This is a genomic window from Nocardia heshunensis (genome assembly GCF_054782115.1).
Genome location: NZ_BAAGTC010000009.1, coordinates 844377 through 899659, shown reverse-complemented (window position 1 = coordinate 899659; position 55283 = coordinate 844377). Strand labels below are relative to the sequence as shown.

The window sequence follows — 55283 nt, the reverse complement described above, 5'->3', positions numbered from 1 at the left end:
TGCGCGCAATGACGATGCGGATGCGCAGCGCGATCAGCACGACCGTCGCCACCAGCGCGGCGGCCGGTAGCGCGAGCCAGCGGCCGGACCTCACCAGGTCGCCTTCGGCTGCACGATTTCGATGTTCTGCTTGCCCAGATCCGATTCGAATTCGGGTAGTCGACCGTAGAGCGGATAGTTCTTCGCATCGCCGGAATGCTGGGTGTACAGAATCTGCCCGTCCGGCAGCACCCCGGTCACGATGACCGTGTGGTGCACCTCGTTGGGATGCGGATTACCCGGGGTATCGGCACCTTCGTAATACATGACGTCCCCGGGCTTGGCTTTGTCGGGAGAAACCACCTGACCGCCGTTCTTGACGAAGAAATCGCGATTGCCTTGTGCGCCACCCCACGTCGGAGTGTGCGACCACCCGGGCGGAGTGATGTCGTCACCCTCGCCGTTGGAGCCGTCGCTCCAGCCGTTCTTGTCGAAATGGCGTGGGATCAGCCCGAAGTCGCTCTCCTTCTCCGGCATTCCACCACCGTACTTCAGCGCGTCGGAGGCGAAGTTCGTGCAATTGTCCTTGTCGACCCAGTCCAGCCGGGAGTTGTTCCAGTTGTCGAGGGCGTAGCGCACGGTGCCGACGGAGCTGTAGCCGAGATCCGCGCGATCGAGTTCCTTCTTCACCGAGTCCGGGATCCCGGGTAGGTCGTAAAGCTCTACGGGACAGGCACGTTCGAGGTCGAACTGTTCCTGCGGGGTGAGCTTGTTCCACCACTGGGCGGTCTGATCCGCGCTCAGTCCGTCCGGGAGCGTGTCGCGGATTTCCTCCAGGGCCTTCTTGGTGTTGTCGGCCTGAATCTTCTTCGCGTCGTCGATCGAGGTCGTGGTGATGTCCGCGCCGAGGGCGGCGGAAAGGGCTTGCAGGCACAGCGTGTCGGCCTGGGTCGCGGCCTCGATGGCGTCGTTGATCAGGCGCTGGGCATCGCTGCGGTACTTCGCCATTTCGGCGACCTCGTCACGAGAGCGGTGCGCGGGCGCGGAGACCGCGCCGGTGACCGGATCGACGGTGAGCCCGGCCCCTTCGGCGATATCGATGCCGTTGCGCAGCTCGTTCTGCGCGATCTGCACGGCATGCGACAGAGTGTCGAGCGGATCGACCGCAGCCCGGCCGAGGATCGAGGCGACCTCGGCCCGATTCGCCACCTGCGTCAGCACCTCGCGGGCCCGACCGTAGGCGGTACTCGTCCAATGCTCGTCGAGGGGTTTCACCCCGTTGTCGTGGATGTCGTCCTTGATCCGCTCGCATTGTTTGGCCGCCGCCAGCAGGTCGTCCGCCGCGGTCGTCCAGGATGCCGGTTTCGCGTCGCGTAGCTCAGCGAAGGTGACCATCGATCCCCCGAGGGTTCGCCAGTGTTGATCTTCGCTGACCCTAACACGAACGAGACCTCTTGCACGGCAATGAAATTGGCCCGGACCTCGGCAAATGCCGAAGCCCGGGCCATTACTTCTGGGGGCTAGCCCGCGGTGACGACGGGTGCGCCGCTCTCGGTGGTGTCGCCCATTTCCTCGGCGAGGCGCATGGCCTCCTCGATGAGGGTTTCGACGATGAGGTGTTCGGGGACGGTCTTGATCACTTCGCCCTTGACGAAGATCTGGCCCTTGCCGTTGCCGGAGGCGACGCCGAGGTCGGCTTCGCGGGCCTCGCCGGGACCGTTGACGACGCAGCCCATGACGGCCACGCGCAGGGGGACTTCCATGCCCTCGAGGCCCGCGGTGACCGCGTCGGCGAGGGTGTAGACGTCCACCTGGGCACGACCGCAGGACGGGCAGGAGACGATTTCGAGCTTGCGGGGACGCAGGTTCAGCGACTGCAGGATCTGGGTGCCGACCTTGATTTCCTCGGCGGGCGGCGCGGAGAGGGAGACGCGGATGGTGTCGCCGATGCCCTCGGAGAGCAGAGCGCCGAAAGCCACCGCGGATTTGATGGTGCCCTGGAAGGCGGGACCGGCTTCGGTGACGCCTAGGTGCAGGGGGTAGTCACACTTGGCGGCTAGCTGACGGTAGGCCTCGACCATGATGACCGGGTCGTTGTGCTTGACCGAGATCTTGATGTCGCCGAAGCCGTGCTCCTCGAACAGCGAGGCTTCCCACAGCGCCGACTCGACCAGCGCCTCGGGGGTGGCCTTGCCGTACTTCTCCATGAGTCGCTTGTCGAGGGAGCCGGCGTTGACGCCGATGCGCAGCGGGATGCCCGCGGCGCCGGCCGCCTTCGCGACCTCCTTGACGCGGCCGTCGAATTCCTTGATGTTGCCCGGGTTCACGCGCACCGCGGCACACCCGGCGTCGATGGCGGCGAAGATGTAGCGCGGCTGGAAGTGGATGTCGGCGATCACCGGGATCTGTGATTTCTTGGCGATGGTCGCCAAGGCGTCCGCGTCCTCCTGACGCGGGCAGGCCACGCGCACGATGTCGCAGCCGGACGCGGTGAGTTCCGCGATCTGCTGCAGGGTGGCGTTGATGTCATGGGTCTTGGTGGTGGTCATGGACTGGACCGAGACAGGGAACTCACTGCCCACTCCGACATTGCCCACCATCAGCTGGCGCGTCTTGCGCCGCGGTGCGAGGACGGCCGCCGGTGCGGCCGGCATCCCCAAAGCGATGGCACTGCTCACGATCGGCTGCCTACTTTCGACTAAGTCCTCACCCTTACCGGCTCCGAGCTTACCGAGGCTCGAATACCGGTCGCCCTGTGACGGCGGCGACAAGGGTACCCGGGCCGGATGCAGGACTCGGAATCGGCCGGGGCCTACAGTTCTTATTCGTTGCAGATGACGCGAAGGTTTACGGTACGAATTGTGAAGGTAGCGAAACCCGATTCGTGGCCGACCAGCCCCGAAGCGGCTGCGGCCCTGCAAGATCTACTGCGCCCCCAGGTGATCGCCGCCAACCCCCGGCCACCGGATTTCCGGACGGTAGCGGGGCTTGACTCGGCGTACGACGACGACGGCAACGTGGTCGCCGCCGTCGTGGTGTTGGACGCCACAACTTTGGAGACCGTCGAGGTCGCCACCGCGCAGGGGCACACCGATTTCCCCTACGTGCCGGGCCTGCTCGCCTTCCGGGAGTTGCCCACCACCCTCGACGCGCTCGAAAACCTCACTGTCACACCCGATCTACTGATCTGCGACTCCCAGGGCCTGGCCCACCCCCGCCGCTTCGGCTTCGCCTGCCACATCGGGCTGCTCACCGGGATCCCCACCCTCGGCGTCGCCAAGAACGTCTGGGGCGACTACGAGGAGCCCGGCCGCGAGCGGGGCAGCTCCAGCGTGCTCACCATCGACGGCGACCCGGTGGGCCGCGCCCTGCGCACCCGCACCGATGTCAAACCGGTCTTCGTCTCGATAGGTCACCTCATCGACCTGGAAACCGCCTGCGCCCAGGTGCTTTCCCTGACCCCGGAGTTCCGTCAGCCCGAGACGACCCGCCGCGCCGATCGCATGTGCCGGGATCTGTTGCGCGACATCGCCGCTACGGGAACAGCTTGACCGGGTTCACGATGTCGGCGACCAGGGTGAGGATCATGTACGCGCCACCTATCACGACGACGACGTAGGTGGCGGGCAGCAGCTTCAGGTAGTCGACGGGAGCGCCGTCGGGCAGGCCCTTGCGGTTGCGGAACAGGTTGCGCAGCTTCTCGAACAGGACGACCGCCATGTGGCCGCCATCCAGCGGCAGCAACGGCAGCAGGTTGAACGCGCCCAGGAAGAAGTTCAGGCTGGCCAGGGTCAGGATGAACATCGACCACAGGCCGTGCTGCGCGGTCTCGCCGCCGATCTTGGACGCGCCGTAGACGCTGACCGGGGTCTCCGGGTCGCGGACGCCGCCGGTGACGGCGTGCCACAGGTCGACGACCTTGGACGGCATCTTGGCCAGGGATTCCACGGTGCGGACCGCGATCTGGCCGGTGAACGCGCCGGACGCAGGGATCGCGGACAGGATGTTGTAGTGCCGCGGCGCGTAATAGTCCTGCTGCACACCGACCTTCGCGACGGTCTTGGGCGTGCCGTCCTTCTTGTCGTAGACGGTCGCCATCTGCGGAGTGATCTCCGCCGTCATCGTCTGGCCGTCACGCTTGAAGGTGTAGGTGAAGGTGCCCGTCTGCTTCTGGGTCTGGACCTGGAAGTCCTTCCAGGTCTTGATCTCCACGTCACCGACCTTGGTGACCTGGTCGCCGGGCTGCAGTCCGGCGAGCGCCGCCGGGCTGTCGCCGGTGCACGGCAGCAGCGTCAGATCCTTGGGATTCATGTTCGAGACGCAGCCCAGCTTGCCGATCTGAGTCTCCGGCGGCTGGTCGAAACGCGGCAGCCCCCAGCCCACGGCCAGCACCACGATCAGGATGTACCCGATCAGGAAGTTCATCAGGATGCCGCCGGACATGACCAGCATCCGCTTCCAGGTGGCCTGGCGGTACATGGCCCGGTCGAGTTCCTCGGGTTCGAGTTCGTCGAGGGCGGTCATGCCCGCGATATCGCAGAACCCGCCCAGCGGCAGCGCCTTGAGACCGTATTCGGTCTCACCGCGCCGCCACGAGAACACCTTGGGTCCGAAGCCGATGAAGTAGCGGCGCACCTTCATGCCGGTGGCCTGCGCGGTCCACATGTGGCCGCATTCATGGAGGGCGACCGAGGCCGTGATCCCGAGGGCGAACAGTACGAAGCCGATCGCGTAGCCCATCCGGTTCGAAACCCTCCTGCTGTCAGCCGCGCACGATCGTGCGTGCGGTGTCACGCGCCCACGTATCGGCCGCGAGCACCTCGTCCAAGCTACCGGGTTCGGCACTCCAGCGGTCGGCGGACTCCACGACGCGCGCGACGGTGCGCACGATATCGGGGAATCGGATGAGGCCGTCGAGGAACGCTTGCACCGCAATCTCGTTGGCGGCGTTGTAGACCGCGGTCACACAGCCACCGGCGAGTCCGGCGCGCCGGGCGAGTTCGACGGCCGGGAAGACCTCGTTGTCGACCGGTTCGAAGGTCCAGGTGGAGGCGGTGGAGAAGTCGCAGGCTGCCGCCGCGCCGGGCACCCGGTCCGGCCAGCCCAGGGCCAGCGCGATGGGCAGTTTCATATCGGGCGGGCTGGCCTGCGCCAGCGTCGAGCCGTCTTTGAAGGTGACCATGGAGTGCACGATGGACTGCGGGTGCACGGTGACGTCGATGTCCGCGTAGGGGACGCCGAAGAGCAGATGCGTCTCGATCAGCTCGAGGCCCTTGTTCACCAGCGACGCCGAGTTGAGCGTGTTCATCGGGCCCATGGACCAGGTCGGATGGGTCTTGGCCTCGGCCGGATTCACCGATTCCAGCATCTCGGTGCTCCAGCCGCGGAACGGCCCGCCCGAGGCGGTGAGCACGAGTTTCGCGACCTCGTCGGCGCGCCCGCCGCGCAGGCACTGCGCCAGCGCGGAGTGTTCGGAGTCGACCGGCACGATCTGGCCGGGCTTGGCCGCGCGTGTCACCAATGAGCCACCGGCGACCAGAGATTCCTTGTTGGCCAGGGCAAGTCGCCGCCCGGACTCCAGGGTGGCCAGCGTCGGTTCCAGGCCCAGCGACCCGACCAGCGCGTTGAGCACCACGTCCGCGTCGGTGCGCCGCACCAACTCGGTCGCGGCGTCCGGGCCCGCCAGCGCCACACCGAGTTTCGCCGCGGCGGCCGGGTCGGCCACCGCCACGTTGGTGGTGCCGGTGGCCGCGATCTGCGCCGCCAATAGTTCGGTGTTCCCCCCGCGCGCGGCCAGACCCACCACTTCGAAACGGTCGGGGTTGGCCGCGATCACCTCCAGTGCCTGCGTACCAATCGAACCGGTGCTGCCCAGCAGCAGAACTCTCACAACGTCGGACACAGGGCCATTGTCTCTTGACACCATCGACACCGTTGCCCGGCCCTGCACGCGGGCGACACGCCCTTGCTCGGCGGGGGTTTCCGGGGCTTGCCCCGGAGAGTTACGAGAGTTGTCCCTCCCCCTGGTCGCTACGACAGCGGGTCGTATGTCACGATATTGGCCAGCAATCGATTCGAGCCGTAAAGGAGCCAAAGTGGCCGCCACGGAACTGGAACCCGCGCACCCGAAGGATGTCGTGACCAAGGTCGACACCGCCGAGGTTCCGTCCGCCGCGTGGGGCTGGAGCGGTGAATCGCGCCGGACCGCCCGCGCCGCCGGTTGGGTCGTCGTCGTGATCCTGCTGGGCATGCTGTTCGAGAACCAGCAGGGCAGCTCGTCGGGCAGCGGCAATGTCGGTTACATCTTCCTGGTGCTGTTCGCGATCGGGCTGGCGTTCATCCTGATTCGCGACTCCATCCTGTCGCGCCGCCCGCGCTAGAGCTGTCGCGAACGTCGCGCTCGCGCCCGGTACCGTCTGCCGGGCTCGCCCGACACGCGGAATCCCTTGCCCCACGGAGACTTTCCGTGGGGCTTTCGGGTTTTGTCGGTGTCCTGCGGCACACTCGCTACCGTCACATCGCAGTACCGAGTAACCGGAGACACCACATGCGCAAGATCCTGACGTCCGGCCTGCTGGCCGTGGCCACCACCGCCGCCCTGCTGGCGCTGCCGACCGCCACCGCGTCGGCGCAGTCCGCCGCCTGCAGCGCGGCCGTCGATTTCATCAACGCGGCGCGAGCCCAGTACCCCGACGGTATCGACCCCGACGGCCAGCAGGCCTTGGCCGCCAATCTGAACGGCATTGCCGCCAATGGTTCGGACAAGGCCGCGATCTCGGCCTTCGTCACCGCGCTGACCGACGACAACATCACCGATCTGGCCCCCGCGGTCGACACGTTCAACGCCGCCTGCGCGTAGTCAACGCCGTTCCCGCGCGCCCGAACACCTGAATCCCGGGTGCGCGCCGACGAATTCGGGCCGGATCGTCAGTGACGATCCGGCCCGAATTCTGTTCTCGCTCGGTGCCTCCTGCACAGGCACTCGTACGCCACGGCAGTTGCCGCTGCCGCGACCGGCCTGACCGTGGTGGTCTCGGTCAGACCCTGATCAAGAGATCAGTTGGTGGCCGGGGTGGAGTCCGGCGCGCTGAGGCGGCTGAACAGGCCGAGGCCGATCGCGATGGCGGCGACGCCACCGGTCAGCACCAGACCGGCCGCGGCACCGACCGGGATGCCGATGCCCGCGCCCATGAGGCAGCCGCCGATCCAGCCGGGGAGCAGCACCGGGGTGCCGAGGAACGCGCCCAGGGCACAGCCACCGACGCCGCCGATGAGGGTGCCGATCAGGGTGCCCATGCCGGTGGCAATGCCGAACTGCGAGTTGGCATTCGACCAGGCGGCATCCTGGTCGGACTGGCTGGCGACGTCGTGCAGCAGCGGGGCCGGGGTGGCGGCGGCCGGGTCCATGTTCGGGGTGAAGGTGGCGGTGTTGCCGTCGATCTGAGCGGCCACCGGGTGGGCCAGGCCGTCCTTCTGGAACGACAGCGGGAACGCGGTCACCAGACCACCCTGGCCGTCACGCACCTGGAACTGCCCGTCCTGCGTGTCGAGCGAACCGAGATCAGTCTTCAGCACGACCGAAGCGCCTTCGATCTTGGCGTCCCAGTGGATGCCGGGGGCGTCGGTGGCGGCGGCAGGGGCGTCCGCGTAGGCGGTGCCGGCGCTGATTCCGAGGGCCGCGATGGCGAGTGCCGACGTGGCGGCGAACTTCTTGAAACGCATTACTTCTCGTCGCTTTCTTGAACGGGCGCTTCCCTCTTGGGAGCGAGGTCCTCATCGAGCACCCGAGATAAGATAAGCCAGCAAATGTTGCCTAGTTGTTGCCAAAACGTGCCGAAAACGGTCCGAATCATATGTAACGCGTAAAGAACATGTTCCCAGAGTCTTGGATCACACTTCGAAGCAATCTTTGGGTACACGAAAAAGGCCCGTATCAATACATGCATTGACCGGGCCTTTGTTGTCGCGAATTACCGGCTATCCCTGCTCGGCCGGGTTGTTGATCCGGTTCAGGAACACGATTCCGACGATGATCGCGGCGGGCACACCGACCAGCACCAGACCGGCGGCAGCGCCGAGGGTGATACCGGTGGCCGCGCCGGCCAGTGCGGCGGGAATCGAGAACACGCCACCACCGGCGATACCGCCGATGACGAGGCCGAGCGAACCGCCGATGACGGTGCCGACCAACGTGCCGATGGCGGTGGCCAGACCGAACTGGGTGGCCGCGGCCGAGACGGCGTCATCGAAGCTGGACTGCTTGGAGCTGGTCACGTCGTGCAGCGGCAGAGCGGTCGGGCGGGCCGAGGCCGGATCGGTGTCCGGGGTGAGGGTGGCGCGCAGCCCGTTCACGGTGGCCTGGATCGGATAGTCGAGGTCGTTCACGGTGTAGGACAACGGAACCGCGGTGACCACCACGCCGTTGTCGTCGCGGACCTGGAGCTGGCCGTTGTCGGTGGTGAGCGAGCCCTTGTCGGTGTCGACGACCACGGAGTCGCCCTCGATCTTGGCGTTCCAGTGGATGGAGGGGGCGACCTGGGCGATGCCCTGGTTCACGCCGTCGATGAGGGAGGGCAGGACCGGAACGGGGGCCGGGGCGGGCTCGGCGTGGGCGAGACCTGCGGTGACGCCGAGGGCGGCAATGACCATCGTCGAGGTAGCGGCAAACTTGCGGATCTGCATGACACTTGCTTTCTGGCGGGCGTTGACCTTCCTCTGGGTGCGTCCCGAGAGCGAAGTGGACGGGGGTTTCGGGCGTCCAGGTCAAGCGTCCAGTAAAAGTCCGCTAAGAAATAGCTACAAATGTCCTTAGATTGCTGAAACCGTTCAGCGCCGGAAACGCTCCCGCAGCTGCGGATCGTTCTCCCACCACAGGCCGGTGGACGCGGGCTCGTCGTCCTCGGCGACCACCGCGCTCGCCACCCGCTTGCGTTTGGGCTGCGCGGCCTCGGCCGCGTCGAGTTCGGCGTCCATCTCCCCCGCCCGGACCTTCTCGTCCGCCGCGAACCTGCGCATCACGACCAGCGAGTAGACCAGGCCCAGCAGATCGCCGAGCAGCCACAGGATGCCCGCGCCGACGGTCTGATCCATCCGCATGTCCGGACCCCACGTGCGCCCGACCTCGGTGTAGTAGCCCGCAGCCACCAGCGGTCCCAGCCACAGCACGATGCCGAGAATGCCGTCGGCCAGCGATTCGGCGATGGTGATCAGCAGTGAGAGGCCCTGCGTGAAATGCCGGGGCGTCGGGTCGACCTGCAGCCGCGAGTAGAAGTACAGGAAACCGATGGCCACCACGAGGATTCGGGTGCCCGCGTCGACGCCCCCGTTGCGCAGCACCGACTCGTACCAGGGCGAGAGGAACAGCACCCAGGGCAGCAGCAGGATCATGACCGACGCGGTGGCCGGATGGGTGAGCACCCGGGCGAAGCCGCCGGTGAGCACGGCGTCGAGGCGTTCACGTCCGGCCGGGCCCAGGGCCGCGCGCAGCACCGTGAACGGCGCACCGGCGGCGAGCGCGAACGGGACCAGGTACAGCAGGATCAGCACCTGCAGTGCCCGCACCCAGAACAGCGTGTCGGAGTAGACGCCGATCACGCCGAGCCCGGAATACAGCCACACGCCCAGCCCGCCGAGAGCGAAGCACACGGCCCGCCCGGTCGAAAGCTGTTCGCCGCGTTGGCGTCCCTTGACGAAGCAGAAGGCGTAGGCGAGACCCAGCACGGCGGTGACCAGGACAGTCGAGCTGTCCCACCGCCATGAGCTCACCAAACTGCTCATGTGCAGCGGTGTTTCGATCCGTACCACGGCGTCAAGTATGCGCCGCGGCTTCGCGGCGGTTCATCCGCCCTGCGGCGGGCTAGCGGGAAACCATGCGGCGGTAGGTGACCTTGTCGAATTCGCGGCCGTTCTCGTCGACGGCGATCACGTCCATCTCGCTGGCGAAGACGCCCGGCCGGACATCGACCCGGATGAAGGAGTAGCGGCTGAAGCGCACCCGCGACCAGGCCGCGGCCTCCTTGGTCTCCTTGCCGTCGGAACCCCACAGCGTGGACTCGGGCACGAAGGTGTCAGGCTTCTCGTTGCCGCGGTAGGTGTCCCCGCCCGCGAAGGTGCCGTGCGCCGCGCCGCCCCCGCCGACCACGTAGTAGACGGTGCCGTCGGTGTCGGGGTAGACGATCGAGTTGTCGGGCGCGGCCTTGGTGGGTGAGCCGCCGCGCATCGGATCGGTGCGCTCGAAATTGTGGTTGTGGCCCTGCAGCACCAGGTCGACCTTGTAGCGGTCGAACAGGTCGGCCCACGCGCCACGCACGCCGCCGTCGCTCGCGCCGCCGATGCCGGTGGCGTACGCGCATTCGTGGAAGAAGCACACGATGAAGTCGATGTTCGGGTCCGACCGGTACCGGGCGAGGGTGGATTCCACCCAACTGTTCTGTGCCCCACCGGAATAGCCGAGGTTGGCGCGCACCTGCCAGCTCACCTCGTTGGCGTCCAGCGACAGCACCGCCACATTGCCGTAGGTGAAGGAGTACACCGACGGGCAGCCCGCGGGCCCGTTGTCGGGGAAGTCCATGCGGGCGGTGAGTCCGCCGTAGCCGTGGGTGCCGTAGACGGCTTCCATGTCGTGGTTGCCGGTGGCGAACATCCACGGCACGTGTCCCGCACTGGATTCGATGGCCTGCAGGTAGGTGTCCCACACGAACGGGTTGTAGGCGTCGATGGCGTCGTTGTCGGACTTGCCGTTGGGTACGAACCAGTCCGGGCCGCCACCGTGCGAGGTGTCGGCGTAGCAGATGTCCCCGGCGAGGATGTGGAATTCCGGGTTGCTGGCGACGATCTGGCGCTGAATGTTCTCGGCATTGCGAGAGCTGGGGGCGTCGCCCTCGCCGTACTTGTTGCGGTAGGACCCGGCGGGCATGCCCGCGGGCAGGCCCGGGGTGTCGTCGATGCCCTGGTCACCCATCATGGTGAAACGGAAGGGCAGCAGGGCCGCACGGGAACTGGGCATGGCGGTGTTGGCCGAGAGGACGTCGCCGAGGTAGCCGTCGGCGGTGCGCCAGCGGTAGAAGTGCGGCAAGCGGCCCGGCAGATCGTCGACGGGTGCGTGGACGTAGAACTGCTCGGCCGAGAGCACGCCGCCGTCGGTGCGCGGCAGCTGGGTGACCAGGTTGCGGACCTCGGCCTCGAGGGTGCCGCCCAGGGCGGGGGTCGGGCCGTGGTCGAGGAACACCTTGGTGGCGCCGGGATTCCGCGACAGCTGGGCGGAGAAGCGCAGCTGGCTGGCGGCGTCATTGCCGTAGCCGACGCGGCGGCCGCCGACGGCCAGCGGCGCGTCGTCGGCATAGGCGATGCCGCGGCCACCGAAGGCGGAGCCGAGCCCGGCCGCCATGGCCGCGGCCGCGCTGCCCCACAGGAAGTTCCGGCGGCTGACCCGGTGCCGCTTCAGGAACGAGCGGTGCCATTCGTACTGCTCGTCCATGGTCATGTCGGCGGCCAGGTGGGCGGGTATGCCGGTGCGGGGCACCGTGCCGAGCGGGTTGAGCACGCGAAATCCTCGGGGGTCAGCACAGATGTGCGCGGTGAACCACGACATCAAAACGCTGACACCTTACGGGTTTCCGACACACCGGTGAATTCGGCACGCCCGCGCCGGGTCTCGTGGGTTCAGGCCGGGAGCGCGATGTGCGGGTCGGTGCTGCGGTACGGCTCGGCGTGCGGTCCGGTGGCGAAGCCGCGCAGGATGGTGGCCACGGTGTGGTCGATGGCCGCCTCGCGTTCGGCGGGTTCGGCGTCGGCGAGCGGGCCGTCGACGATGAGGGTGGCCAGTCCGTGCACGGCGGCCCAGGCGGTGAATTCCGCACCCGGGCGCTGGCGCGAATCCATGAAGCCCACCTCGACCAGCGCGTCCAGGCCGACGCCGATGAGCACGAAGATGGGGTCCGCGCGCACGTCCTTGGTCTGGAGCAGGTCGATGTCGCTGCCGCAGAAGGCGGTTCGGAACAGGCCGCGTTCGCGGTCGGCGTATTCGATGTAGGCGCGGCCCGCGGTGGCCAGCGCGGCGATGGCGGTGGCGGTCGGATCGTCTTGTTCGGCAGCGTTTTTCATCGCGCCGGAGATGGCGTCGAAGAGCAGTTCCCCGGCGTGGTCGTGGACCGCGGCGAGGAGTTCCTCGTGGCCGCTGAAGTGCCGGTAGGCGGCGGTGGCGGTGACGCCGACCGCGCGGGCGGCGGCGCGGACGGTGACCGCGGCGGGTCCGCCGATCTCGGCGAGCTGAGCGGAGGCGAGCACGAGGGCGTTGCGCAGGTCGCCGTGATGGTAGGGACCCTCGCGAACCGGTCGGGCGGCCGCATCGTCGGTGATGTCCACAACACGAATGTTGACACCCGTACAGATCGCAGGGCAAGTTAACACCCATAAAGTTCACACCCGCCAACATCCTGTCTCGCCCGTCACCACCACCGCATTCCGCCGAAAGGATTCATCGATGAGCGCACTGCTGGGCCGGATCGGCGACTTCGCCTTCCGACGCCGTGGCCTGGTCGTCTCGATCTGGGCCGTCCTGCTGATCGCCGTCGTGGGCGGGGCCGTGCTGGCCGGGGGCCGCCTCGACGACCGCTTCACCGTGCCCGGGGCCGAGTCCCAGCGGGCTCTGGACTCGCTGTCGCAGACCGCGCCCGACGCGGCCGGGGCCACTGCGCAGATCGTGTTCACCGCGCCGGCGGGTCACCTCATCTCCGAAGCGCCCTACCGCGCGGCCATTCAGCAGACCCTCGCGACGGCGGGTGCCGCGCCGGGCGCGATCGGGGTGACCGCGCCGCAGCAGGCGGGCATGGTCTCCCCCGATCAGCGGACCGCGATCGGCGTCGTGCACTTCGACGGCGACCGGTCCAAGGTGACCAGCGCGGCCCGCGACGCGGTGGAACGCTCCACCGATCCGGCCCGCGAGGCCGGACTGGACGTGTCGGTCGGCGGTTCCGCGTACGGGGTCGGTGAGATGCATCCGGGCATCACCGAGGTGATCGGGATCGCGGTGGCCGTGCTGGTGCTGCTGATCACCTTCGGGTCGCTGCTGGCCGCCGGAATGCCCATTCTCTCAGCGGTTTTCGGTATCGCGGTCACGGTGGGCGGGATGTTGGGGCTCTCGGCGGTGGTGCCGATCTCCTCGACCGCGCTGACGCTGGCGCTCATGCTGGGCCTGGCGGTAGGGATCGACTACGCGCTGTTCATCCTCTCGCGGCATCGATCGCAGCTCACGGCGGGACTCTCGCCCCGAGATTCGGTGCGCCGCGCCAATGAAACCGCAGGCAGCGCAGTAGTTTTCGCAGGCACCACGGTGATCATCGCGCTGGCCGCGCTGAGCGTGATCGGCATTCCCTTCCTGACGGTCATGGGTCTGGCCGCCTCCGGCGCGGTGCTGATCGCGGTGGCGGTGGCGCTCACGCTGCTGCCCGCGCTGGCCGGATTCGCCGGTGGCCGTTTGGCTCCGCGGCCCGGCTCACGAACTCATCGCCGGATCACAATGGGCGCGGACGACACCGCCCTGCGCGCCGACGACACCGCCGCACACCCTGACGACACCGCCGCACGCCGGGACAGCATGGGCGCGCGGTGGGCGCGGCTGGTCACGGCGCGACCGTTGGTCACCGTGGTGGCTGTGGCCGGTGCGCTGATCCTGCTCGCCCTGCCCGTCGCCTCACTGCGAACGGCATTGCCCGACAACGGCTCCGCGGCGACCTCATCCGGTCAGCGGCAGGCGTACGACACCATCGCCGAGAAGTTCGGGCCCGGCTTCAACGGCCCGCTGGTGGTGGTCGTGGACGCGCCGGAGGGTGATACCCACGCCGCCGCAACGGTTGCCGACGCGGTCCGCAAGCTGCCCGACGTCGCCTATGTCGCCGCGCCGCAGCCGACCCGGCAGGCGGGGCAGTCGCTGATCCTGGCGGTCCCCTCCAGCGCCCCCGAATCGCAGCAGACCGCCGATCTGGTGCACGCCATCCGCGACCACGTGCCCGCCGCGGCCCCGGAGGCGCAGCTGGCCGTCACCGGCGACACCGCCGTCACCATCGATGTCTCGCAACGGCTTTCGTCCTCGCTGCTGCCGTTCCTGGCGATCGTGGTCGGGTTGAGCCTGGTGCTGTTGATCGCGGTGTTCCGTTCGATCGCGGTGCCGGTGAAGGCGGCGGTGAGCTTCCTGCTGTCGGTCGCGGCGGCGCTGGGCACCACGGTGGCGGTGTTCCAATGGGGTTGGGCCGCAGACCTGTTCGGTGTCACCAAGGTCGGTCCGGTGGTGAGTTTCCTGCCGATCATCCTGGTGGGTGTGCTGTTCGGGCTGGCCATGGATTACCAGGTGTTCCTGGTGTCCGGGATTCGCGAGCAGTGGCTGCACACCGGTGACGCGCAGGCGTCGATCGTGGCGGGCACCCGCCACAATGCCCGGGTGGTGACGGCGGCGGCGACCATCATGGTGGTGGTCTTCGCGTCCTTCGTGCCCACCGACGATGCGCTGATCAAGCCGATCGCGTTCGCGCTGGCGGTGGGCGTGCTGATCGACGCGTTCGCGGTGCGGCTGACGCTGGTTCCGGCGGTGCTGGCGCTGCTGGGTCGCCGGGCCTGGTGGCTGCCGCGGAGCCTGGATCGGGTGCTGCCGACGCTGAATCTCGAAGGGCCGCAACCCGAGAGCGAGCCGCGGCGTCCCGAACCGGCGCTGGTCTAGCTTTCGCGGGTGGGCTCGTGGGTGGCCTCGTACTCGGCTTCGAGGCTCCGGTCGCGGCGGCGTTCGCGAACCTTCCAGATGATCAGGCCCAGGATCACCACGGCCGCGACCCCGATGGCCAGGTCGCGGCCGACGGTCTTGGCCACCGCCTCGTAGGACTGCCCGGCCACGAATCCGAGCACCACGAACGTTGTGCCCCAGACGATTCCGCCGGCCGCGTTGAAGATCAGGAAGCGCCGGTAGGGCATGCGGGAGGTGCCCGCGAGGGCGGGCATCATGGCCCGGAAGAAGGCGGTGAAGCGGCCCAGGAACACCGCCCAGCCGCCGCGGCGGGCCAGGTAGTCCTGGGCCTTGTCGAGGCGGCCGCGGTGGCGGTCGAGCAGGGAGATCTGCAGCAGCCGGGGGCCGACGTGCTTGCCGACCTCGTAACCCACACTGTCGCCGAGGATCGCGGCGGCGACCACCAGCACGATCATCACGCCGAGCACCACGTGCCCCTGGCTGGCGGCCACGCCGCCCAGCACGGCCGCGGTCTCGCCGGGAATCACGAAGCCGACGAAGATCGCGTCCTCGACGAACACCAGCAGGGTGACGACGAGATACACCCAGATCGGGGCGATATCCAATATCCGGTGCAGCAGCGCGTTCATGTCCGCCACCGTACCCAGGCTCGCCGGGCTCAGGTCGGCGGATCGTCCTCGGGGCGGCGGCGCAGCAGCACCCACAGGCCCGCGGCGCACGCCACCGCGAGGGCGGTCGCCGTCCAGCCGGGTGCGAAGGATCGGAAATCGTCTATGACGCAGGGCTTTCCCGGATCGGTGAGCAGGCAGTGGCCGCGGCGGGTGTAGTCGCGCAGCGCGAGCACCGGGGACGGCACGTAGACCAGGGCGATGCCGAGCACGCGGGTGGAGCCGTAGCGCGGGGTGACCGCCCCGAAGCTGTAGCCCGCCAGCACCGCGAGCAGCCCCTGCCCGAGTCCGGTCAGCACCGCGGGGTGCCCGGCCGCGACCACCAGCACCGAATACGCCGACAGCCCGATGATGCCGACGGCCGCGATCCGCACTGCGGGCCAGCGGGTTCCGGCCAGCAGCCCGAGCGCGACCAGCGCCGTCAGCAGTGGGAGCGACCAGCCCGGAATCCGGTTGGCCAGCACCACGCTGCCCGCGCCCGCCAACCCGACCGCCAGCAGCACCTGACTGCCGTCGCGGTCGGGCAGCAGCAGCGCGGCGAGCAGGGCGGCCACCGCCGTCGCCCCGATCGCGACCGCGATATCGCGCACGCTGTCGCCGTGCCGGGCCAGGATGCCGGACCCGAACAGGCTCACCCCGATCACGAACGCGCCCGCGATGATCGGCACGATGGGCAGCTGGATCGAAAGCGCTTCGGCCGGTTGCGCACCCGGTTCGCGCAGGAACCGCCACCCGATCAGGATCAGGGCCATCGTGATGAGCCACAGCGGGGGTGAGTCGAGAGCGGGCCAGTTCTGCGGGAAGTGCTGATCGACCATGCGGGAGCGGGTTTCGGGCACGTACGCCTGCAGCACCACCCCGGCGATGGCTCCCAGCAGCCACGCCAATGCCGCCCAGGAGTAGCGGGATTCGATGCGGGACCGCGACAGCACCGCCGCGCCGGAACCGCCGAAGATCAGGCCCCCGGCGATCGAGTCGAGGAAGTTGAGGGTCGCCAGCGAAGTGCCGAGCACCGCGTGCCGCCCCAGCAGATGGTTCACGAACAGCAGCGCCGCCCCGCCCAGCGCGACACCCCACCGCAAACTCTGCCCGCCCAGCGCGGTCGACAACACCGCCGCGACCACGGCGACCAGCGCACCGGCCGCAATCGCCTGCGGCAGACTGAAAACCAGCAGATCCAGCCGCAACTGCGAGCTGCGCGAGGTCCACGCGAAGTCGATGGGCACCATCAGCGACAGCCCCGCGATGAGCGCCGCCAACAGGGCGGTGACAATCTCCGCCCCCTCCCGGCTCCCCCGGATCGTCATCGACGCCCGGGTGGCCGCGACCGGTAAACCCGCTGAGCTGCATGCATTCGGGCAGACTAGCAACCAGTCAGCTATTGACCTGGGAGGTCACGCCGCACCGTGGATGAGGCGGCCGCCGATCACGGTGTGGGTGGGTTGCAGGTCGTGGAGTTGCTCGGCGGGCGCGGTGGTGGGGTCGAGGGGCCAGAGGGTGAGGTCGGCGAGGCGGCCCGGGGTGAGGAGGCCGCGGGTGTCGGACTCGCCCAGTAGGGCAACGGCATTCGTGGTGTGGAGGGCGATGGCTTCCGCGGGGGTGATGGCGTGTTCGGGGCCGCGTACGCCGGTGACGGTTTCGCGGGTGACCATGCCCCAGACCGAGCGCATCGCGCCGTAGGAGCCGACCGGATAGTCGGAGCCGCCGGTCACCAGGGCGCCGCGGTCGATCCAGCCGCGCGCCGGGAACAGGCGATTCACACGCTCGGGGCCCCAGTAGGTGTCCTCGATGCGGGCGATGTCGTGCAGTAGCGGCTGCTGGATGGTGACGGGGATGCCCATGTCGACGGTGCGGGCCCGCAATTCGTCGTCGGCGAGGCCGCCGTGTTCCATGACCAGCGTCCCGGCGGGCAGTCCCGGGTGGCGGGCCTGCAGTTCGGCGTACACGTCGAGCAGGCGCTCCACCGCGCGGTCGCCGTAGGCGTGCGTCCCGATCCGCCAGCCGCGCCGCAGCACCCGGTCCATGGCCTCCACCAGCACCTCCGGCTCCCAGGTGAGGTAGCCGTGGAATTCGTGGTCACAGGCGTAGGGTTCGCGGGTGGCCCCGGCCTCGATGCCGCCGTCGAGTCCGAATTTCACGCCCCACACCGACAGCCACGGGCCGGGCAGGTAGCGCCATTCCTCGAGCCGGTCGAGCAGGTCGCCGACGGCCTCGACGGTGCGTAATCCCAAGGCGGAGGCCATGACTCGCACCCGAACCCGCAGCGTATCGGCGTCCAGGGCCGCGGACAGCACCGCGATATCGTCGACCTGGACCATGGCGTCCCGCACCGCGCCGATGCCCTTGGCGGCGTAATCCTGGGTGGCGGTGCGGAATCCGTCGATCCGCTGGGCCACGGTGGCGGCCGGGAGCAGCCGCGCCACCATCGGGATGGCATTGTCCTGCAACCAGCCGTTGAGCGTGCCGTCCTCCTCGCGCCCGATGTGCCCGCCCGCGGGTGCCTGGGTTTCGGCGGTGATCCCGGCCAATTCCAGTGCGGCACTGTTGACCACGATATTGTGGCCGCCGCGCATGAGCAGCACCGGATGCTTGTCGGTGGCCGAATCCAGTTCCCGCGCGGTCGGAAACCGCCGCTCGGGCAGATTGATCTCCTGCCAGTTCGCGGTGGTGCGAATCCACTGTCCCGGCGGGGTCTGCTGGGCGCGCTCGCGAATCAACTCCAGCAGTTCGGGGATGTCGCGTGCAGTGTGCACGGGCACGTCGTGGGCGCTGTTGGCGGCGATCATCAGGTGCGTGTGGGTGTCGTCGAAGGCGGGCAGCACCGTCGCGTCCGGGCGATCGAGGACGACGGTGTCGTCGGTTATCCAGCCGTCCAACCCGTTCGGGTCCGCCGACACGGCTGCGATGCGGTCCCCGCGCACCGCCAGCGCCCGCTGCGCCTCCTGCCCCGGCACCAGCGTATGGATGGCTCCCGCCCGGATCAGCAGATCCGCCCGATCGTTCGACATGCGATCACTCCTCACCGAATTCTTTACCCACCGTAATGAATTACTCGATGCTCGCCCGCTCGATCGGAAAATGGATGGGGCTCAACAGGTATTGGTCGCGGCCCGGGGCGGGCTGGTTGTCCAGGCGCGGGACGATGACCGCGCGCAGGTCGGTGATGAGCTGCTCGAGTTCCTCGCGGTTCAGCCACAGGGCGTGTTGACGGAACCCCACGAGATCGGCCGCGGGATCGGCGTTCTCACCGGCGAGGTAGGCGTCGAACTCGGCGACGAGCACGGCCATGGCCATGGCGAAGACCGAGCGGTAGCCGTCGGCGGGCAGCCCGGTGGCGGCCTCGGCGGGGATGGCCGCGCGGTCGGATCGCAGCCGGTAGAGCCGTTCCACCGCACCGCGCACCCGACGTTCCTCGGCGACCTCCAGGATGCCCGCGGCGGTGAGGGCGTCGACGTGGCGGTACACGGTCGCCTTCGAGGTGTCGGGCAGGCGGGCGCACAGTTCGCCGGTGGTGAGGGTGCGGTCGCCGCGCAGTGCGTGCACGATGCGCAGCCGCGCCGGATGCGCCAGCAGCTCGAAAGTTTCCACTTCCCCACCTTCTCATATCCTGATAACGTTCTCAATTGTAAGAATGATTGCACCGATTGAGAAAGGTTCGGCGGCATGACCGTTCACCACGACTCCACCACCGACAAGAACCCCGCGACCGTGGCCACCACCGTCGCCGAGCTGCTGCGCGACGAACGCTTCGACGAACTCGCGACCCTGTTCGCACCGCGCATGGCGGCCGTGATCTCCGCCGAGACCGTGCGCGTCGGCTGGACCGGGGAGATCGCCAGGATCGGGGCGGTGCGCGAGCTCGGCACGCCCGCGGTCGAACTCTCCGACGACGGGCTGACCAGGACGCAGGTGCTCGTGACCTGCGAGAGCGGCGGCCTGGCGGTCCACCTGGCGATCGACGCCGCGGGCCTGCTGCACGGTCTGCGACTGGCCGCGCCCTCCGAATCCGGCTGGACCGCACCGGATTACGCTTCGCCCCGACTGTTCACCGAACGGGAGATCAGCCTGGGTTCGGGTGCCACCGCGGTCTCGGGCACGCTGACGTTGCCCAAGGGGCGCGGCCCGCGGCCCGCCGTCGTGCTGGTGTCCTCGGGACCCAACGATCGCGATGTCACCGTCGGCCCGAACAAGCCGTTCAAGGACCTCGCCTGGGGGCTGGCCGCGCGCGGTGTGGCGGTGGTGCGCTTCGACAAAGTGGGGCACACGCACGGCGGATCCGAATCCGCCCCCGGCTTCACCATGGTCGACGAATACCTTCCGCACGCGCTCGCGGCGGTCGAGTTGCTGCGGCGGGAGCCCGGGGTCGATCCGGCGCGGGTCTTCGTGGCCGGGCACAGCGGCGGTGGTAAGGCGGCACCGCGCATCGCGGCCGCGGATCCGGGCATCGCCGGTGTGATCATCCTGGCCGGGGACACGGTTCCGCTGACCCGGTCCATCCTGCGCGCCCTGCACCACATCGCGGCGGTGCAGCCGGAGGAGGACCTGACCGACATCCTGGCCGCCACCCGGAAACAGGTCGCGTGCACCGAGAGTCCCCAGCTGTCGGCGCAAACCCCCACCGCCGAGCTGTTGTTCGGCTGGCCCGCCTCCTACTGGCTGGATCTGCGCGACTACGACCAGGTCGCCACCGCCGCCGCGCTCGACCGGCCGATCCTGCTCGTGCAGGGTGGCCGCGACTATCAGGTCACGGCCGAGGAGGACCTGCCCGGATGGGAGGCGGGGCTCGCGGGCGCGGATGCCACCGTGCGGGTTTACCCCGCCGATGACCACATGCTCTTCCCCGGGACCGGTCCGTCCACACCGGCGAGCTATCTGGTTCCGCAGCATGTGGATTCGGCGGTGATCGCCGATCTGGCGGAGTTCGTCGGCGGCGAGCCCGTCCGGCCGACCGTGCGCGACCGGGTCGCGGATTTGCGGAACCGGTTGCGCGGCAGCGGTGCTCGAGCCAGCATCAGCGGATGAAATTAGGACATGTTGCAGTTCTGTCGGTGGCGGCGGTCGCGGCGCTCGGGCCCGCGACCGGTATCGCCACCGCGGACGCACAGCCACTCCGGACCCGCCATGCCGAGATCGCGGCCTCCTACATCTTCGCGCTGGTCAGCCATGACGCCTCGAACGTCCCGTTCGCGCCCGACGCGACCCGGGTCGAGGCGGGCCTGCAAACCGGTTTCTCCGGACCGCAACTCACCAACGACCTCGACCACGGCGTGCAGTACTCGGTCATCCAACGCATCCACGACCTGCACATCAGCGAGGACGGCGACACCGTGACGACCCGCTACCTGCTCGATTCCGGCTTCGGCGGCGTGCGACTGGTGACCGTGGACATCACCGAGACCTTCGTGATCCACGACGATCAGATCCAGACCATCGTCGCCACGATCGTGCCGGTGGGTTAGCGCGCCCGGAACGGGTGCCGCAGCAGCAGGAGCGGGCGGCCGGTCGAGACGATCCAGTGCTCGAAGATATTGAGCGCGGCCAGAATCGCCGTCGTCAGCGCCAGCACCGCGATCTGCGGCAGCAGCGGGGCGGCGGCGGTGAGCGCGGCCAGCACCAGGGCGGTGATCAACCGGCCCAGGGTCGCCGCACCGAACATGCGCCAGCGGGTGAACAGGAACGTCGTCACGAACAGGGTCGCGCCCAGCGGCAGCAGGTATCCGGCCGCGCCGTGCGCGACCGCGGTCGGATGCTCGACCATGGTGCGCGCACCGACCGCCACCAGCACCAGGCCGATGACCAGCAGCAGATGCCCGTAGCTGAGCACGTCGCGCACCACATTGCCGCGAATCTGATTGGTGCGTAGGGAATGTTCGACCGCGGAGAAGCCGTAGGCGAAGTACAGCCACCACAGGCCGCAGCCGAGCAGGAAGATCAGCACCACCGCGATCCAGGCCACCACCCCCAGATGCGCTTCCGCCGCTTCGGATCCCACCGAGGCGACGGTCTCGCCGAGCGCGATGATGACGAAGGTGGCGAAGCGTTCGGGCAGATGCGTCGCCCCGAACTGCACCGTCTGCAGCCGCCGCGCCAGCAGGGCGGGACCGCCGAAGGCGAGCAGGACGGCCACGATCCACAGCCCGTTGCGCAGCCCGCCCGCGGGCACCAGCGCCGCGACCACCAGGATCACGGCCGCGAAAACGGTGACGGTGAACGGATTGAACCAGTTGGCGAATGCCCCCGCCTGCGCGAACGCCCGCTTGCGCTGCATCTCCACCCACAGCATCACCCGCAATGCCAGATGCGCGAGCGCCAGCATGAGCGGCTGCGCGTGCCCGGTGAACGCGTGCGGCGCGGTGATCGCGACCACGAACATGCACAGCCCGCAGGCGAACAGGAACAGCCGCTGCCGATTCGAATCCTCCACCCCGTGCACGGACAGCGTGGTCCCCACCCACGACCACCACATGATCCCCAGCAGCAGCACCGTCTGCCCGACCGAGCCCCAGCTCTGCCCCGCGAACGCCACATGCGCCGCCTGCGTCACCGCGAACACCAGCACCAGATCGAAGAACAACTCCGCCCAACTGGCCCGCTCATGCGCCTCGTGTAGAGGTTCCGTCACCCGTCATCCCTGCCCAACTCGATATCCAGCGCGCCCACTGTACTGAAAACGCCCACCCCGACGCCGCCCCCAACAATCCGGGCACAACGGACATTTCACCCGGGCAATGCCTCCCCTCCTCATCCCGCCACGAATCCTCTCGTCATCCCGGCATGCTTTTGGCCGGGATCCACACCGGCCGCGCTTGCACTGCGAGTGTGGATTCCGGCCAAAAGCGCGCCGGAATGACGGGGTGGGACGCTGGGCCGCCACGACCGTGCGCCGCCGGGACGACAGGCCGCCGGAATCACGGGGTCTCAGATGGTTTGGGCGGCATGGGCTTCGACCAAGGCCTGGAGGAAGGCGGGTGGGACTTCGGGCCAGTCGGGGTGCCAGTTGCCTGCTAGTTGGTCGGTGTGGAGGGCGGCGAGGGTGGCTACTACGTGGGGGCCGCCGTCAAGGATGTAGCGGACGGAGCCGTGTTCGGCGCATTGGGCGGTGACGGTGGCGAGGAGGGATTTGGCTTCGTCGAGGTGGTCGGTGGCGGCGAGGCAGGCGACCAGGAGGCGGCGGGCCTTGAGGAGTTCGCGGGGGCGGCGGACGGATTCGAGGAGGTCGACCCATTCCTGGGCCCAGGTGCGGGCGAGTTCGCGGCTGGCGGGGGCGGATCCGGCGAGCAACAGGCGGATGGCGGTGAATTCCTCGTAGAGGACGGTGAATTCGTCGATCTGGTCGGTCGGGGTGCGGCGGTGGGCGTGGTCGACGACCGGGAGCGGGCCGAATTCGGGGTGCGGGGGCAGGCCCAGGCGCAGGCGCTCGTTCTCGACTTCGGCGCGCAGGCGAGGCAGCGACATCGAGATGGCCACGCGCGCACCCTCGTTCAAGCGGCGGATGGCGGCGGCCCGATCGCCGCGCAGCGCTTTCACGCGTGCGCCGACCACATAGCGCGCAAGTTTGAAATCGACGACACCGGCATCGGGGCCGAGCTTGTAGCCGTCATCGAGCAAGCGTTCGGCCTCGGCGAGTTCGCCACGCTCGTAGAGCAGTTCGCCCAGCAGCGAACCGGCCAGCCGCGCACCGTAGGAATGACTGCCGCCGGACTGCTTCGCGATCTTCAACGCGGCCCGGAAGTACTCCTCCGCGCGCGGGATGTCGAGCTGCAGGCTGGCGGCCAGGCCCAGGAAGCACAGGCCGTGAATATTGTTGTAGAACCCCTTGTTTCGCCGCATGTACGGCGCCGACCATTCCTGGATGCGGACCGCCTCGTCGAAATCGTAGCGGTAGCCCGCCGCGAGACTGGCCACATTCGCCCCGATGGCCACCACGTACGGCGACAGCTCGTCGGCCAGCGCGAAACATGGTGCGAGGAACTCCTCCACACCGGTCAGCACATCGGCGCGCACCGTCACCACCGCGCGCACCACCCCCGCCTCGGCCCGCAACAACGCCCGCGCCTGCGGGTCGATGTGCTCGAGCGTCGTTTCCGCCAGTGCCAGTGCGCGTTCGGCGGGCCCGGCCCGGTGCAGCAGGATATTCGCCCACGCCAGATCCAGTTGCAGCCGCGGATGCGTCTCGATCACCGCGGGCGGCAACTTGTTCACCAGGCCGATGAGGCTGGCCATCTGCCCGTACTCGAGCAGCGACATGCCGTCCCGCTCCACGATTTCCACGGCCCGCTGCTCGTCCCCGGCCAGCAGCGCGTGATCGACGGCCTCGCTCACATGCCGATGCTCGGCGAACCATTGCGAGGCGGTGCGATGCAGCGCCTCGATCTGTTCCGGGCGGCCGTATTCGAGGCGTTGCCGCAGGAAGTCCTGGAACAGCTGGTGGTATTGGAACCATTGCCCGCCATCGAGGCGGCGCAGGAACAGATCCTGCTGCTCGATCTGTTCCAGCAGCGCCTGCCCGTCCGCGACCCCGGTGAGCGCCGTGGCCAGCTCGCCGCAGGTGCGTTCGGTGAGCGAGGTCGCCACCATGAAATCCAGCACGCCGGGTTCGAGGGCTTCCAGCACGTTCTCGGCCAGGAATTCGCCGATGGCGTGATGCCGCCCGGTGAGCTGCCCGATCAGCTGCCCCGGATCCTCGCTGCTACGCAACGACAATGCCGCCAACTGCAGCGCCGCCGCCCAGCCGCCGGTGGACTCGGTGAGATCCTCCACATCGCCGCGGTCCAGGTCCAGCCCGTCCAACTCGACCAGCAGGTCATAGGCTTCTCCGGCGGTGAAACGCAAGGCGGCGGTGTCGATTTCCACCAGATCGCCGCGGGCGCGCATGGAGCTCATGGGCAGCCCGGTCTGGTGTCGGCTGGTCACCAGGATGCGCAGGGCTGGGCTGCAGCTCTCGATGAGGAAGCGCAGCGCGGCCTGGGTGTCGGGGGCCGCGACGCGATGCCAGTCGTCGATGACCACCGTCAATTGCTCACCGCGCCGGTCGATGTCATTGATGAGCGAGGTGAGCACGAACCGTCCGGCGGCGTCGCCGTGCTCCTCGAGCAGCTCACCGAGTTCACGCGCCAGGGCGGGCCGGGCATTGCGGATGGCCTCGATCAGATGGGAAAGGAACCACACCACATTGTCGTCATCGCTGTCGACGGTCAGCCAGGCCACCGAATCGCCCGCCGCGGTGACCGCGGCGCACCACTGCGCGGCGAGGGTGGTCTTGCCGAAACCGGTGGGGCCGTGCACGACCGCGAGCCGGCGGTCACTGGCCGAATGCAAGGCATCGAGCAGACGCGGGCGCGACACGAGGGCCCGGGAGAGGGTGGGCGGGCGCAACCGGGTGGCCGGAACGGGCGGGGTCGCGCTCGTGGTGCGCCCGGCGCGGCGGCGACTCGACGTCGGTGTCTGGCCCGCCGGGGTGAATCCGGACGGCGTGATCCGCCCCGACCCACTGGTCAGGCCGTCGAGGCCGTCGGGCTCCAGAGTGGGCAGCGGAATCGCCATCTCATCCGGCGAGAGTCCCTGCCGCTCTTGGATCTCCCGCAACGCCGCCCCGAATTCGGCGGCCGACTTGGGCCGTTCGGTGCGTTCCCGCGCCATGGCGGCCTCGATCACCCCGGTCAGTTCCGGCGGCAGTCCCGCGTCCCCGAGATCGGGCAACGGGTGCTTGGTGATCCGCACGAACTGCGCGATCAATTGTTCGCCGCTGCGCCGCTCGAACACCGCGTGCCCGGTCCCGGCGCAGAACAGGGTGGCCGCGAGCCCGTAGACATCGGCGGTGACGTCGGGGGTCTGGCCCTGCAGCACCTCGGGCGCGGTGTAGGCGGGCGATCCGGCGACCGTGCCCGCCGCGGTCTCGAAACCGCCTGTCAGCCGGGCGATCCCGAAGTCGGCCAGCTGCGGTTCCCCGTATTCGGTGAGCAGGATGTTGCCCGGCTTCACATCCCGGTGCAGCAGGCCGCGCCGGTGCGCGGTCTCCAGCGCGCCCGACAGTTTGACCCCGTAGTGCAGCAGTTCCTGCCAGTCCACGGGTCCGCGTTCCTGGATCCGCGCATCCAGGGACCCCTGCGAGTGGTAGGGCATGACGATGAACGGCCGCCCGGTGTCGGTGGAGCCCGCCTCGTAGACGGTCACGATATTCGGGTGCCCGCACAGCTTGCCCATGGCCAGCTGTTCGCGCACGAACCGTTCCAGGGCATCGGACTCGAGGTCCGCGGTGAGCACCTTGATGGCGACGGTGCGCTCGAGTGCGGGTTGAAAGCAGCGGTACACGACCCCGAACCCGCCCCGGCCGATCTCGACCGCCTCCCCGAATCCGGCCGCCGCCAATTCCGCGACGAACCCAGAGGTCACATCGCGGCGCGTAGAAAACGGATCGATCTGCCCCACAGCGACCCCGATACGACAACGAGCCTTACCAACCCGAGCATAAGCCGCGTACCGCCGTCGCGCGGAGGAGTCGGGCACCGCCGCCGATCTTCGCACCCCCCATCAGCGGGATCGGAAGAATTCCTCGGAGGCGAGGTCGAGCGGATAGAACAGCTCCATCCGCAGTTCCTCGAGGGTGATGTCGTGGGCGGCGTCGAAGTGGGCCGCCAGCAGCCCGGTGCGGATCAGGCGCGCACCGCGGCGGAAGGTGGAGCAGGCGACCAGCTCGCCGGAGTCGTGGCGCGGGGCCGGTAGCCCGGCGAGCATGGCGTCCAGGCGCGCGATCAGCCCGGGCAGCCGCTCGTCGGACGGTGAGCGGGCGAGGTGCGCGCGCAGCCGGGCGCGGGCCGCCCAGGCGACCTCCGACCAGTCGGACTCGGTGTCGGGGGCCGTGCTCTCCACGATGTAGCGCTCGATCATGTTGGTGCCCACCGGGTCCCGCCCGAACAGCACCTCACAGCCCTGATTGGCCGCGATCACCGTCCCGTAGGCGTCGAGCACCAGCGCCGGGAAGGGTTCGTGCCCGCGCAACAGTCGATCCATGGCCGAGGTGAACGGTGTCCAGCGCGGATCGTGCACGGTCACATCGGGATACATCGGCGCGAACCCCGCCGCCCGCAGCAGCTGATTGCGATCGAGCAGGCCAAGGTCCAGCACATCGGTCACGCGCAGCACCAGTTCCCGTTCGGGCCCGGTCCGCCCCGCCTCCACCATCGACAGCACCCGCGTGCTGACCCCCACCCGCTCGGCGAGTTCGGCCTGGCTGACATGGCGAATCTTGCGCCACTGCCGCAGCCGCTCCCCGAACGACTCCTCATCCGGGACCCCCGAAATCGATCCCATGCTCCGCAACCTTGCCAGACCCCGTCCCCCGCCGTCCGCCGGTCCGCGAATCGCTATGTCGCGGAATCGTTTTCCAGGATCACCACGGGAATCTCGCGGGCGGTGCGCAGCTGGTAGAGCGCATAGTTCGGGGCGCGGCAAACAATCTGCCGCCAGAGCGCGGCGCGTTCGGCCGAATCGGCTGTGCGCGCGATCATCCGGCGTTCGGTCCCGGAGATGTTCACGGTGACATGCGGATCGGCACACAGGTTCCGATACCACTGCGGATGCCGGGGTTCGCCGCCGAAGGACGCGATCAGCACCACCCGCTCCCCCACCGGCAGTGGCGTGCTCAGCATGGTGACCCGGGGCTGCCCGGTCTTGCGGCCGACGGTGGTCAGCCGCACCACCTTGGTGCCCGGAATCCCGCCCAGCACTTGACCGTTGGTGCGATCGAAGACGACCCGGTGCGCGCCGCTCGCCATCCGCGACAGCACGGTCACAAGACTCTCCATCACTCCAGGCTAGACCGTCTCAGACAATCCCGGCGGCGACTCGAGCACATTCACGGAGACCTGAATGTAGCCGTGTGGTTGCCGGACGATGAGGGAAGGCGACGGTACCTTCTGAATTCGAGGAGGTTCGGATGCGATGACGCATGCTGCCGAGATCGTCGAAACCGCCGACGCGGGCCACGAGGTGGCTCGCGGTCCCGCTGCCGCACGACCCCGGTGGGAGTCGCGGATACGACCGTCATCCATCACCTTGAAGCTGATCATGGCCGTGACAGGCGTCATTTTCGCGCTGTTCGTGCTGGTCCACATGGTCGGCAATCTGAAGGTCTACCTGGGTCCCGAGCACTTCGACGAATACGCGCACTGGCTACGGACGCTGCTGCAGCCCTTCCTGCCCTACGAGGGCGCGCTGTGGATCTTCCGGGTGGTGCTGCTGGGTTGCCTGATCGCCCATGTCGGGTCCGCGGTGCTGCTGACTCGGCGGGCGCATGCGGCCCGCGGCAAGTTCCGGCGCAAGGGCCTGACCGGTCTGCGGTCGTTCACCGCGCGCACCATGCTGGTCACCGGCCTGGTGTTGTTGCTGTTCATCGTCTTCCACATCCTGGATCTGACCGTGGGCGCGCGGCCGTTCGCCAGCACCTCGTTCACCGACGCCACCCGCACCACCAGCCACGCCTACGCCAATCTGGTCGCCAGCTTCGACCGGCCCGCCGTCGCGGTGTTCTACCTGCTGGCCATGGCCTTGCTCGGCGCGCACCTGGCGCACGGATTGTGGACGGCGGTCAATGATCTCGGCATCACCGGGCAGCGCACCCGTCAGGTGTGCGTGGCGCTGGGCGGCCTGCTGGCGCTGGCGGTGATGGTCGGCAATATGACGATTCCCGTCGCCGTGTGGATCGGAGTGGTGTCATGATGGTCGACCCCTTGGCCGGGCTGCGCACGGTCGGCGCGCCGATCAGCGGCGGTGTCCCCGAGGGCGATCCGGCCCGCGCCTGGCAGCAGCGCTGCCTGGACTACCGGCTCGTCAGCCCGCTCAATCGACGCAAGTTCACCGTGATCGTGGTGGGCACCGGCCTGGCGGGCGCGGGCTGCGCGGCGGCGCTGGGCGAACTCGGCTTCCACGTCGAATGTTTCACCTTCCACGACGCGCCGCGGCGCGCACACAGTGTGGCCGCGCAGGGCGGCATCAATGCCGCGCGGGCGCGCAAGGTCGACAACGACAGCGTGGCACGCTTCGTCAAGGACACCGTCAAGGGCGGGGATTTCCGTGCCCGCGAGGCGGATTGCTTCCGGCTGGCCGCCGAGTCGGCGCGGGTGATCGATCACATGAACGCCATCGGCGCGCCCTTCGCGCGCGAGTACGGCGGCAGCCTGGCGACTCGATCGTTCGGTGGCGTGCAGGTCTCGCGCACCTATTACACGCGCGGCCAGACCGGGCAGCAATTGCAGGTCGCCGCCAGTCAGGCGTTGCTGCGGCAGGTGCACGCGGGCACGGTGAACCTGCACACCCGCAGCGAGATGCTCGATCTCATCGTCTCCGACGGCCAGGCGCGCGGCATCGTGGCGCGCGATCTGGTCACCGGCGCGGTCACCGCCACCACCGGGCACGCGGTGGTGCTGGCGACGGGCGGCTACGGCAATGTCTTCTATCGTTCGACCCTGGCCCGCAATTCGAATGCGACCGCGACCTGGCGGGCGCACATGCGGGGCGCGTTGTTCGCCTCGCCCGCCTTCATCCAGTTCCATCCGACCGCGCTGCCGGTGAACTCGGAATGGCAGTCGAAAACCATTCTGATGAGCGAATCCCTGCGCAACGACGGCCGAATCTGGGTGCCCGCCAAGGCCTGTGACGACCGCGACCCGGGCGATATCCCCGAGAACGAGCGCGACTACTACCTCGAGCGCATGTACCCGTCCTACGGCAACCTCTCGCCGCGCGACGTCTCCTCCCGCGCCGCCCGCACGCAGATCGACTCCGGCCACGGGGTCGGTCCGCTGAAAAACAGCGTGTACCTGGATTTCCGGGACGCACTGGCCCGGCTCGGCCGCGACACCATCGCCGAGCGCTACGGCAACCTTTTCACGATGTACCGCGATGCCACCGGCGAGGATCCCTACCGCACGCCCATGCGGATCGCGCCCGGCGCGCACTTCTCCATGGGCGGACTGTGGAGCGATTTCGACCAGATGACCTCCATCCCAGGGCTTTTCGTGGCCGGTGAGGCGAGCTGGGGGTATCACGGCGCGAACCGGCTGGGCGCGAACTCGCTGCTGTCGGCGTGTGTGGACGGCTGGTTCACGCTGCCGTACTCGGTGCCCAGTTATCTCGCGGGACAACTCGGCACCACGCCCCTGGCCGCCGACGATCCCGCCGTGACCGCGACGGTCGCCGAGGTCGAAAGCCGCGTCGGGGCGCTGTTGTCGATCGGCGGCACCCAGGGTCCGGATCGCTTCCATCGCCGACTCGGCGAGTTGCTCTACGCCGGGTGCGGGGTGTCGCGGTCGGCGCAGGGGCTGGCCGACACGATTGCCGCGATCGACAAGCTGACCGCCGAATTCTGGTCCGATCTGCGGGTCGCCGGGACCGGTGAGCAGTTCAATCAGGAACTCGAAAAGGCCGGACGCGTCGCCGATTTCCTCGGTCTGGCCCGGCTCATGTGCCTGGACGCGCTCGATCGGGACGAGTCCTGCGGCGCGCACTTCCGGGTCGAGCACCAGACCCGCGACGGCGAGGCGCGCCGCGACGACGCCAACTGGGCGTTCGTCTCGGCGTGGGAGTACCGGCCCGAGGGCCCGCAGATCCGCCACGCCGAACCGCTGACGTTCGCCGCCGTCCCGCTACAGACGAGGAACTACGTATGAGGCTGACGTTGCAGATCTGGCGGCAGGCCGACGCGGCCGCGCCCGGCGGCTACGAGGACTACATCGTCGAGGACGCCACCCCGGAGATGTCGCTGCTGGAACTGCTCGACCGACTCAACGACAGCCTGGTCGCGTCGGGCCGCGACCCGGTGGCCTTCGACTCCGACTGCCGTGAAGGTGTCTGCGGCTCTTGCGGAATCACCGTCGACGGCCGCCCGCACGGCCCGCTGCCCAACACTCCCGCCTGCCGCCAGCACGTGCGCTCGTTCACCGACGGCGCGCGGGTGCGGATCGAACCGTTCCGCTCGGGGGCCTACCCGGTGGTGCGCGACCTGGTGGTGGATCGTTCCGCCCTGGACCGTTTGATCAAGGCGGGCGGTCATATCGCCGTGGACGCGGGCACCGCCGCCGACGCCGACAGCGAACCGCTCCCCCACGACGACGCCGAATACGCACTGGATTTCGCCGCCTGCATCGGTTGCGGCGCATGCGTTGCCGCGTGCCCCAACGGCGCGGCCCATCTCTACGCCGGAGCCAAACTCCTGCACCTGGGTACAGTCACCCGCGGCAAACAGGAGCGCAGCCGTCGCGCGCGCAGCCTGGCCGGGCAGATGGAGGAGGAGTTCGGGCCGTGCTCGAGCTACGGCGAATGCGCGGCGGTCTGCCCCGAGAGCATTCCGCTGACCGCGGTCGCGGCGGTCAATCGCGAGGTGGTGCGAGCCCGATTGCGAGGGCCGAAGAACTGATGTGGCGCACATAACCACGACTATTTCCCAGCCGCATATGTAACCCGCGCCTCTCAAAAAGGGCTGTCGCTTCGTGGGATTCACCTAACGCGATACCGGTCCGTGATCGGCCGTCGGTTCAATGCCACGAAAACCGCCATACAGCATGGCTTTCGATGTGCGCCGCAGCACGCCACCGCCGTTCTAACGCCTCGCTTTCGCCCAGCTCACGCGATAGATTCATGCTCGAGATCAACCGCGGCCCCCGGCACGGGCAACCCCCGTTCTCGCGAGTCGCACCTCGAATGGAGAATCATGAACAACCAAATTCAGTTCGCCGATCGCAATTTCGGATACTTCACCGTCCAGCAGCCCCGCCGTATCAACTACCGAATCGCCACCGCATTCGTTATCGGCATGCTGACCCTCGGCTTCGCCGGCCACCTGCTGCTGCCCGAGACCGAGCTCAGCGACCCGGCCCCGACCTCGGTGACCGTCCTGCGCTGACCCGCGCACGACCCGACAACGCCGTCGCGGTCCCCGGGTCGATCCCCGCACTGCTGCCAGTTGCCGACCACCGGATCCTCGGACACCGGCGCGGCCTGCGGCCCGGCGACATTTCCTGTCGCGCAGCGGGATCGAGCCTCGAGCCGATGTCAGCACCGGCTATTCGAGGTAGCCCTGCAGGGACTGGGAGCGCGAGGGGTGGCGCAGTTTCGACATCGTCTTCGACTCGATCTGGCGGATGCGCTCGCGGGTGACGCCGTAGACCTTGCCGATGTCGTCGAGGGTACGCGGCTGACCGTCGCCGAGACCGTAGCGCAGGTACATGACACCGGCTTCACGCTCGGTGAGGGTGGCCAGGACCGCCCGCAGCTGCTCCTGCAGCAGCGTGAAGGCCACCGCCTCGACGGCGATGATCGCCTCGGAATCCTCGATGAAATCGCCGAATTGGCTGTCGCCCTCATCGCCGATGGTCTGATCCAGCGAGATCGGCTCACGGGCGATCTGGCGGATCTCGAGGACCTTCGCGGGGGTGATGTCCAATTCCTTGGCGAGTTCCTCGGGGGTGGCCTCGCGGCCCAGCTCCTGCAGCAACTCGCGCTGCACCCGGCCGAGCTTGTTGATGATCTCGACCATGTGCACCGGAATGCGAATGGTGCGGGCCTGGTCGGCCATGGCCCGGGTGATGGCCTGACGGATCCACCAGGTGGCGTAGGTCGAGAACTTGAATCCCTTGCTGTAGTCGAATTTCTCGACCGCGCGCACCAGGCCCAGGTTGCCCTCCTGGATCAGGTCCAGGAAGGCCATGCCGCGCCCGGTGTAGCGCTTGGCGATCGACACCACCAGTCGCAGATTCGCCTCCAGCAGGTGATCCTTGGCCCGGATGCCGTCGCGTTCGACCCAGGACAGGTCGCGGCGACGCGCGGCGGTGAGACCAGGCCCGGCGGCTTCGGCGCGCAGCTTCTCCCCCGCATACAGGCCGACCTCGATCCGAATGGCCAGATCGACCTCTTCGGCCGCGGACAGCAGCGGCACTCGGCCGATCTGCTTCAGATACGCCCGGGTCGAGTCGCCGCCCGCGGTGAGCTCCGCTTCCTTGCGCGCCTTGCGCAGGGCCGGGGAGTCGCTTTCGTCCCAGACCCCGCCCTCGGCGGCGTCGTCCTGAACCGCGTCTTCCTCTACGGCGTCATCCGCTGTGACGTCGTCTGGTTCCACCGGTTCCACCACGGAATCCTGGTCAGTCGCTTCGCCTTTGGTAGTTGCCACATTCGCCTCTCCGAGAGATTCGGGCGGCATCGCGAGTCGAAAACAGGACCGCAGAGAGGCCTCGAGCGGCTCGGCAAATCACCGGGACCACCCACGAGCCTACTGGGCACCGGCCGATCCATGACGCCTCCCACCCCGAGTGGCAGATCCGGCGGGTTTTTCCTACCTCGGCCACCACGCTTTGTGGACGAATTCGAGGCGGTTGCCGTCGCGGTCGGCGACATTGGCGGCGTAATAGCCGGGCGCGAAGTAGGTGCGGTCGGCGGGCGGTCCCTCGTCGACGCCACCGGCCGCGAGGGCGGCGGCGTAGGCGGCATCGACCGCCTCGGTGCTGTCGCACACGATGCCGACATACAGCCCCGTCTCGCCCGGATTGCGCTGCCGCAGCCAGATGCTGGAGCCGATGCCGGTGCCGGACACGTAGACGGCGTCGCCGATGCCGAAGAGGTCGGGGACATTGTCCGGCCCTTCGGACGCGTCGTAGGTCCCGAACTCCTTCCAGCCCAAGGGTTCGAGGGCCGCGAGATAGAACGCCGAGGCCGTGTCCAGGTCGGTCACCGAGAGATAGATGTGGTCGATCACTGCGCATCCCCGTTCCATGCGGCGGCGTTCGCGCGCGCGAAGTCTCGGAAGGTCCGCGCGGGTCGGCCGATGATCTTTTCTACGGTGTCGTCAGCATAGGCGCCGTTGCCGGACGCGATCGTGGCGGTCAATTGCCGCAGCACCGAGGCGTAGGCGGCGGGGACTCCCGTCGCCAGGATGCCCGCGATCCAGGTCTCACGGTCGAGATCCTGGTGGACGAACGGTCGGCCGGTGGCCTCGCCGATGAGGGCGGCGGCCTCGGCGACGGTGAGCGCCTGCGGACCCGTCAGGCTGTAGGCCGCGCCGCTGTGCGCTCCCGGTTCTGTCAACGTGGTCGCGGCGACGGCTGCCACATCCTCGACATCGATGAACGCCTCCGCGCCGGTGCCGGTGGGCACCACGATGGCGCCGTTGATCGGCCGCAGGAACGTTCCGCTGAAGTTCTGCATGAACCAGGCCGGACGCAGGATGGTGTGGCTCAGTCGATTTCGCCCGACCAGATCCAATTCGACGGCGCGAGTAGCGATCTCGCCCGAGGCGTGCTCCATCCCGTACGCGCTGAGGAAGGTTACGTGCTCGACCCCGGCCCGCCCGACCAGGGGCTTGACTCTGCCGGGCGACATCGCGATCGTTGTCGGCGGGCACGATCACCACATCGCCGACGCACCGAACCCCGCCGTCTGCGTCTCCCACGAACAGTTCTGGGCGGCCACCGCCGACGCCGATGCCGCGGATCCGGCCACCTCCGTATTCCTGTGCGGCGCTTACCGTCTCGCCGGTGACGTCGGCCGGACGCTACTCCAGGCGCTGCCGTCCATCCTGGTCATCCGCCCCGCCACGCACGATCAGGTGCACGATGTCGTCGCCCTGATCTCCCGCGAGCTACAGGAATCCGCACCCGGCAGCCAGATCGTCCTGGACCGCCTGCTCGACATCCTGCTCGTCCTGGTCATGCGCGCCTCCTACGCGCAGAGCTCGACCGCACCCCGCTGGTACCGCGCCGCCCAGGACCCCCGCCTGCGCCCCGCCCTGCAAGCGATACACGAAGCGCCCCAACGCAACTGGACCGTTCCCGAACTGGCCCACCTGACCGCCATGTCCCGCCCATCCTTCGCCCGCCACTTCGAACGCGCCCTGGGCCAAACCCCCATCCAATACCTCACCGACTGGCGCCTAACCCTGGCCCGCGACTACCTCCGCTCCACCGACCTCCCCCTCGACCAGATCGCCCGCAAAACCGGCTACACCTCCCCCAACGCCTTCGCCGCCACCTTCCGCCGCCACCACGGCCTCCCCCCGGGCCGCTGGCGCGAGGCGAACACCCCCGCCGCCGGATAACGGCCCTGCGATTTCATTGCTACCGCGACAAAGAAACGCTACCGTTTCACACATTTGTCGAGATAGGCAGATCGAGAGGCCGACAATGGCTTTCACCACTCGCACACTGGGGCTCGCCGCCATGGGGGCCGCGCTCGCCGCTGTCGCCGCCACCGCAAGCACCGCCACCGCCGACACCACCACCGACAGCGTCACCATCTCCGGATCCAACTACCAGGTCGGCTGCACGTACACGCTGTCCGCCCCCTCGAAGGTGTACGGCTTCACCGACACCGCCGACATCAACAGCACCAGCCGACTGACCACCCCGAGCATCCCGATCCTCGGCAGCAGCACCGCCTCCGCCACCGGCAGAGTCACCGCGAACTGGACCCCCACGGTCGTCGGCACCCACCAGATCTACGCCAACTACATGCTCGGCTTCCCCCTGCTCAACGACGCCGCCGGCCAGTACGGCCCAGTCGTCGTCCAGGTCAGCGCGTCCACCACCCCGAAAACCTGCTGACCCGAGGTCAGCCCGGAGATAAGCAGATCGAGAGGCCGACAATGGCTTTCACCACTCGCGCAATTGGGTTGGTCGCGTTGGGGGCTGCGGTCGCCGCCGCCACCGCGAGCACTGCCGCGGCGGATACCACTACCGACAGCGTCACCGTTTCCGGATCCAACTATCAGGTCGGCTGCACCTATACGTTGACCGCCCCGGAGAAGGTGAACGGCTTCAGCGATCCGGCCGACCCCTACAGCACCGGCCGACTCACCTCCACGGTCCCGATCCTCGGTATCAGCAGCGCCTCCGCCACCGGCAAGGTCACCGCGAACTGGACCCCGACGGTTGTCGGCACCCACCAGATCTACGCCCAGTACATGGTCGGCTTCGACGGCGAGGGCCACTACGGCCCGGTCATCGTGCAGGTCAGTGCCACCACCACCCCGAAAACCTGCTGACCCGTTCTTCGTTGGGTGTCGGTCAGCCTTCGGCGGCGAGTTGGCCGCAGGCGGCGGCGATTTCCTGGCCTCGGGTGTCACGGACGGTGCAGGTGACGCCCTGGGCCTGGACGCGGCGGACGAATTCGTCCTGGACCGGCTTCGGGCTGGCGTCCCACTTGCTGCCCGGGGTCGGGTTCAGTGGGATCAGGTTGACGTGGACCAGGGGGCCCAGGGCCTTGTGCAGCTTCTTGCCGAGCATGTCGGCGCGCCAGCCTTGGTCGTTGATGTCGCGGATCAGCGCGTATTCGATGGAGACGCGGCGGCCGGATTTGTCGGCGTAATAGCGTGCGGCATCGAGGACTTCGGCGACCGACCAGCGATTGTTGACCGGCACCAAGGTGTCTCGGAGTTCGTCGTCCGGAGTGTGCAGGGAGACAGCGAGTCTCACCGACATGTCCTCGTCGGCGAGCTTGCGGATCGCGGGCGCGAGACCGACCGTGGACACCGTCACCGACCGCTGCGAGATGCCGAAGCCCTCCGGCGCCGGAGACGTGATGCGGCGCACCGCATTCACCACGCGCTTGTAGTTGGCCAGCGGCTCGCCCATGCCCATGAACACGATGTTGGACAGGCGGCCGGGGCCACCCGCCACCTCGCCGTCGCGCAGGGCGGCCGCGGCGGCACGCACCTGATCGACGATCTCCGCGGTGGACAGGTTGCGGTTGAGACCGCCCTGGCCGGTCGCACAGAACGGGCAGGCCATGCCGCAACCGGCCTGGCTGGAAATGCACAGGGTGTTGCGATCGGGATAGCGCATGAGCACCGACTCGAGCAGGGTGCCGTCATTGGCCTTCCACAGCGACTTCCGCGTGGTCCCGTCATCGCATTCGATATGCCGGATCTCGGTGAGCAGCGTCGGGAACAACGCCTCCGCCACCTTGGCCCGCATGCCCTCCGGCAGATCTGTCATCTGCGCGGGGTCGGCGACCAGCCGCCCGTAGTACTGCCGCGCGATCTGATCGGCCCGGAACTTCGGCAACCCGAGCTCCTCCACCACCGCCTTGCGCTCCGCCGCATCGAGGTCGGCGAGATGCCGCGGCGGCATACCACGACGAGGGGCATCGAAAACGAGCGGCAAGGGGGTAGTCATAACCCGTCCAGTGTACGGATCAGCATATTCGCAGGTCACACCGGGTTTCCCCAACCCGCCCGGACTCACCCCCATGGTTCCTGATCAACGCAGGTCAGACACCACAAAAGGGGCACGGATCTCTCCCTGAGACACCCCAAGGCTTCCCAGCCCTTCCCATTCAATCTGACGGCGAAAGTCACGGTCGGATTCCCGTCCTTTCCCGGCTCCCAAGCACGCTCGGTAGCCCAAATCACGCCACAGTTTTCGCAGGTGCCAGTGCGCCCGGTCAGTAGTCGAATCGTGTACCGGTTCGATAGGCAAGCCACGAAAACCGAACGCCGCACGGGTTTGACACTGCAATCGCGCGCCGCAAACCTGGACATTCGACCAGTACCCCCAGGAGAGGCCGCGCCCCGTGAACGACAACACCCACACCCCGAAACCGAAGATGTCCAAGGGAAAGAAGTGGGGCATTGCCGCCGCCTCAGTGCTCGCCCTCGCCGCTATCGGATCTGTCCTCCCCGACACCGATAAGAACACTGAGACAACCGCGAAGGCCGACACCCCCAGCAGCAGCACTACCGCGCCCGCCCCAGCGATCAGCGAGAAGGACCAAACGTTCCTGATGACGCTGGACTCCGAGAACATCCGCTACACCGACACCGACGCCCTGAAGCTCGCCCGCAGCGTTTGCACGGTCCTCGATCAGGGATTGAACCTCAACGGCGCAGTCCAGGTGGTTTCGTATGACGGCCATTACGACATGGAGTCCGCCGGATTCTTCGCCGGTGCAGCTGTTGCCGCCTACTGCCCCGAGCACGCTCCCGCCGCGTAACTAGTGCCACAGAACGAAGGCCCCCGACCCGGATATGGGTATGGGGGTCTCGTCTCATAGAGGCTGTAGCGTCTCCGCGAAGGCCCAACACCCTTCAGCCTCAGCCTCTCCAGCCAATCACGCCAGATGCCGCCGGAGGGGCTTAGTGCTACCTAGACAGCGAAACACCCCGGCACGGTTGCGGTTGGCCGGGGCGTTCTCGCGAAGCGCGAATCAGACGCGCGATGTCACCGTAGTAATGAGATCAGTTCATCAACCACCCCCTTGTGGCTACCCGAGCAACCGGAGTGGTCTAAGCGCCGTCAGCCTTCGCGGGCGGCAAGTCCCGAAGCGGGGGCATAGTCCGGCGGATGTAGAACTCCTCGGGGGTCACGGTGATCACGTCGAGTTGCTGAACCAGCGTCCCCGGTATCTCCCCACCCTCGAAGTGCTCCGGGCCAGGGACTATGACCGCCTCAGCGTCCAACCGGGTTGCCTGTGCTCTCAGCCTGGCCAACGGTGGCCGTCCGAACTTGGGGTCATAGATCACCATGTCCGTGAAGTCGTAGCCGAGCCGTGAGGCTAGCTTGCGAACCTGACTCTCATCCCAAAGCTGAGCTACACCAGAGACATCGGTACGCAAGTACCCGAGAGCCGTTGGCTTGTAACGCATTACCGCCCCTCTGTCGTCACGACCCGCGAGCGCGACATGGTCATGGAACTGGAGATAGAACCCGCCGTAGTCCTCGGTCTCATCACCAGCGTTGTCGAGTTCGAGCACACCGCCGGGGAACTCATAGAGCCGTGTCCGCCTCGTCATCGCGACCCCTGCCCGCAGTCCTTAAGTGCCAGATCTGACGCTAGGAACCCATCCCCAGGGCGGGCCACGAGTTTGCACAACCTTGCCGAACATCTTCCGATCCCGGGCACATCCGGGCACAGCGGAGCGAACATGGACCCCTGTACGGAAAGGCCGTACAAAGTAATGCAGGGGGCTGCAATGATCCTGAAGTTCCTGGGCAAGGGCGGATCTGACAACAACGGATGCCCGAGCCTGTTCGCCACCGACCAGCGGAGCTACCTCGCCCAGGGATGGCAGACCGGCCGACCCGAAACAATCGAGATTCCACATCTGCTGCTCGGCTTCCTGGAGCCCGATACGTTCATCGGTGCACCACTGACCGACACCGGGCGGGGAACCTTCACACTCACCGGCCGACCGATCACCGACCGCGAGACACTGAGCCAGTTGGACCTAGCCGCCGACGAGACGGCCATAGAGGTACCGATGACGGAGAGGACTTTCTACGGTGCTGTTCCAGCCAAATGACCAAACCCTTTGGGACGCACTGTGGCACGAAGCGAAGCGTTCAGCGTTCCACCTCGAAACCCGAGACTCATACTCGGTAGCGAACGAGAACGAGAGACTGAACGCCTTCCTGAACAATGAGCCGCCGCCGGACCCGCGTACGCCCTGGCAAGACCTCATGAGGGAGACCAGCGGGCGCGGAGTAGCACTGACCCGCGTGCGAGTCGTCACCGTGCCGCTGAGCGACTACCAGCGCTGGCTACTGTCCGTCACGCACCACAACGTGAACGCAGGGGAAGACATCCGATACGTGCCACGGCATCTCGCCGGGGAAGTTCCGCAGGACGACTGGTGGATGTTCGACACTGAGCGGGTGGTGTACAACCTCTGGGATGCCGAAGGCCGACCTGTCGGCATGGCCATCACCACCGATCCCCGGATAGTCGCCTACTGCGACAGCGTGCGGCAACGGCTCTGGGAGTTGGCAACTCCGGCCGCCGTGTTCACCGATAGCGTGCGCATCGGCCAGTGACGGGGGTTCACGACGCCACAGAAGCTCTCGGGGCAAGGCTTCGGGAGCTTCGCCGTGCAGCAGGGCTTACCGGCCGCCGCTTGGCCGAACTCTCTGGCTGGCATGAGTCCAAGGTCAGCAAAATCGAGTACGGGCGCATCAAACCATCCGATGCCGATGTACGGGCCTACTGCGAGTACACAGCCACAGCGAATCAGCTTCCGGACCTCCTAGCCACCCTGCACAACATCGACGCCGCATACCTCGAATGGAGGCGGGTTCTCAACACCGGACACAAACGCCGACAACAGAAATCGTTGAAGCTGGAAGCCGAAGCAACCTACCTGCGCGGGTATCAAACCCAGATCGTTCCGGGCCTGTTGCAGACGGCCGAATACGCGGCGGGCCTCCTACGGCGGAGCATCGAGTTCTACCGCATCCCGGACGAAGTAGAAGCCGCGGTAGCGACCCGCATGGAGCGGCAACGCATCCTGTACCAGCGTGACCACCGATTCCACTTCCTACTCAGCGAGCAAGCCTTGTACTCCACCGTTGGGGACGATGACGTGATGGCCGGACAACTCGACCGGCTGGCTTCCATGCTCGGAATGCCCGGTATCGCAATCGGCATCATCCCAGCCACCGCCGAAGTACTTGTGGTGTCCACCAGCTTCGTACTGTTCGACAACCGCATGGTGATGGTCGAAGGCACAGCAGCAGAACTGACCATTACCCAGCCGCGAGAGGTCGGGCTCTACGGTCGGGCGTTCGACACTCTGGCTAGGCAATCCCTGACGGGCAGGGGCGCGCGGGCATTGATCGGGAAGGCGCTGGAGGGACGCCAGAACTCCTGACACCCACGGGCAGAGCAAGATTCGACCACCGCAACACAGCCGGAGCGTCTACCGTGCCGCGCATGCATGTCTTCGAGATCAAGAACAGCGAACTGCTCACCGGTATCAAGGCACAAGCCGACGCGGTAGGGATCACCGACGGCGCAATCGTGTCCCTCATTGGTGCCGCCGACTCGTTCACCATCTCCACCATGCCCGCCCACGACGCAACGGCCGACATCGTGAACATGTACACGATGCCCGCCGAGATGCACGGGACAGGCGAAATCGTTGACGGGATAGTGCACGTGCACGCCACCATGGCCGTTCAAGGCGACCGGGGAATAGCGGGACATCTTCACGCGGCACATATCGGGACATGGTTCGCCCGCGCCTACATCATCCCCTCCTGAACGCCGCCTCAGTCGGCCCGCAGAGCAGCCGTCAGCAATCCGAGCACTTCCATGTCCGGGAGAACGTCCCCGACTTCCACACCACCGATCACGGAGACGCCCACGCCCGACCGCTCCGCAAACTCGCCCTGCATCCACCGACGAAACTCCCGCGCCTTCAGCACACCAGCACCGAAATGATGCGCCAGCAACACGTCCCGGTACGCCCGTGGCATTACCCTCACCGGGAGGCGTGAACCCCAATACCAAATTGGTCTCCGCCATTCGACGAGCATCAAGAGCCAGCAATTCATCACGCAGAGAATCAGACATAAAAACAATTCCTTCAACTAAAGAACAAAACAAACAAGGCAATAGAAGATTGAAGACATCAATAAACAATCTGCAACCACACGAATGGAGCGACAGAAATGCAGTCGCCGACCACAAGCCCATTCCAAGAGAATGATAGGGTAGAGCTCCCGATAATGCATCGCCATTTGTTGGAAAACGGAGGATTGCGACCACCCAATTCGGGGGCTGAAGGTAGGTATTCCCTCGCACATCGGCGGGACCAACGCCCACACCGTACAGCAGCATAATCCGGGCGTCCCACTGCGAACTATGGCCACACTATCGAACGTCGCTCAGCGTTTGAATTAACCCAATCTATTATTGGCCACAATGGCGCTGTGAGCAGTTCCATAAAGGGGTGGTGAGTGACCCCCTTCACGCTTTCAGTGGCGACCCATCAGACCCAGCCGCCACGCGCATCCGCACCAGGGGAAAGGGGGTCAGCGCCCCTTTAGGGGCGGCCCCTCAGACCCAGCCGGCCCATCTCCCCCCGAGCTAGAAACATCGGAGTTACCAGGCATGCATGAACTACGGGCATCCTGCCGCTGTGGGGTGTTCAGGGAGTGTGTCGACAGACGCGGGCGGTGTGAATCCATGCGGCCATGCAATGTTGGCGGTTTTGTCTCTGACGAACCGCGCGCCGCCAATATTTTTGGCGTCGTCCTCTCGCTGAAGGTTTTCCCCCGGATAGGCGAATTGTGAGTGACTTAGGTCGCTGTCGACAAAACAGGCACCGCTAAGATTTGCTTGCTCCCATTTGGTGGACGTGAGATCGGCCCGGTCGAATGTTGTATTCGAGAGTAGGGATGCCACAAAGCTGGCCCCTGACGTATCCGTCAACAGGAACAGAGCGTTGGTCAAATCTGATTGATCGAAAATCGCGCCACTCAGGTCGGCTTCTGTGAAGACGCTGACTGTCCACGGTACGCTTTTATCTGGTGATGCAGTATGCGCATGGTAGAAATCGGCGTGCGCGAGCACTGACCCTGCAAGGTCTACGTTCCACAGGTCGGCATTGTCCATATTCGCATATGGAAGGCAAAGATGTTCTAAGTATATACCTTCATTGACTTGATAGCTTCTACGCCCGATTACCGTCAAGGCGTCTTCGACGTCATCGTCGATAGTCCGACTGGTGTCACATGGGCTACTGGCGGTAATTTTGGTTTTCTCTCGAACGAAAGAGGCTAGAACGGAAATAATCGCACCGCGAACGTCGCCGGATGCGTTTGCGAGTTGTTCGAGCGCGAATATCCCGCCTATGCGTGAGTTTAGATCCTTATCGAGTTCTTCGACGGCTTTTGAGAACCTGTCAGCGACGGCTGTTTGCCGGGCGATCTCATTTTGTTTACTCGTTGCTCGATAGCTGTTGTTTGTGAAATAGAAACCGAATAGAACACCGACAGCGGTAACAACAGCACCCAGCTTCAGCCACCCGTCCCATGTGGCGGCCTTGGTTATCGCGCTGCCCACGCGGCTTAATCGACCCGGCGCCGTCTCGGGCCCAGTAGTTGGCTCGGGCTGCACAGGCTCGCTCGTTGACCCCGGCTCTGGCTCCGGTTCAGGTGGCAACGGGGGTGCAGGCGATTGCGGCCGGTTCATTCCTTCTGCAAAGCCCCCAACGAGATCCCCGACGAGGCGGCCGACCCTTCGGGCTGGTCCAGGTGTACTCACACGCCAATCATCACACCACTCCGGTTGCCCCGCAGTGGATTTAAGTGCCCGCAGTAAGGGTGTAGCCTGATCTGCCCTTCTATGTGCAAGGGTCGATCCTAGCAGTGGGCTTCCCGGTCACTCTCTTTAATATCTATTTCCACACTTGGTGTGAAGTCAGTAGGCCAGTGCGTTTCATCATGCTTGTCGGCAACGAATCTTGCTAGGTCAATATTCTTCGTCCGGAATTCGCTATCGCCTGGGAAGTGAAAGTATGCTCCGCTGAGATCGCTGCCAATGAAACATGAATGTGTCAAATCTGAGCCGGTGAACGACGCCGAGACAAGGTCCGAGTCCCGAAATTCTGAGTATGTCAGATTTACCCCTCCTAACCCCGTGCCATTTAGGTTGGTCTGCGTAAAGTCGAAAAAAGAGAGATCGGATCCGGAGAGAGTAGCGCCTGAAAGGTCCGCTTTCTCGAAGAAAGCTTTCCCGGTCGCCCTCGGGGGTAGTGGCGAGTATTTCGCTCCGAAGAGATTCGCCGCATGCATGTTAGATGCTACGAAGATTACGTGCTGCAAATTGGCACCGGATAGGTTCACGTGCGGTAAGCATGTATTCGAGAGATCGACAAGCTGATCTAGGTCGAAGGTGCGGCGGGCTATCACATTCAATGCGGCCTGGACTTCTGGAGCCGGCTTCTTTTGCGGGTCGCAAGCCCCGTTCGTCAGATCGGTCTTTGCATGAATGAATGTGACGATGACGTCAGTAACGATGGAGCGTAGATCGACCTGATCATTGGCAAGCTGCCCGAGCGTATAGACAGCACCGACCTGCGAGTACGTGTCTTTATTTAGCGCTTCAATCGCTTTGGTGAACTTGTCAGTGATTTGCGACTGTCTCAAATTCGAGTTTGCGGCGCTGGTCGACTGCAACGTCTGGCTAGTGAAGTAGAAGCCGACGAGCACCCCCAGGGCGGTCACTAACGCGCCAAGCCGCGGCCATCCATCCCATGCCGCCGTCTTTAACGTATGGCCGCCGAAGCGACTTAACAGGCTGGGCGCGACCTCGGGAGTTGCTTCGGGTTCTGCCGGCTGTGATTCCGGGCGTCGCAGTCCGGTGACTCTGCTCAGTCTTCGGCGTGGTTTAGGGCTGCTCACCTGCCAATTATCACACCACTTCGGTTGCGCCGCAGTGGATTCAAGAGCCCGCGGGCGCACATTGGATTGAACGAATGAGTGTCTTCGACGCCGCGCAACGCGGCAAGCAATTGGACGTACTAACCGCGCTACACAACTCGCCGGCTGAGATTAATCGCCGTAACTCGTGGCGAGCACCTGCATGTATCGGAGTTCAGCAGTACGACACCGTGCCTTCAGCGGCGTATACGTCCGATCCTCCGGCAGTGGCCGAACCAAGGACGACTGCATGACGTCCTTCTGGGAATCGTGGGAAAAGAACCGGCGCAAAGGCTCTCGCCGTAAGCGCATAACCACCAAGGAAGACACAACGCTCACGCTCAACGACAAGATAAGCAAGGCGTTCAGGCTGTACATGGACGACTGCGAAGCCAGAATGAAGGCAACTCTGAAGGAGAAGAGCCGCAACAACTATCACCAGGCGATCTACCCAGCTGCCGACGGCGCGCACACGGCCAAGCAGGATGCGATCGGGCTCGAAACCGAGTTGGGCAACCTGTCCATCGCTGAGGCTGGGCAAGTTCGCTGGCTGATCGACTACCTAGCCGACGTGAACGACGAGTACCCCGGCGTGGCCGCCATGCACTACAAGGTGTTGTCCGCCGTGTTCACCATGCTTAAGGGGCGCGGCCTGTTCGACTACTCCCCCATGAAACTCGTTGATCCGCCGAAGAATCAGCGGGCACTGACCGCGCCGGAACGTGAGGAGCTGTACCGCGTCTTTGACGGGTACGCGGGCAAGCGGCAAGCCGCGCAATGGTTGAAGCCGCTCACGCTTACCCTGCTAGGAACCGGGGCGCGAACATCTGAGGGTCTCGCGCTCTGCTGGTGTGACCTATACGAGTTGGACGACACGAACGGCATCGCCTACATCGGGGCAACGATCGTGAAGAACACCGGCAAACCGGCCCACAAACAGCCTGGACGAAAGCGGGGCGGCCGACCCGTACTACGTGACCCTCCCCCAGTGGCTCACAGCGGTTCTGAGGGACTGGAAGCAGGTCCGTAACCCTTCGAGACGGCGTTCGTGTTCCAGGCCCAAAACGGCGGACACAATCACGGCATCATCGCCGGGGCGGTCGCGGACGCCCGGTTGAGGAAGGTGCGAGCGGGTACCGCCCTCGAATGGGTCGAGTTCGGCAACATGCGGGACACGGCAGCAACGGAGGTTACCGGACGGACTGGTGACGACCGACGGGCCAGCGCTCAACTGGGCCACTCGGAAAGGCTCCACTATGGCTTTGCGCTACTACATTGATCCGCAGGGCTACGCGCACAACGTCGTTGACAATGGCGATGCTCTGGAGTTCCTGAACCCCAAACGGACGGTAATCTAACGGTTTCGGAGGATTCCACCCTCAATCCAGGGTGTTGACCTGGGAATATGACTGATTGAAGTAATAGCCCGTCCAGTGTACGTATCGCTGATCCCGGGCCGGGCAGCGCGTTCCCGAGGTGACGACACTCACTCCCCCGCCCACCACGGCGGTACCCTCTCCCGGTGACCGAACGAGATCCACAGTTGGACGAACTCGCGGCGCAGACCGCCCTGCTCCGGGAGGAGTTCGGGGATATGGGCTTCACCGACGAGTTCGCCGACGTGAACCAGCAGCTCGACCAGCTCATCGCCGGACTCGACGAGATGGGCCGCGAATTGGACGCCGCGCTGGACAAGCTCCGCGACGCGGAAGATCAGTAACGGACCCGGAACTCCTTGATGCCGTTGAGCCAGCCGGAACGCAGTCGGCGGGGGTCACCGAGGCCGGTGATGGCGGGCAGGTGGTCGGCGATGGCGTTGAAGATCAGGTCGATTTCGAGGCGGGCGAGGTTCGCGCCGATGCAGTAGTGGGCGCCGGTGCCGCCGAAGGACAAGTGCGGGTTGGGATCCCGGCGGATGTCGAAGCGCTCGGGATGCTCGAAGACGGTGTCGTCGAAGTTGGCGGCGCGATAGAGCATGACGACCCGCTGCCCCTTCGCGATGCGGACACCACCTAGCTCGATATCCGCGAGTGCGGTGCGCTGGAAGGAACTGACCGGCGTGGCCCACCGAATGATCTCGTCGGCGGCGGCGACGGGGCGCTCGCTCTTGAACAGCTCCCACTGATCCGGATTGTCGAGGAACGCGAGCATCCCGTGCGTGATGGCATTGCGGGTCGTCTCATTGCCCGCCACGGCCAGCAGGATCACGAAGAAGCCGAACTCCTCGGAGGTGAGCGCCTCGCCGTCGATGTCGGCGTGGACCAGTTCGGTCACGATGTCGTTGGCGGGGCTGGCTTTTCGCTCCTCGGCGAGATGCCAGGCGTATCCGAGGAGTTCGGTGGCGGCGGCAATGGGCTCGACGTCCGCGTAGTCGGGGTCGTCATAGCCGGTGACTTCGTTGGACCAGTCGAACACCTTGCGCCGATCCTGCTGCGGTATGCCGATCAGCTCGGCGATCGCCTGCAAGGGCAGCTCGGAGGCGACCTGGGTGACGAAGTCGCCCGCTCCGGCGACTGCGGCCGCTTCGACGATCGACTTCGCGCGCGCCGACAGTTCCGCGCGCAGCCCGTTGATCGCGCGCGGGGTGAAGCCCTTGGCGATCAGCTTGCGCATCCGCGTGTGTTCGGGCGCATCCATATTGATCAGCGAGAACCGCTGCATCTCGATCTGCGCGCGGGTGATGTCGTCGTTGAAGCGGGAGATGGCCGTGTTCTCGAAGCTGGAGAACACGTCACTGCGCCGCGACACCTCCTTCACATCGGAATGGGTGCTGACCACCCAGCACCCGCCGTCGTGGAACCCGCCCACTCCCGGCGGCTGCGCGTTCCACCAGATCGGCGCCGCGCGACGCAGTTCCGCGCATTCCGCGGTGGGCACGCGGGCGGCCCACAACGCCGGATCGGTGACGTCGAATCCCTCGGGTAGGTCCGGAAGCGAACTACGAGCCATGAGCGCTCTCCTCGGCGATATTAATTATGATATGACCTATAATGTAATTACCCGGAGCCCGGAAGGGGCGTAAACCGATGACATCGCCGCCACGACCCGGCCGCCCCCGCGATCTCGACAAGGATCTCGCCGTGCTGGTGGCCGCACGAAAGTTGCTGGCGGAGGTGGGATATCAGCAGACCACGATGTCCGCCATCGCCCGCCGGGCCGGGGTGAACCCACCCGCCATCTACCGGCGCTGGCCCAACCGCGACGCCCTGCTCGAAGAGGCCGTCCACGGTCCCGGCGCGCACCCGCTGCCGGAACCGACCGGTGATCTGCGCGCCGACCTGCACACCTGGGCTCGCATCTTCCTCAGCCGTGCGGCCAGCCCCGCCGCCCGCGCGGGAGTGCCCGGCCTGCTGGCGGATTCGCAATCCGAAGAGGCCCGCCAGCGCTTGCTCGCGATCGGTGCGCCGGTGCGCAAGGCCTTCGCCGAACTCCTCGGTCAGGCCGCCGACAGCGGGCAGATCCCGGACGGTGCCGACCCGGACCTGCTGTTCGAAATCCTTTCCGGCACCACCACATTCCACGCCCTCGCCCGCGGCGGCGACGACCACGACGGCTTCGCCGCAGCCCTTGCCGACGCCCTGTTCACGATGGCCCGACACACCCCGCCCGAGGAATCCCGCTGATGTCCCACGAACCACGCACGGCAGCAACCGCTTTCGACCACACCACTACCGCCGCCGAGGTGATCGCGGGCATCGACCTGCGGGGCCGGACCGCCGTCGTCACCGGCGCGACCAGCGGGCTGGGCGCGGAGACGGCCCGCGTGCTGGCCGGTGCGGGCGCGGCGGTGGTCCTGGCCGCTCGGGACGTGACCACGGCAGCCGATGTCGCGCAGCGCATTCGCGCCACCACCCCGGACGCCGATCTCTCCGTCATCCCCCTCGACCTCGCCGACCTGGCGAGCGTCACCACCGCCGCCGAGCACCTCACCCGACAGCACCCGGCCCTCGACCTGCTCATCAACAACGCGGGCGTGATGTATCCGCCCCTCCTGCGCACCGCCCAGGGCTTCGAATTGCAGTTCGGCACCAACCATCTCGGCCATTTCCTGCTCACCACCCTGCTGCTCCCCGCCCTGACCGCCGGTGCGGACCGCTCGGGCAGTCCGTCACGGGTGGTGTCGGTCTCCTCGGACGCCCACCGCGCGTACCCGATCGACCTGTCCGACCCCAACTTCCACGACCACGCCTACGACAAGTTCGCCGCGTACGGCCGATCCAAATCCGCGAACGTCCTGATGACCACCGAACTCCAGCGCCGCCATGCCGACAACGGAATCCACGCTTACGCCGTCCACCCGGGCGTCTGCGCCACCGGCCTGGCCCGCCACCTGACCCGCGCCGACTTCGCCGAGATGAAAAGGCTCGCCGCGCAACGCGACCCGAACCTGCTCGACAACCTGAAATCGATCCCGGCCGCGGCCGCCAGTTCCGTCTGGGCGGCAACCGACCCGCAACTCCCCGGCGGCGCCTATGTAACCGACTGTGCGATCGGAAGAGCCGAACCCCACGCCGTTGACCTCGATACCGCGGCGGCCCTGTGGACCCTGTCCACGACATTAGTGAGATAGACCGCGATATCCGGACATCGGCCATAGCAATCAGCAATGATTCAGCTATGACAACCGCCGTGCCAGACGCCGGGGCGGATCCGACCCCGAGCAAGGGTAGTTCGAAGCACAAGGGCGCGCTCAAGACTCGCGCCGGTTATGCGTGGATCGGCCTGCTCATCGCGGCCGTGATCGGCATCCTGCTGCTGGTCTTCATCCTGCAGAACCTCGAGCAGGTCAATGTGACCGTCTTCGCCTGGGATTGGAATCTGCCCCTGGGCGTCCTGGTCCTGCTGTCGGTCATCGCGGGCGCGCTGGTCACCGCCCTCGTCGGCGGCTACCGCATCCTGCAGCTGCGGCGCGCCGCCAAGAAAGCGAAGTAGTTCAGAGCAGCGCGGTCAGCACCAGCCAGGCGACGAACGCGGACGGCAGCATGGAGTCGAGGCGATCCATGATGCCGCCGTGGCCGGGCAGCAACGTGCCCATGTCCTTGATGCCGAGCTCCCGCTTGACCTGCGATTCGATCAGGTCACCACTGGTGGCCACCAATACCAGGCCCACGCCCAGCAGCACACCGATCAGCGAATTCGCGTCCAGCAGCAGCGTCACGGTGAGCAAGCCGCCGATCACGCAGAACACCAGCGAACCGCCGAAGCCCTCCCAGGACTTCTTCGGGCTGATGTGCGGCACCATCGGATGCTTGCCGAACAGCACGCCCGCGATGTAGCCGCCGACGTCCGAGCAGACCACCAGGACCATGAACGACAGCACCCGCAGGTTGCCCTTGTCCTGCTGCAGCATGAGCACCGCGAACGACGCCAGCAGCGGAATCCAGGCGAGCACGAAGACCGCGATCGCGGTGTCGCGCAGATAGTTTCGCGGCGTGGCCCGCAGGCCGTGGTCGAACAGGCGCCACACCATCAGGGTCAGCGCCGTCGCGCCGAACGCGCCCAACACCCCCTGCGGCCCGGCCGGCCAGGCCAGCCACACGATGGCCTGCCCTCCGACCAGCAGCGGAATCCGCGGGACCTTCACATCGGCCTCACGCAGCCGCTTGGCCACCTCCCAGGTGGCCACCGCGATCCCCAGCGCGATCACGCCGACGAGCACCTTCGGCGCCCACAGCAGGATCGCGATGAGGGACAACCCCAGCCCGAAGCCGACCGCCAGCGCCGCGGGCAGATTGCGGCCCGCCTTCGACGCGGGCGCTTTCGGCTGCTCCGCCTCGGCCGAATCGCCACTCGGTGCCGCCGGATCACCGCTCGGCACCGCAGCACCGTTGCCCGGCACCGCCGAATCCAGGCCCGGCACCGCCGAACCATTGCTCGGCTCGGCCGAATCCACGCCCGCCGTGCTCACCGCAGGCGCGCCGGTCTCCTCCGGCGCCTCGCCGGTGGCGGCAGTCTCTTCGGCCACGATTGTCCCGTCGCTCACTTGTCGTCCCGTCGTCCCTACCCCCGGCCGGTGTCGGCCGTCCTAGACCTCGAGCAGTTCGCTTTCCTTGTGCTTCACCAGCTCGTCGACCTGTCCCACGTACTTGGACGTGGTCTTGTCGAGTTCCTTCTCGGCGCGGCCGACCTCGTCCTCGCCCGCCTCGCCGTCCTTCTGGATGCGACCCAGTTCCTCCATGGCCTTGCGGCGCACATTGCGGATCGCGATCTTGGCGTCCTCGCCCTTGGACTTGGCCTGCTTGACCATTTCCCGGCGGCGTTCCTCGGTCAGCTGCGGGACCGAGATGCGAATGATGTCACCGTTGTTGGTGGGGTTCACCCCGAGATCCGAATTGCGGATCGCGGTCTCGATCGGCTGCATCTGCGCCTGCTCGTAGGGCTTGATCACGACCATGCGCGGCTCGGGCACGGTGATCGAGGAGATCTGGGTGATCGGCGTCATCGAGCCGTAGTACTCCACCACGATCCGCGAGAACATGCCCGGATTCGCACGACCGGTCCGAATCGAAGCCAGGTCGTCCTTCACCACCGAGACGGCCTTCTCGAATTTTTCCTCGGCGTCGAAGAGCGCTTCTTCAATCACGGCGATTCCTCCACTGCGTCATCGTTCTTGTCTCGGTCATGACCGGACCAGCGTGCCGATCTTCTCACCGGCGACCGCGCGGGCAATATTTCCCTTGGTCAACAGATTGAACACCAGCATGGGCATCTGGTTGTCCATACACAGGCTGAAGGCGGTGGCATCGGCGACCTTCAGGCCGCGTTCCAGCGCTTCACGGTGGGTGATGTCGGTGAACATGGTGGCGTCCGGGTCCTCGCGCGGATCAGCGGTGTAGACACCGTCCACGGCCTTGGCCATGAGCACCACTTCGGCGCCGATCTCCAGGGCGCGCTGCGCCGCGGTGGTATCGGTGGAGAAGTAGGGCATGCCCATCCCCGCACCGAAGATCACGACGCGGCCCTTCTCCAGGTGCCGCTTGGCGCGCAGCGGCAGATACGGTTCGGCGACCTGACCCATGGTGATGGCGGTCTGTACCCGGGTGTCGATGCCCTGCTTCTGCAGGAAGTCCTGCAGCGCAAGGGAATTCATCACGGTGCCGAGCATGCCCATGTAGTCCGAGCGGGCCCGCTCCATGCCGCGCTCCTCGAGCTCGGCGCCACGGAAGAAGTTGCCACCGCCTATAACGACCGCCACCTGGACGCCCTCGGAGACGACCTCGGCGATCTGCTCGGCGACCATCTGCACCACATCGGGATCGAGACCCACCCGGCCACCGCCGAACATCTCGCCACCCAGCTTGAGGAGCACTCGGCGATAGCCCTTGCGATCGGGGGCGGTATCCGGGTCCGTCATCGGTCTCCTTGTCTCGGCAGTCGAGCGTGCACCAGGCACATGAAAAGACCATCCCGGCCGACGAATTGCACGGGACGGCAACAAAGCTTCATCTATCCTGCCTCACGACCGGTCACGACGGTGAGGCGACCCTCGATACCGCCTACCGATTCGTGACATTTCGGGCTTGTTGTCCGGCCGCCAAAACTACGGCGATTCGCTGCGCCGCGACCGGCGTGGCGGGCGCCTGCACCACCATCAGCAGATTCGGGTCCTCCACCGGACGCAGTTGGAACACTTCGAGATCGATCGTTCCCGTCAGCGGATGGCGCACGGAAATGGTCGCCGGGCGGAATCGGCGCACCGGATATTCCGACCACCAGCGGCGGAATTGCGGGCTCTCCGAGGTCAATCCGGCGATCAGGGCCGTCAGCCGGGGATCGTCGGGACGGCGGCCCAGCGCGTCACGCAACTGGCTGACCACGGCGCGGGCGGCGCGCGCCCACTGCGTCATATTTCGGCGATTCTCGTTCTCGGTGAACATCATCCACAGCAGATTGCGACGCCCGGCGGGCAGTTCCAGGGGATCGTCGCGCACCAGCACGTAGGCACGATTCCACACCAGAAAATCGAAATTCGAGTCGTAGACACTGGCCGGACTGGGCATGACCGCGTCCACCAGGCGTTGCAGCCGGGCCCGGTCGGTATCCGGTTCGGTGTCCTCGGGTTCCGCGAGACCCGCCAGAAACCGCAGGTGGCGATGCTGATCCGAATCCAGCCGCAGGGTGCGCGCCAAGGCGTCGATCACCTGGCGGCTGGCGGCGACTTCCCGCCCCTGCTCGAGCCAGGTGTACCAGGTCAGCCCCACCCCCGACAGCTCGGCGACCTCCTCGCGCCGCAATCCCGGCGTGCGGCGGCGGGCCGGATCCCCGTAGGGCACCAGCCCGACGTCCTGCGGCTGCAGTCGAGCCCGTTGCGCCCGCAGGAATTCCCCCAGCTGGGCGTGCCGGGCCGAGCCGTGGCGCCCGGACGAGGGATCGGAAGTGCTTTCGCCGCTTATCATTCGGATATCCCCCTGTACAGGCATCTGCCTAGCAGTATCGCCACCAGGACAGGCCCCCGCCCGGGTTCCTACCGTCGAAGCGAGATCGACACGACGGGAGCCGAACATGAGCAACGCGCAGGGACCGGTACTGGTCATCGGAGCAACCGGGCGGCAAGGCTTCGCCACCGCGACAGCACTGCTCGAAAAGGGTTGGCCGGTGCGCGCTTTCGTCCGCAATCCGGAGGCCCCGAAGGCGCTGGAATTACAGGCCGCAGGCGCGGAACTCGCGGTCGGCGACCTGGACGACGAGGACTCGCTGCGGGCGGCCATGGACGGCGTCCACGGCGTCTTCCTGATGCTGACGATGATGGAGGGTATCCACATCACCGCGAAGGGCATCGCGGACGAGGAGCGGCGCGGCAAGGCCGTCGCCGAGTTGGCCGCGAAAGCCGGTGTCGCACATCTGGTTTACACCTCACTACAGGGCGTCAACCAGGACTCGGGCGTCGAGTACTACGACGCCAAGGAACACATCGAGGACCACATCCGCGCGCTCGGCCTGCCCGCGACCATCCTGCGGCCGGTGCTGTTCATGGACAATTTCGCCACCTACAACCGGCCCACCCGCGACGGCGACGATCTGATCCTCGCGCTGGCCGTGCTGCCACACCTGCCGATGCCGCTGATCGCCATCCAGGACATCGGCCGTTTCGCCGCCCTGGCCTTCGAACGCCCCGCCGACTTCCTGGGCCGCGAGATCGTCATCGCCGGCGACCTGCTGACACCGCCGCAAATTGCCGAAATCCTCGCCCGCGCAGCCGGATTGACCCCGCGCAGCGTCCAGGTCCCGGTCGAGCAGGTCAGCGCCTTCGACGAGCAGGTGGGAAAGATGTTCGCCTTCTTCAACTCCCGCCCCACCCCGCCCATCGACATCGCCACCCTGCGCACCGCCCTCCCCGAGCTGATGACCCTCGAGGAATGGCTGCGCGCAACCGGCTGGCAAGTCTGAGCGGGGCACCGTTGCCCCGGAAAGAGGGGGCGCGCATTGTTCTTTGAAAGCTATCCGTTTCACATATCTTCGGCTCGTGAACACCAAGAAGCGCACGGCCCGAACCGGACTGGCCGCCCTCATGCTCGCCGCCGCGGTGGCCTGCGCCGCGGCCCCCGCCTCGGCCGACATCACCCTCGAGCCCGCCGCGCCACCGAGCGCCACCGATATCGGCGGCACCTCGGCCGGCAGCGGAGATCTCGCGACCGGCAGCGGCCAGAAGTGCAACAGCACCACCGACTGCGGCGGCAACACCGGTTCCGCCACCGGTTCGTACTCCGGCAGCACCCAGCTGGTCTACCCCTTCAGCTCCGCCCCGGTCGGCAACAGCCAGGTCGCACTCCTGATCCTGCGGGCGCTGGGCTACGTCCCCTGCGCGGGCCTCAACGGCCCGGCGAGCACCGGCAGCGGCAGCACGGCGGCGTTCTTGATCATGCTCACCAGCGGCGTCTCCTACGATGTCGGATGCGCGGAATGATCGGAAACCGCACCGTCCGAACCGGATTCGCCGCCCTCGCCATCGCGGCGGGCCTCGTCACCCTCGCGGGCCCGGCCGCCGCCGACCTCGGCAACGGCACCGGCGCACCCAACCCGTCCCTGGCCAGCCTGACCGGATCCTCCTCCTTCTCCGGCAGCGCGACCGCCAGCAGCAACGCCTCCGCCGCCCTGCTCGGCCCGCTCGCCGCCGTGCTGCGGGGCGTCTTCGGAACGACCGGATCCGACGGCGGGTGCCAGTCCGGGATCGGCGCGAACATCATGTGCCCAGGCGGCACCGGCGGAGCCCACTGACCGCGAGACCATCAGCCCGGGCAGGGAAAAGAAAAAGCCCCTCGCTCATCGGAATCCGATGGGCGAGGGGCCTTTTCGATGCTTCAGGCGATTACGCCGAGTCGATCGGAGGCTTACGCCTGGCCGACCTCGAAGCGGGCGAAGCGGGTGATGGTGACACCGGCCTCGTCCAGCTGCGCCTTGACGGTCTTCTTGGAGTCGGTGACCGACGACTGCTCCAGCAGGACAACGTCCTTGTAGAAGCCGTTGACGCGACCCTCGACGATCTTCGGCAGCGCGGCCTCCGGCTTGCCCTCTTCGCGGGCGGTCGCCTCGGCGATCTCGCGCTCCTTGGCGACGAGCTCGGCCGGGACGTCCTCGCGGGTCAGGTACTTGGCCTTGAGGGCCGCGACCTGCATGCCGGCCGCGCGAGCGGCGTCGACATCGGAGCCGGTGAACTCGACCAGGACGCCCACGGCGGGCGGCAGGTCGGTGGCACGCTTGTGCAGGTAGACGGTGGTCTGACCGTCGAACGCGGCGACGCGGCGCAGCTCGAGCTTCTCGCCGATCTTGGCGGCCAGCTCCTGCAGCACCTGGTCAGCGGTCTTGCCGTCGACCTCGACGGCCTTCAGGGCATCCAGGTCGGCCGGGCGGGCCTTGGCGGCCGCGGCCACGATGGCGCCCGCGACGTCCTGGAACTCCTGGTTCTTGGCCACGAAGTCGGTCTCGGAGTTGATCTCGATCAGGACGCCGTCCTGCGCGGCGACCAGGCCCTCGGCGGTCGAGCGCTCAGCGCGCTTGCCGACATCCTTGGCGCCCTTGATGCGCAGGAACTCGACGGCCTTGTCGAAATCGCCCGCGTTCTCCTCGAGCGCCTTCTTGCAGTCCATCATTCCGGAGCCGGTGAGCTCGCGGAGCCGCTTCACATCGGCGGCGGTGTAGTTCGCCATCTCGGGCGAGCCTCCCTTTGTGAGTGAAAGTCTGTGGGTGTCACACCTTGCCGACCGTCATGGAACATGAGCGGTCGGCAAGGTGAACAGATGCCTTGCGGCGGAGAATCAGAAGTCGGCCGGGGTCTTGGTGGCCGGGTCTTCCTTCAGCTCGGCCTCGGCCGCGGTCTCCACGGCGGGCTCGGCCTCGGCGGCCGGAGCAGCCTCGGCGGCGGGGGCAGCCTGCGACAGCAGCTCCTGCTCCCACTCCGCGAGCGGCTCGCCCGCGGCGCCGGCTTCCGGCTTCGAGTCACCGGAGGCACGCGAGGCACGAGCCTGCACACCCTCGGCAACGGCGGAGGCGACGACCTTGGTCAGCAGCGCGGCCGAACGGATCGCGTCGTCGTTACCCGGGATCGGGTAGTCGACCAGGTCGGGATCGCAGTTGGTGTCCAGGATCGCGATGACCGGGATGTTCAGCTTGCGAGCCTCACCGACGGCGATGTGCTCCTTGTTGGTGTCGACAACCCAGATGGCCGAGGGAACCTTGGCCATGTCCCGGATGCCGCCCAGGGTGCGCTCCAGCTTGTTCTTCTCA

At 66.9% G+C, this 55283-nt stretch carries 58 protein-coding genes and 1 pseudogene (2 of these 59 cut by a window edge); 26 read left to right on the top strand and 33 right to left on the bottom strand.

The genetic code is table 11. The features are described from left to right. The 3 genes from ACYVN4_RS32365 to ispG form a co-directional block, all read right to left on the bottom strand. Positions 1-94 carry the beginning of a hypothetical protein gene (locus tag ACYVN4_RS32365; RefSeq protein ID WP_460725772.1) on the bottom strand. The gene continues 287 nt to the left of window position 1, outside the view, so 94 of the gene's 381 nt are visible here — the first part of the coding sequence; its start codon is at positions 92-94; its stop codon lies beyond the left edge, outside the window. Then, positions 91-1374: an amidase domain-containing protein gene (locus tag ACYVN4_RS32360; protein WP_460725771.1), complete on the bottom strand. Its 1284-nt coding sequence runs from the start codon at positions 1372-1374 to the stop codon at positions 91-93. Before ACYVN4_RS32360 ends, ACYVN4_RS32365 begins: the two co-directional genes overlap by 4 nt. Before the next feature lie 125 nt (positions 1375-1499). Beyond that, entirely contained in the window at positions 1500-2633 is a 1134-nt protein-coding gene (gene ispG, locus ACYVN4_RS32355) for a flavodoxin-dependent (E)-4-hydroxy-3-methylbut-2-enyl-diphosphate synthase (protein ID WP_460726789.1), read from the bottom strand. Positions 2634-2840: 207 nt separating this feature from the next. Between ispG and ACYVN4_RS32350 the strand changes: the two genes are divergently transcribed. Then, positions 2841-3530: an endonuclease V gene (locus tag ACYVN4_RS32350; protein WP_460725770.1), complete on the top strand. Its 690-nt coding sequence runs from the start codon at positions 2841-2843 to the stop codon at positions 3528-3530. On the opposite strand, the gene ACYVN4_RS32345 is transcribed toward ACYVN4_RS32350, so the two are convergent. Further along, a complete protein-coding gene (locus tag ACYVN4_RS32345) occupies positions 3514-4719 on the bottom strand; it encodes a M50 family metallopeptidase (protein WP_460725769.1) in 1206 nt (401 codons plus the stop codon). The two genes, ACYVN4_RS32350 and ACYVN4_RS32345, sit on opposite strands and share 17 nt — an antisense overlap. Before the next feature lie 22 nt (positions 4720-4741). Then, positions 4742-5905, bottom strand: a complete 1164-nt coding sequence (gene dxr, locus ACYVN4_RS32340; RefSeq protein WP_460725768.1) for a 1-deoxy-D-xylulose-5-phosphate reductoisomerase — start codon at positions 5903-5905, stop codon at positions 4742-4744. A gap of 169 nt (positions 5906-6074) precedes the next feature. Between dxr and ACYVN4_RS32335 the strand changes: the two genes are divergently transcribed. Both ACYVN4_RS32335 and ACYVN4_RS32330 read left to right on the top strand, forming a co-directional pair. Next, positions 6075-6359: a DUF2631 domain-containing protein gene (locus tag ACYVN4_RS32335; RefSeq protein WP_460725767.1), complete on the top strand. Its 285-nt coding sequence runs from the start codon at positions 6075-6077 to the stop codon at positions 6357-6359. 167 nt (positions 6360-6526) lie between these two features. Beyond that, positions 6527-6838: a hypothetical protein gene (locus ACYVN4_RS32330; RefSeq protein ID WP_460725766.1), complete on the top strand. Its 312-nt coding sequence runs from the start codon at positions 6527-6529 to the stop codon at positions 6836-6838. A 197-nt stretch (positions 6839-7035) separates the two neighbouring features. On the opposite strand, the gene ACYVN4_RS32325 is transcribed toward ACYVN4_RS32330, so the two are convergent. From ACYVN4_RS32325 to ACYVN4_RS32305, 5 genes are all read right to left on the bottom strand, one after another. Beyond that, positions 7036-7701, bottom strand: a complete 666-nt coding sequence (locus ACYVN4_RS32325; protein WP_460725765.1) for a hypothetical protein — start codon at positions 7699-7701, stop codon at positions 7036-7038. 255 nt (positions 7702-7956) lie between these two features. Then, positions 7957-8661, bottom strand: a complete 705-nt coding sequence (locus ACYVN4_RS32320; RefSeq protein ID WP_460725764.1) for a hypothetical protein — start codon at positions 8659-8661, stop codon at positions 7957-7959. A gap of 144 nt (positions 8662-8805) precedes the next feature. Continuing rightward, positions 8806-9756 (bottom strand): cytochrome c oxidase assembly protein, encoded by a 951-nt coding sequence (locus tag ACYVN4_RS32315; protein ID WP_460725763.1) that lies wholly within the window; start codon positions 9754-9756, stop codon positions 8806-8808. A 79-nt stretch (positions 9757-9835) separates the two neighbouring features. Beyond that, the gene (locus tag ACYVN4_RS32310; RefSeq protein ID WP_460725762.1) at positions 9836-11569 is read right to left on the bottom strand and encodes a metallophosphoesterase; all 1734 of its coding nucleotides are present in this window, start codon (positions 11567-11569) and stop codon (positions 9836-9838) included. Between the two features lie 71 nt (positions 11570-11640). Next, complete coding sequence (locus tag ACYVN4_RS32305) at positions 11641-12342, bottom strand: TetR-like C-terminal domain-containing protein (protein WP_460725761.1); 702 nt, start codon at positions 12340-12342, stop codon at positions 11641-11643. A 118-nt stretch (positions 12343-12460) separates the two neighbouring features. Between ACYVN4_RS32305 and ACYVN4_RS32300 the strand changes: the two genes are divergently transcribed. Beyond that, complete coding sequence (locus ACYVN4_RS32300) at positions 12461-14689, top strand: MMPL family transporter (RefSeq protein WP_460725760.1); 2229 nt, start codon at positions 12461-12463, stop codon at positions 14687-14689. Here the strand turns inward: ACYVN4_RS32300 and ACYVN4_RS32295 are convergent. The 4 genes from ACYVN4_RS32295 to ACYVN4_RS32280 form a co-directional block, all read right to left on the bottom strand. After that, complete coding sequence (locus ACYVN4_RS32295) at positions 14686-15339, bottom strand: DedA family protein (RefSeq protein WP_460725759.1); 654 nt, start codon at positions 15337-15339, stop codon at positions 14686-14688. The genes ACYVN4_RS32300 and ACYVN4_RS32295 overlap by 4 nt on opposite strands. A gap of 29 nt (positions 15340-15368) precedes the next feature. Continuing rightward, a complete protein-coding gene (locus tag ACYVN4_RS32290; protein ID WP_460725758.1) occupies positions 15369-16685 on the bottom strand; it encodes a hypothetical protein in 1317 nt (438 codons plus the stop codon). Between the two features lie 87 nt (positions 16686-16772). Continuing rightward, positions 16773-18386 carry an amidohydrolase gene (locus tag ACYVN4_RS32285; RefSeq protein ID WP_460725757.1) on the bottom strand — a complete coding sequence of 538 codons (1614 nt, stop codon included), beginning with the start codon at positions 18384-18386 and terminating at the stop codon, positions 16773-16775. A gap of 40 nt (positions 18387-18426) precedes the next feature. Beyond that, positions 18427-18966, bottom strand: a complete 540-nt coding sequence (locus tag ACYVN4_RS32280; RefSeq protein WP_460725756.1) for a helix-turn-helix domain-containing protein — start codon at positions 18964-18966, stop codon at positions 18427-18429. A gap of 75 nt (positions 18967-19041) precedes the next feature. Here ACYVN4_RS32280 and ACYVN4_RS32275 point away from each other — a divergent pair, with 75 nt between their 5' ends. Together ACYVN4_RS32275 and ACYVN4_RS32270 are read left to right on the top strand one after the other, a co-directional pair. Further along, entirely contained in the window at positions 19042-20400 is a 1359-nt protein-coding gene (locus ACYVN4_RS32275) for an alpha/beta hydrolase (protein WP_460725755.1), read from the top strand. Next, positions 20397-20837, top strand: coding sequence for a hypothetical protein (locus ACYVN4_RS32270; protein ID WP_460725754.1), 441 nt, complete (start codon positions 20397-20399; stop codon positions 20835-20837). Before ACYVN4_RS32275 ends, ACYVN4_RS32270 begins: the two co-directional genes overlap by 4 nt. Here the strand turns inward: ACYVN4_RS32270 and ACYVN4_RS32265 are convergent. The 4 genes from ACYVN4_RS32265 to ACYVN4_RS32250 all read right to left on the bottom strand — a co-directional run bounded on the left by ACYVN4_RS32265 (position 20834) and on the right by ACYVN4_RS32250 (position 27182). Next, entirely contained in the window at positions 20834-22000 is a 1167-nt protein-coding gene (locus tag ACYVN4_RS32265; protein ID WP_460725753.1) for a low temperature requirement protein A, read from the bottom strand. The genes ACYVN4_RS32270 and ACYVN4_RS32265 overlap by 4 nt on opposite strands. Before the next feature lie 296 nt (positions 22001-22296). Beyond that, entirely contained in the window at positions 22297-25806 is a 3510-nt protein-coding gene (locus tag ACYVN4_RS32260) for a protein kinase domain-containing protein (RefSeq protein WP_460725752.1), read from the bottom strand. 102 nt (positions 25807-25908) lie between these two features. Then, a complete protein-coding gene (locus ACYVN4_RS32255) occupies positions 25909-26688 on the bottom strand; it encodes an MmyB family transcriptional regulator (RefSeq protein ID WP_460725751.1) in 780 nt (259 codons plus the stop codon). A 53-nt stretch (positions 26689-26741) separates the two neighbouring features. Further along, positions 26742-27182, bottom strand: coding sequence for a nitroreductase family deazaflavin-dependent oxidoreductase (locus tag ACYVN4_RS32250; protein WP_460725750.1), 441 nt, complete (start codon positions 27180-27182; stop codon positions 26742-26744). 136 nt (positions 27183-27318) lie between these two features. Between ACYVN4_RS32250 and ACYVN4_RS32245 the strand changes: the two genes are divergently transcribed. The 4 genes from ACYVN4_RS32245 to ACYVN4_RS32230 all read left to right on the top strand — a co-directional run bounded on the left by ACYVN4_RS32245 (position 27319) and on the right by ACYVN4_RS32230 (position 31276). Beyond that, on the top strand, positions 27319-28095 hold the full coding sequence (locus ACYVN4_RS32245; RefSeq protein ID WP_460725749.1) for a succinate dehydrogenase cytochrome b subunit: 777 nt from the start codon (positions 27319-27321) through the stop codon (positions 28093-28095). After that, positions 28092-30044 (top strand): fumarate reductase/succinate dehydrogenase flavoprotein subunit, encoded by a 1953-nt coding sequence (locus ACYVN4_RS32240; protein ID WP_460725748.1) that lies wholly within the window; start codon positions 28092-28094, stop codon positions 30042-30044. The genes ACYVN4_RS32245 and ACYVN4_RS32240 overlap by 4 nt, the downstream gene beginning before the upstream one ends. Continuing rightward, the gene (locus ACYVN4_RS32235; RefSeq protein ID WP_460725747.1) at positions 30041-30790 is read left to right on the top strand and encodes a succinate dehydrogenase/fumarate reductase iron-sulfur subunit; all 750 of its coding nucleotides are present in this window, start codon (positions 30041-30043) and stop codon (positions 30788-30790) included. Before ACYVN4_RS32240 ends, ACYVN4_RS32235 begins: the two co-directional genes overlap by 4 nt. A 294-nt stretch (positions 30791-31084) precedes the next feature. Further along, positions 31085-31276 carry a hypothetical protein gene (locus tag ACYVN4_RS32230; protein WP_460725746.1) on the top strand — a complete coding sequence of 64 codons (192 nt, stop codon included), beginning with the start codon at positions 31085-31087 and terminating at the stop codon, positions 31274-31276. Positions 31277-31435: 159 nt separating this feature from the next. On the opposite strand, the pseudogene ACYVN4_RS32225 reads toward ACYVN4_RS32230, so the two are convergent. The 3 genes and pseudogenes from ACYVN4_RS32225 to ACYVN4_RS32215 all read right to left on the bottom strand — a co-directional run. Next, positions 31436-32521 (bottom strand): annotated as a pseudogene (locus tag ACYVN4_RS32225) (RNA polymerase sigma factor); the annotation flags it as partial. Between the two features lie 180 nt (positions 32522-32701). Then, positions 32702-33121 (bottom strand): VOC family protein, encoded by a 420-nt coding sequence (locus ACYVN4_RS32220; protein WP_460725745.1) that lies wholly within the window; start codon positions 33119-33121, stop codon positions 32702-32704. Continuing rightward, positions 33118-33744: a Rossmann-fold NAD(P)-binding domain-containing protein gene (locus tag ACYVN4_RS32215; RefSeq protein ID WP_460725744.1), complete on the bottom strand. Its 627-nt coding sequence runs from the start codon at positions 33742-33744 to the stop codon at positions 33118-33120. Before ACYVN4_RS32215 ends, ACYVN4_RS32220 begins: the two co-directional genes overlap by 4 nt. Between ACYVN4_RS32215 and ACYVN4_RS32210 the strand changes: the two genes are divergently transcribed. The 3 genes from ACYVN4_RS32210 (at position 33725) to ACYVN4_RS32200 (ending at position 35404) form a co-directional block, all read left to right on the top strand. Continuing rightward, positions 33725-34459, top strand: coding sequence for an AraC family transcriptional regulator (locus ACYVN4_RS32210; RefSeq protein ID WP_460725743.1), 735 nt, complete (start codon positions 33725-33727; stop codon positions 34457-34459). The two genes, ACYVN4_RS32215 and ACYVN4_RS32210, sit on opposite strands and share 20 nt — an antisense overlap. 85 nt (positions 34460-34544) lie before the next feature. Beyond that, a complete protein-coding gene (locus ACYVN4_RS32205) occupies positions 34545-34964 on the top strand; it encodes a hypothetical protein (protein ID WP_460725742.1) in 420 nt (139 codons plus the stop codon). Between the two features lie 41 nt (positions 34965-35005). Further along, positions 35006-35404 (top strand): hypothetical protein, encoded by a 399-nt coding sequence (locus ACYVN4_RS32200; protein ID WP_460725741.1) that lies wholly within the window; start codon positions 35006-35008, stop codon positions 35402-35404. A gap of 22 nt (positions 35405-35426) precedes the next feature. Here the strand turns inward: ACYVN4_RS32200 and rlmN are convergent, their stop codons facing one another. After that, positions 35427-36536, bottom strand: coding sequence for a dual-specificity RNA methyltransferase RlmN (rlmN, locus tag ACYVN4_RS32195; RefSeq protein WP_460725740.1), 1110 nt, complete (start codon positions 36534-36536; stop codon positions 35427-35429). Between the two features lie 397 nt (positions 36537-36933). Between rlmN and ACYVN4_RS32190 the strand changes: the two genes are divergently transcribed. After that, entirely contained in the window at positions 36934-37353 is a 420-nt protein-coding gene (locus tag ACYVN4_RS32190; protein WP_460725739.1) for a DUF732 domain-containing protein, read from the top strand. Between the two features lie 292 nt (positions 37354-37645). Here ACYVN4_RS32190 and ACYVN4_RS32185 read toward each other — a convergent pair whose 3' ends face one another. Continuing rightward, entirely contained in the window at positions 37646-38152 is a 507-nt protein-coding gene (locus tag ACYVN4_RS32185) for a hypothetical protein (RefSeq protein ID WP_460725738.1), read from the bottom strand. A gap of 180 nt (positions 38153-38332) precedes the next feature. On the opposite strand from ACYVN4_RS32185, the gene ACYVN4_RS32180 reads away from it, so the two are divergent. From ACYVN4_RS32180 to ACYVN4_RS32165, 4 genes are all read left to right on the top strand, one after another. Continuing rightward, positions 38333-38662 (top strand): hypothetical protein, encoded by a 330-nt coding sequence (locus tag ACYVN4_RS32180; protein ID WP_460725737.1) that lies wholly within the window; start codon positions 38333-38335, stop codon positions 38660-38662. Continuing rightward, positions 38643-39173, top strand: coding sequence for a DUF6879 family protein (locus tag ACYVN4_RS32175; RefSeq protein ID WP_460725736.1), 531 nt, complete (start codon positions 38643-38645; stop codon positions 39171-39173). Before ACYVN4_RS32180 ends, ACYVN4_RS32175 begins: the two co-directional genes overlap by 20 nt. Continuing rightward, positions 39170-40006, top strand: coding sequence for a helix-turn-helix domain-containing protein (locus ACYVN4_RS32170; protein WP_460725735.1), 837 nt, complete (start codon positions 39170-39172; stop codon positions 40004-40006). Before ACYVN4_RS32175 ends, ACYVN4_RS32170 begins: the two co-directional genes overlap by 4 nt. 62 nt (positions 40007-40068) lie before the next feature. Beyond that, on the top strand, positions 40069-40398 hold the full coding sequence (locus tag ACYVN4_RS32165; RefSeq protein ID WP_460725734.1) for a PCC domain-containing protein: 330 nt from the start codon (positions 40069-40071) through the stop codon (positions 40396-40398). An 8-nt stretch (positions 40399-40406) separates the two neighbouring features. Here ACYVN4_RS32165 and ACYVN4_RS32160 read toward each other — a convergent pair whose 3' ends face one another. From ACYVN4_RS32160 to ACYVN4_RS32150, 3 genes are all read right to left on the bottom strand, one after another. Next, positions 40407-40727, bottom strand: a complete 321-nt coding sequence (locus tag ACYVN4_RS32160) for a hypothetical protein (RefSeq protein WP_460725733.1) — start codon at positions 40725-40727, stop codon at positions 40407-40409. A gap of 532 nt (positions 40728-41259) precedes the next feature. After that, positions 41260-42204: a pentapeptide repeat-containing protein gene (locus tag ACYVN4_RS32155; protein ID WP_460725732.1), complete on the bottom strand. Its 945-nt coding sequence runs from the start codon at positions 42202-42204 to the stop codon at positions 41260-41262. A 299-nt stretch (positions 42205-42503) separates the two neighbouring features. Beyond that, positions 42504-43544, bottom strand: a complete 1041-nt coding sequence (locus ACYVN4_RS32150; RefSeq protein WP_460725731.1) for a pentapeptide repeat-containing protein — start codon at positions 43542-43544, stop codon at positions 42504-42506. Positions 43545-43812: 268 nt separating this feature from the next. Here ACYVN4_RS32150 and ACYVN4_RS32145 point away from each other — a divergent pair, with 268 nt between their 5' ends. Then, on the top strand, positions 43813-44592 hold the full coding sequence (locus tag ACYVN4_RS32145; protein ID WP_460725730.1) for a hypothetical protein: 780 nt from the start codon (positions 43813-43815) through the stop codon (positions 44590-44592). Positions 44593-45084: 492 nt separating this feature from the next. Next, positions 45085-45282 carry a hypothetical protein gene (locus tag ACYVN4_RS32140; protein ID WP_460725729.1) on the top strand — a complete coding sequence of 66 codons (198 nt, stop codon included), beginning with the start codon at positions 45085-45087 and terminating at the stop codon, positions 45280-45282. On the opposite strand, the gene ACYVN4_RS32135 is transcribed toward ACYVN4_RS32140, so the two are convergent. After that, the gene (locus tag ACYVN4_RS32135) at positions 45276-46511 is read right to left on the bottom strand and encodes a cytochrome P450 (protein ID WP_460725728.1); all 1236 of its coding nucleotides are present in this window, start codon (positions 46509-46511) and stop codon (positions 45276-45278) included. The two genes, ACYVN4_RS32140 and ACYVN4_RS32135, sit on opposite strands and share 7 nt — an antisense overlap. A 77-nt stretch (positions 46512-46588) precedes the next feature. On the opposite strand from ACYVN4_RS32135, the gene ACYVN4_RS32130 reads away from it, so the two are divergent. The 3 genes from ACYVN4_RS32130 to ACYVN4_RS32120 are packed head-to-tail and all read left to right on the top strand — an operon-like array spanning position 46589 to position 48494. Beyond that, complete coding sequence (locus tag ACYVN4_RS32130) at positions 46589-47185, top strand: TetR/AcrR family transcriptional regulator (RefSeq protein WP_460725727.1); 597 nt, start codon at positions 46589-46591, stop codon at positions 47183-47185. After that, positions 47185-48132 (top strand): SDR family NAD(P)-dependent oxidoreductase, encoded by a 948-nt coding sequence (locus tag ACYVN4_RS32125; protein ID WP_460725726.1) that lies wholly within the window; start codon positions 47185-47187, stop codon positions 48130-48132. The genes ACYVN4_RS32130 and ACYVN4_RS32125 overlap by 1 nt, the downstream gene beginning before the upstream one ends. A gap of 47 nt (positions 48133-48179) precedes the next feature. Continuing rightward, positions 48180-48494: a LapA family protein gene (locus ACYVN4_RS32120; RefSeq protein WP_460725725.1), complete on the top strand. Its 315-nt coding sequence runs from the start codon at positions 48180-48182 to the stop codon at positions 48492-48494. A 1-nt stretch (position 48495) separates the two neighbouring features. Here ACYVN4_RS32120 and ACYVN4_RS32115 read toward each other — a convergent pair whose 3' ends face one another. From ACYVN4_RS32115 to ACYVN4_RS32100, 4 genes are all read right to left on the bottom strand, one after another. Continuing rightward, a complete protein-coding gene (locus ACYVN4_RS32115; protein ID WP_460726787.1) occupies positions 48496-49413 on the bottom strand; it encodes a phosphatidate cytidylyltransferase in 918 nt (305 codons plus the stop codon). A gap of 174 nt (positions 49414-49587) precedes the next feature. Beyond that, positions 49588-50145: a ribosome recycling factor gene (frr, locus tag ACYVN4_RS32110; RefSeq protein WP_460725724.1), complete on the bottom strand. Its 558-nt coding sequence runs from the start codon at positions 50143-50145 to the stop codon at positions 49588-49590. A gap of 36 nt (positions 50146-50181) precedes the next feature. After that, positions 50182-50916, bottom strand: coding sequence for a UMP kinase (gene pyrH / locus ACYVN4_RS32105; protein WP_379356565.1), 735 nt, complete (start codon positions 50914-50916; stop codon positions 50182-50184). A gap of 142 nt (positions 50917-51058) precedes the next feature. After that, positions 51059-51958: a helix-turn-helix transcriptional regulator gene (locus tag ACYVN4_RS32100; RefSeq protein ID WP_460725723.1), complete on the bottom strand. Its 900-nt coding sequence runs from the start codon at positions 51956-51958 to the stop codon at positions 51059-51061. A gap of 106 nt (positions 51959-52064) precedes the next feature. On the opposite strand from ACYVN4_RS32100, the gene ACYVN4_RS32095 reads away from it, so the two are divergent. The 3 genes from ACYVN4_RS32095 (at position 52065) to ACYVN4_RS32085 (ending at position 53777) form a co-directional block, all read left to right on the top strand. Continuing rightward, complete coding sequence (locus ACYVN4_RS32095) at positions 52065-52949, top strand: NmrA/HSCARG family protein (RefSeq protein WP_460725722.1); 885 nt, start codon at positions 52065-52067, stop codon at positions 52947-52949. 76 nt (positions 52950-53025) lie between these two features. After that, a complete protein-coding gene (locus ACYVN4_RS32090; protein ID WP_460725721.1) occupies positions 53026-53466 on the top strand; it encodes a hypothetical protein in 441 nt (146 codons plus the stop codon). After that, entirely contained in the window at positions 53463-53777 is a 315-nt protein-coding gene (locus tag ACYVN4_RS32085; protein WP_460725720.1) for a hypothetical protein, read from the top strand. The genes ACYVN4_RS32090 and ACYVN4_RS32085 overlap by 4 nt, the downstream gene beginning before the upstream one ends. A gap of 113 nt (positions 53778-53890) precedes the next feature. Here the strand turns inward: ACYVN4_RS32085 and tsf are convergent, their stop codons facing one another. Both tsf and rpsB read right to left on the bottom strand, forming a co-directional pair. Continuing rightward, a complete protein-coding gene (gene tsf, locus ACYVN4_RS32080; RefSeq protein WP_379356573.1) occupies positions 53891-54706 on the bottom strand; it encodes a translation elongation factor Ts in 816 nt (271 codons plus the stop codon). Between the two features lie 108 nt (positions 54707-54814). Further along, positions 54815-55283: the 3' portion of a 30S ribosomal protein S2 gene (rpsB, locus tag ACYVN4_RS32075; RefSeq protein ID WP_379356575.1), read on the bottom strand. It continues 416 nt past the right edge of the window; the window shows 469 of its 885 coding nt (coding positions 417-885); its start codon lies beyond the right edge, outside the window; its stop codon occupies positions 54815-54817.

What these genes read in the sequence shown, in the direction of transcription:
- ACYVN4_RS32360 (WP_460725771.1), bottom strand. Translation starts at nt 1,374, where the DNA reads ATGGTCACCTTCGCTGAGCTACGCGACGCGAAACCGGCATCCTGGACG.
- ispG (WP_460726789.1), bottom strand. Translation starts at nt 2,633, where the DNA reads ATGCCGGCCGCACCGGCGGCCGTCCTCGCACCGCGGCGCAAGACGCGC.
- ACYVN4_RS32345 (WP_460725769.1), bottom strand. Translation starts at nt 4,719, where the DNA reads ATGGGCTACGCGATCGGCTTCGTACTGTTCGCCCTCGGGATCACGGCC.
- dxr (WP_460725768.1), bottom strand. Translation starts at nt 5,905, where the DNA reads ATGGTGTCAAGAGACAATGGCCCTGTGTCCGACGTTGTGAGAGTTCTG.
- ACYVN4_RS32330 (WP_460725766.1), top strand. Translation starts at nt 6,527, where the DNA reads ATGCGCAAGATCCTGACGTCCGGCCTGCTGGCCGTGGCCACCACCGCC.
- ACYVN4_RS32325 (WP_460725765.1), bottom strand. Translation starts at nt 7,701, where the DNA reads ATGCGTTTCAAGAAGTTCGCCGCCACGTCGGCACTCGCCATCGCGGCC.
- ACYVN4_RS32320 (WP_460725764.1), bottom strand. Translation starts at nt 8,661, where the DNA reads ATGCAGATCCGCAAGTTTGCCGCTACCTCGACGATGGTCATTGCCGCC.
- ACYVN4_RS32315 (WP_460725763.1), bottom strand. Translation starts at nt 9,756, where the DNA reads ATGAGCAGTTTGGTGAGCTCATGGCGGTGGGACAGCTCGACTGTCCTG.
- ACYVN4_RS32310 (WP_460725762.1), bottom strand. Translation starts at nt 11,569, where the DNA reads ATGTCGTGGTTCACCGCGCACATCTGTGCTGACCCCCGAGGATTTCGC.
- ACYVN4_RS32300 (WP_460725760.1), top strand. Translation starts at nt 12,461, where the DNA reads ATGAGCGCACTGCTGGGCCGGATCGGCGACTTCGCCTTCCGACGCCGT.
- ACYVN4_RS32295 (WP_460725759.1), bottom strand. Translation starts at nt 15,339, where the DNA reads ATGAACGCGCTGCTGCACCGGATATTGGATATCGCCCCGATCTGGGTG.
- ACYVN4_RS32290 (WP_460725758.1), bottom strand. Translation starts at nt 16,685, where the DNA reads ATGACGATCCGGGGGAGCCGGGAGGGGGCGGAGATTGTCACCGCCCTG.
- ACYVN4_RS32285 (WP_460725757.1), bottom strand. Translation starts at nt 18,386, where the DNA reads ATGTCGAACGATCGGGCGGATCTGCTGATCCGGGCGGGAGCCATCCAT.
- ACYVN4_RS32275 (WP_460725755.1), top strand. Translation starts at nt 19,042, where the DNA reads ATGACCGTTCACCACGACTCCACCACCGACAAGAACCCCGCGACCGTG.
- ACYVN4_RS32270 (WP_460725754.1), top strand. Translation starts at nt 20,397, where the DNA reads ATGAAATTAGGACATGTTGCAGTTCTGTCGGTGGCGGCGGTCGCGGCG.
- ACYVN4_RS32255 (WP_460725751.1), bottom strand. Translation starts at nt 26,688, where the DNA reads ATGGGATCGATTTCGGGGGTCCCGGATGAGGAGTCGTTCGGGGAGCGG.
- ACYVN4_RS32250 (WP_460725750.1), bottom strand. Translation starts at nt 27,182, where the DNA reads ATGGAGAGTCTTGTGACCGTGCTGTCGCGGATGGCGAGCGGCGCGCAC.
- ACYVN4_RS32245 (WP_460725749.1), top strand. Translation starts at nt 27,319, where the DNA reads ATGACGCATGCTGCCGAGATCGTCGAAACCGCCGACGCGGGCCACGAG.
- ACYVN4_RS32240 (WP_460725748.1), top strand. Translation starts at nt 28,092, where the DNA reads ATGATGGTCGACCCCTTGGCCGGGCTGCGCACGGTCGGCGCGCCGATC.
- ACYVN4_RS32235 (WP_460725747.1), top strand. Translation starts at nt 30,041, where the DNA reads ATGAGGCTGACGTTGCAGATCTGGCGGCAGGCCGACGCGGCCGCGCCC.
- ACYVN4_RS32230 (WP_460725746.1), top strand. Translation starts at nt 31,085, where the DNA reads ATGAACAACCAAATTCAGTTCGCCGATCGCAATTTCGGATACTTCACC.
- ACYVN4_RS32215 (WP_460725744.1), bottom strand. Translation starts at nt 33,744, where the DNA reads ATGTCGCCCGGCAGAGTCAAGCCCCTGGTCGGGCGGGCCGGGGTCGAG.
- ACYVN4_RS32205 (WP_460725742.1), top strand. Translation starts at nt 34,545, where the DNA reads ATGGCTTTCACCACTCGCACACTGGGGCTCGCCGCCATGGGGGCCGCG.
- ACYVN4_RS32200 (WP_460725741.1), top strand. Translation starts at nt 35,006, where the DNA reads ATGGCTTTCACCACTCGCGCAATTGGGTTGGTCGCGTTGGGGGCTGCG.
- rlmN (WP_460725740.1), bottom strand. Translation starts at nt 36,536, where the DNA reads ATGACTACCCCCTTGCCGCTCGTTTTCGATGCCCCTCGTCGTGGTATG.
- ACYVN4_RS32185 (WP_460725738.1), bottom strand. Translation starts at nt 38,152, where the DNA reads ATGACGAGGCGGACACGGCTCTATGAGTTCCCCGGCGGTGTGCTCGAA.
- ACYVN4_RS32180 (WP_460725737.1), top strand. Translation starts at nt 38,333, where the DNA reads ATGATCCTGAAGTTCCTGGGCAAGGGCGGATCTGACAACAACGGATGC.
- ACYVN4_RS32165 (WP_460725734.1), top strand. Translation starts at nt 40,069, where the DNA reads ATGCATGTCTTCGAGATCAAGAACAGCGAACTGCTCACCGGTATCAAG.
- ACYVN4_RS32145 (WP_460725730.1), top strand. Translation starts at nt 43,813, where the DNA reads ATGACGTCCTTCTGGGAATCGTGGGAAAAGAACCGGCGCAAAGGCTCT.
- ACYVN4_RS32135 (WP_460725728.1), bottom strand. Translation starts at nt 46,511, where the DNA reads ATGGCTCGTAGTTCGCTTCCGGACCTACCCGAGGGATTCGACGTCACC.
- ACYVN4_RS32130 (WP_460725727.1), top strand. Translation starts at nt 46,589, where the DNA reads ATGACATCGCCGCCACGACCCGGCCGCCCCCGCGATCTCGACAAGGAT.
- ACYVN4_RS32125 (WP_460725726.1), top strand. Translation starts at nt 47,185, where the DNA reads ATGTCCCACGAACCACGCACGGCAGCAACCGCTTTCGACCACACCACT.
- ACYVN4_RS32120 (WP_460725725.1), top strand. Translation starts at nt 48,180, where the DNA reads ATGACAACCGCCGTGCCAGACGCCGGGGCGGATCCGACCCCGAGCAAG.
- pyrH (WP_379356565.1), bottom strand. Translation starts at nt 50,916, where the DNA reads ATGACGGACCCGGATACCGCCCCCGATCGCAAGGGCTATCGCCGAGTG.
- ACYVN4_RS32100 (WP_460725723.1), bottom strand. Translation starts at nt 51,958, where the DNA reads ATGATAAGCGGCGAAAGCACTTCCGATCCCTCGTCCGGGCGCCACGGC.
- ACYVN4_RS32095 (WP_460725722.1), top strand. Translation starts at nt 52,065, where the DNA reads ATGAGCAACGCGCAGGGACCGGTACTGGTCATCGGAGCAACCGGGCGG.
- ACYVN4_RS32085 (WP_460725720.1), top strand. Translation starts at nt 53,463, where the DNA reads ATGATCGGAAACCGCACCGTCCGAACCGGATTCGCCGCCCTCGCCATC.
- tsf (WP_379356573.1), bottom strand. Translation starts at nt 54,706, where the DNA reads ATGGCGAACTACACCGCCGCCGATGTGAAGCGGCTCCGCGAGCTCACC.